At 53.9% G+C, this 57,671-nt stretch carries 53 protein-coding genes and 1 riboswitch (1 of these 54 running past the window's edge); of the genes, 23 read left to right on the plus strand and 30 right to left on the minus strand.

Annotated elements, in window-relative coordinates; all coding sequences use genetic code 11:
* Positions 1-99 precede the first annotated feature (99 nt).
* Positions 100-1,008 carry a uridine diphosphate-N-acetylglucosamine-binding protein YvcK gene (gene yvcK, locus M987_RS12305; RefSeq protein ID WP_014069425.1) on the minus strand — a complete coding sequence of 303 codons (909 nt, stop codon included), beginning with the start codon at positions 1,006-1,008 and terminating at the stop codon, positions 100-102.
* 226 nt (positions 1,009-1,234) lie between these two features.
* Positions 1,235-1,369, plus strand: a riboswitch (molybdenum cofactor riboswitch).
* Here yvcK and moaA point away from each other — a divergent pair.
* The 6 genes from moaA (at position 1,357) to M987_RS12335 (ending at position 4,836) form a co-directional block, all read left to right on the plus strand.
* Positions 1,357-2,346: a GTP 3',8-cyclase MoaA gene (moaA, locus tag M987_RS12310; protein WP_014069426.1), complete on the plus strand. Its 990-nt coding sequence runs from the start codon at positions 1,357-1,359 to the stop codon at positions 2,344-2,346. (Overlaps the previous riboswitch by 13 nt.)
* A 24-nt stretch (positions 2,347-2,370) precedes the next feature.
* Positions 2,371-2,883 (plus strand): molybdenum cofactor biosynthesis protein B, encoded by a 513-nt coding sequence (moaB, locus tag M987_RS12315; RefSeq protein WP_014069427.1) that lies wholly within the window; start codon positions 2,371-2,373, stop codon positions 2,881-2,883.
* 3 nt (positions 2,884-2,886) lie between these two features.
* Positions 2,887-3,372, plus strand: coding sequence for a cyclic pyranopterin monophosphate synthase MoaC (moaC, locus tag M987_RS12320; RefSeq protein WP_014069428.1), 486 nt, complete (start codon positions 2,887-2,889; stop codon positions 3,370-3,372).
* On the plus strand, positions 3,365-3,610 hold the full coding sequence (moaD, locus tag M987_RS12325; protein WP_014069429.1) for a molybdopterin synthase sulfur carrier subunit: 246 nt from the start codon (positions 3,365-3,367) through the stop codon (positions 3,608-3,610). The genes moaC and moaD overlap by 8 nt, the downstream gene beginning before the upstream one ends.
* Position 3,611: 1 nt before the next feature.
* The gene (moaE, locus tag M987_RS12330) at positions 3,612-4,064 is read left to right on the plus strand and encodes a molybdopterin synthase catalytic subunit MoaE (protein ID WP_014069430.1); all 453 of its coding nucleotides are present in this window, start codon (positions 3,612-3,614) and stop codon (positions 4,062-4,064) included.
* Between the two features lie 64 nt (positions 4,065-4,128).
* The gene (locus tag M987_RS12335) at positions 4,129-4,836 is read left to right on the plus strand and encodes a Bax inhibitor-1/YccA family protein (protein ID WP_014069431.1); all 708 of its coding nucleotides are present in this window, start codon (positions 4,129-4,131) and stop codon (positions 4,834-4,836) included.
* A 90-nt stretch (positions 4,837-4,926) separates the two neighbouring features.
* Here the strand turns inward: M987_RS12335 and M987_RS12340 are convergent, their stop codons facing one another.
* From M987_RS12340 to M987_RS12350, 3 genes are read right to left on the minus strand one after another with little or no spacing between them, the layout of a single operon-like run.
* On the minus strand, positions 4,927-5,889 hold the full coding sequence (locus M987_RS12340; RefSeq protein WP_014069432.1) for a lysylphosphatidylglycerol synthase transmembrane domain-containing protein: 963 nt from the start codon (positions 5,887-5,889) through the stop codon (positions 4,927-4,929).
* Complete coding sequence (gene clsB, locus M987_RS12345; protein ID WP_014069433.1) at positions 5,889-7,127, minus strand: cardiolipin synthase ClsB; 1,239 nt, start codon at positions 7,125-7,127, stop codon at positions 5,889-5,891. Before clsB ends, M987_RS12340 begins: the two co-directional genes overlap by 1 nt.
* Complete coding sequence (locus tag M987_RS12350; RefSeq protein ID WP_014069434.1) at positions 7,124-7,885, minus strand: endonuclease/exonuclease/phosphatase family protein; 762 nt, start codon at positions 7,883-7,885, stop codon at positions 7,124-7,126. Before M987_RS12350 ends, clsB begins: the two co-directional genes overlap by 4 nt.
* A 133-nt stretch (positions 7,886-8,018) precedes the next feature.
* Here M987_RS12350 and M987_RS12355 point away from each other — a divergent pair, with 133 nt between their 5' ends.
* Positions 8,019-8,429: a YbhQ family protein gene (locus M987_RS12355; RefSeq protein WP_014069435.1), complete on the plus strand. Its 411-nt coding sequence runs from the start codon at positions 8,019-8,021 to the stop codon at positions 8,427-8,429.
* Here M987_RS12355 and M987_RS12360 read toward each other — a convergent pair.
* Genes M987_RS12360 through cecR form a run of 5 tightly spaced genes read right to left on the minus strand, consistent with a single transcriptional unit; the run spans position 8,391 to position 14,031 of the window.
* Complete coding sequence (locus M987_RS12360) at positions 8,391-9,497, minus strand: ABC transporter permease (RefSeq protein ID WP_014069436.1); 1,107 nt, start codon at positions 9,495-9,497, stop codon at positions 8,391-8,393. The two genes, M987_RS12355 and M987_RS12360, sit on opposite strands and share 39 nt — an antisense overlap.
* Before the next feature lie 9 nt (positions 9,498-9,506).
* A complete protein-coding gene (locus M987_RS12365; protein WP_014069437.1) occupies positions 9,507-10,640 on the minus strand; it encodes an ABC transporter permease in 1,134 nt (377 codons plus the stop codon).
* The gene (locus M987_RS12370) at positions 10,630-12,369 is read right to left on the minus strand and encodes an ATP-binding cassette domain-containing protein (RefSeq protein WP_014069438.1); all 1,740 of its coding nucleotides are present in this window, start codon (positions 12,367-12,369) and stop codon (positions 10,630-10,632) included. The genes M987_RS12365 and M987_RS12370 overlap by 11 nt, the downstream gene beginning before the upstream one ends.
* Positions 12,362-13,357, minus strand: coding sequence for a secretion protein HlyD (gene hlyD, locus M987_RS12375; protein WP_014069439.1), 996 nt, complete (start codon positions 13,355-13,357; stop codon positions 12,362-12,364). Before hlyD ends, M987_RS12370 begins: the two co-directional genes overlap by 8 nt.
* Positions 13,354-14,031, minus strand: coding sequence for a transcriptional regulator CecR (cecR, locus tag M987_RS12380; RefSeq protein ID WP_014069440.1), 678 nt, complete (start codon positions 14,029-14,031; stop codon positions 13,354-13,356). The genes hlyD and cecR overlap by 4 nt, the downstream gene beginning before the upstream one ends.
* Before the next feature lie 239 nt (positions 14,032-14,270).
* Here cecR and rhlE point away from each other — a divergent pair, with 239 nt between their 5' ends.
* Positions 14,271-15,650, plus strand: a complete 1,380-nt coding sequence (gene rhlE / locus M987_RS12385) for an ATP-dependent RNA helicase RhlE (RefSeq protein WP_014069442.1) — start codon at positions 14,271-14,273, stop codon at positions 15,648-15,650.
* 97 nt (positions 15,651-15,747) lie between these two features.
* Positions 15,748-17,925, plus strand: a complete 2,178-nt coding sequence (gene dinG, locus M987_RS12390) for an ATP-dependent DNA helicase DinG (protein ID WP_014069443.1) — start codon at positions 15,748-15,750, stop codon at positions 17,923-17,925.
* Here dinG and M987_RS12395 read toward each other — a convergent pair.
* The 5 genes from M987_RS12395 to M987_RS12415 form a co-directional block, all read right to left on the minus strand.
* Positions 17,912-18,415, minus strand: a complete 504-nt coding sequence (locus M987_RS12395; protein WP_014069444.1) for a fimbrial protein — start codon at positions 18,413-18,415, stop codon at positions 17,912-17,914. The genes dinG and M987_RS12395 overlap by 14 nt on opposite strands.
* A gap of 5 nt (positions 18,416-18,420) precedes the next feature.
* On the minus strand, positions 18,421-19,410 hold the full coding sequence (locus M987_RS12400; RefSeq protein ID WP_014069445.1) for a fimbrial protein: 990 nt from the start codon (positions 19,408-19,410) through the stop codon (positions 18,421-18,423).
* A 20-nt stretch (positions 19,411-19,430) separates the two neighbouring features.
* On the minus strand, positions 19,431-21,974 hold the full coding sequence (locus M987_RS12405) for a fimbria/pilus outer membrane usher protein (RefSeq protein WP_074392833.1): 2,544 nt from the start codon (positions 21,972-21,974) through the stop codon (positions 19,431-19,433).
* 29 nt (positions 21,975-22,003) lie between these two features.
* Entirely contained in the window at positions 22,004-22,678 is a 675-nt protein-coding gene (locus M987_RS12410; RefSeq protein WP_014069446.1) for a fimbrial biogenesis chaperone, read from the minus strand.
* A 68-nt stretch (positions 22,679-22,746) separates the two neighbouring features.
* On the minus strand, positions 22,747-23,283 hold the full coding sequence (locus tag M987_RS12415; protein WP_014069447.1) for a fimbrial protein: 537 nt from the start codon (positions 23,281-23,283) through the stop codon (positions 22,747-22,749).
* Between the two features lie 255 nt (positions 23,284-23,538).
* Here M987_RS12415 and ybiB point away from each other — a divergent pair, with 255 nt between their 5' ends.
* A complete protein-coding gene (gene ybiB, locus M987_RS12420; RefSeq protein WP_014069448.1) occupies positions 23,539-24,501 on the plus strand; it encodes a DNA-binding protein YbiB in 963 nt (320 codons plus the stop codon).
* 116 nt (positions 24,502-24,617) lie between these two features.
* Here ybiB and ybiJ read toward each other — a convergent pair whose 3' ends face one another.
* From ybiJ to mcbA, 3 genes are all read right to left on the minus strand, one after another.
* Complete coding sequence (ybiJ, locus tag M987_RS12425; protein ID WP_014069449.1) at positions 24,618-24,878, minus strand: DUF1471 family protein YbiJ; 261 nt, start codon at positions 24,876-24,878, stop codon at positions 24,618-24,620.
* 285 nt (positions 24,879-25,163) lie between these two features.
* A complete protein-coding gene (locus M987_RS12430) occupies positions 25,164-25,430 on the minus strand; it encodes a DksA/TraR family C4-type zinc finger protein (protein WP_014069450.1) in 267 nt (88 codons plus the stop codon).
* Between the two features lie 125 nt (positions 25,431-25,555).
* Complete coding sequence (gene mcbA / locus M987_RS12435; RefSeq protein ID WP_014069451.1) at positions 25,556-25,819, minus strand: DUF1471 family periplasmic protein McbA; 264 nt, start codon at positions 25,817-25,819, stop codon at positions 25,556-25,558.
* A gap of 241 nt (positions 25,820-26,060) precedes the next feature.
* Between mcbA and rlmF the strand changes: the two genes are divergently transcribed.
* Positions 26,061-26,972 (plus strand): 23S rRNA (adenine(1618)-N(6))-methyltransferase RlmF, encoded by a 912-nt coding sequence (rlmF, locus tag M987_RS12440; protein ID WP_014069452.1) that lies wholly within the window; start codon positions 26,061-26,063, stop codon positions 26,970-26,972.
* Positions 26,973-27,020: 48 nt separating this feature from the next.
* Here rlmF and ybiO read toward each other — a convergent pair whose 3' ends face one another.
* The 6 genes from ybiO to rhtA all read right to left on the minus strand — a co-directional run bounded on the left by ybiO (position 27,021) and on the right by rhtA (position 33,665).
* Entirely contained in the window at positions 27,021-29,234 is a 2,214-nt protein-coding gene (gene ybiO, locus M987_RS12445) for a mechanosensitive channel protein (RefSeq protein ID WP_014069453.1), read from the minus strand.
* A 136-nt stretch (positions 29,235-29,370) separates the two neighbouring features.
* Positions 29,371-30,093: a glutamine ABC transporter ATP-binding protein GlnQ gene (gene glnQ, locus M987_RS12450; RefSeq protein ID WP_014069454.1), complete on the minus strand. Its 723-nt coding sequence runs from the start codon at positions 30,091-30,093 to the stop codon at positions 29,371-29,373.
* Positions 30,090-30,749, minus strand: a complete 660-nt coding sequence (glnP, locus tag M987_RS12455; RefSeq protein WP_003858462.1) for a glutamine ABC transporter permease GlnP — start codon at positions 30,747-30,749, stop codon at positions 30,090-30,092. Before glnP ends, glnQ begins: the two co-directional genes overlap by 4 nt.
* A gap of 118 nt (positions 30,750-30,867) precedes the next feature.
* The gene (gene glnH / locus M987_RS12460) at positions 30,868-31,611 is read right to left on the minus strand and encodes a glutamine ABC transporter substrate-binding protein GlnH (protein WP_014069455.1); all 744 of its coding nucleotides are present in this window, start codon (positions 31,609-31,611) and stop codon (positions 30,868-30,870) included.
* Positions 31,612-31,972: 361 nt separating this feature from the next.
* Entirely contained in the window at positions 31,973-32,476 is a 504-nt protein-coding gene (dps, locus tag M987_RS12465) for a DNA starvation/stationary phase protection protein Dps (protein WP_014069456.1), read from the minus strand.
* Positions 32,477-32,777: 301 nt separating this feature from the next.
* Entirely contained in the window at positions 32,778-33,665 is an 888-nt protein-coding gene (gene rhtA / locus M987_RS12470; protein ID WP_014069458.1) for a threonine/homoserine exporter RhtA, read from the minus strand.
* A gap of 355 nt (positions 33,666-34,020) precedes the next feature.
* Here rhtA and ompX point away from each other — a divergent pair, with 355 nt between their 5' ends.
* On the plus strand, positions 34,021-34,539 hold the full coding sequence (ompX, locus tag M987_RS12475; protein WP_014069459.1) for an outer membrane protein OmpX: 519 nt from the start codon (positions 34,021-34,023) through the stop codon (positions 34,537-34,539).
* 281 nt (positions 34,540-34,820) lie between these two features.
* Here the strand turns inward: ompX and M987_RS12480 are convergent, their stop codons facing one another.
* Positions 34,821-36,404, minus strand: a complete 1,584-nt coding sequence (locus M987_RS12480; protein WP_014069460.1) for a phosphoethanolamine transferase — start codon at positions 36,402-36,404, stop codon at positions 34,821-34,823.
* A 279-nt stretch (positions 36,405-36,683) separates the two neighbouring features.
* Positions 36,684-36,812, minus strand: a complete 129-nt coding sequence (gene mntS / locus M987_RS12485) for a manganase accumulation protein MntS (RefSeq protein ID WP_014069461.1) — start codon at positions 36,810-36,812, stop codon at positions 36,684-36,686.
* Positions 36,813-36,995: 183 nt separating this feature from the next.
* Here mntS and mntR point away from each other — a divergent pair, with 183 nt between their 5' ends.
* From mntR to M987_RS12530, 9 genes are all read left to right on the plus strand, one after another.
* Positions 36,996-37,469, plus strand: coding sequence for a manganese-binding transcriptional regulator MntR (gene mntR, locus M987_RS12490; RefSeq protein WP_014069462.1), 474 nt, complete (start codon positions 36,996-36,998; stop codon positions 37,467-37,469).
* Positions 37,466-38,575: an anion transporter gene (locus M987_RS12495; protein WP_014069463.1), complete on the plus strand. Its 1,110-nt coding sequence runs from the start codon at positions 37,466-37,468 to the stop codon at positions 38,573-38,575. Before mntR ends, M987_RS12495 begins: the two co-directional genes overlap by 4 nt.
* 101 nt (positions 38,576-38,676) lie before the next feature.
* Positions 38,677-39,771, plus strand: a complete 1,095-nt coding sequence (locus M987_RS12500; protein ID WP_014069464.1) for an HlyD family secretion protein — start codon at positions 38,677-38,679, stop codon at positions 39,769-39,771.
* Positions 39,768-41,339: a DHA2 family efflux MFS transporter permease subunit gene (locus M987_RS12505; protein ID WP_014069465.1), complete on the plus strand. Its 1,572-nt coding sequence runs from the start codon at positions 39,768-39,770 to the stop codon at positions 41,337-41,339. The genes M987_RS12500 and M987_RS12505 overlap by 4 nt, the downstream gene beginning before the upstream one ends.
* Complete coding sequence (locus M987_RS12510; RefSeq protein ID WP_014069466.1) at positions 41,339-42,862, plus strand: efflux transporter outer membrane subunit; 1,524 nt, start codon at positions 41,339-41,341, stop codon at positions 42,860-42,862. Before M987_RS12505 ends, M987_RS12510 begins: the two co-directional genes overlap by 1 nt.
* 104 nt (positions 42,863-42,966) lie before the next feature.
* Positions 42,967-44,007 carry an aldo/keto reductase gene (locus tag M987_RS12515; RefSeq protein ID WP_014069467.1) on the plus strand — a complete coding sequence of 347 codons (1,041 nt, stop codon included), beginning with the start codon at positions 42,967-42,969 and terminating at the stop codon, positions 44,005-44,007.
* Between the two features lie 150 nt (positions 44,008-44,157).
* A complete protein-coding gene (locus M987_RS12520) occupies positions 44,158-45,534 on the plus strand; it encodes a glycoside hydrolase family 1 protein (RefSeq protein WP_014069468.1) in 1,377 nt (458 codons plus the stop codon).
* Positions 45,535-45,584: 50 nt separating this feature from the next.
* Positions 45,585-46,907: a PTS sugar transporter subunit IIC gene (locus M987_RS12525; protein ID WP_014069469.1), complete on the plus strand. Its 1,323-nt coding sequence runs from the start codon at positions 45,585-45,587 to the stop codon at positions 46,905-46,907.
* A gap of 15 nt (positions 46,908-46,922) precedes the next feature.
* Positions 46,923-47,639 (plus strand): GntR family transcriptional regulator, encoded by a 717-nt coding sequence (locus M987_RS12530; RefSeq protein ID WP_014069470.1) that lies wholly within the window; start codon positions 46,923-46,925, stop codon positions 47,637-47,639.
* 15 nt (positions 47,640-47,654) lie between these two features.
* Here M987_RS12530 and M987_RS12535 read toward each other — a convergent pair whose 3' ends face one another.
* A complete protein-coding gene (locus tag M987_RS12535; protein WP_014069471.1) occupies positions 47,655-48,464 on the minus strand; it encodes a glycosyltransferase family protein in 810 nt (269 codons plus the stop codon).
* Between the two features lie 241 nt (positions 48,465-48,705).
* Positions 48,706-49,626, minus strand: a complete 921-nt coding sequence (gene ldtB / locus M987_RS12540) for a L,D-transpeptidase (RefSeq protein ID WP_014069472.1) — start codon at positions 49,624-49,626, stop codon at positions 48,706-48,708.
* Positions 49,627-49,847: 221 nt separating this feature from the next.
* On the opposite strand from ldtB, the gene M987_RS12545 reads away from it, so the two are divergent.
* Entirely contained in the window at positions 49,848-51,443 is a 1,596-nt protein-coding gene (locus M987_RS12545; RefSeq protein WP_014069473.1) for an ABC-F family ATPase, read from the plus strand.
* 90 nt (positions 51,444-51,533) lie between these two features.
* Here M987_RS12545 and M987_RS12550 read toward each other — a convergent pair whose 3' ends face one another.
* Positions 51,534-53,897 (minus strand): glycoside hydrolase family 31 protein, encoded by a 2,364-nt coding sequence (locus M987_RS12550; RefSeq protein ID WP_014069474.1) that lies wholly within the window; start codon positions 53,895-53,897, stop codon positions 51,534-51,536.
* A 17-nt stretch (positions 53,898-53,914) separates the two neighbouring features.
* Positions 53,915-55,216, minus strand: a complete 1,302-nt coding sequence (locus M987_RS12555) for an MFS transporter (RefSeq protein WP_014069475.1) — start codon at positions 55,214-55,216, stop codon at positions 53,915-53,917.
* A gap of 290 nt (positions 55,217-55,506) precedes the next feature.
* Here M987_RS12555 and M987_RS12560 point away from each other — a divergent pair, with 290 nt between their 5' ends.
* The gene (locus M987_RS12560) at positions 55,507-56,580 is read left to right on the plus strand and encodes a LacI family DNA-binding transcriptional regulator (RefSeq protein WP_014069476.1); all 1,074 of its coding nucleotides are present in this window, start codon (positions 55,507-55,509) and stop codon (positions 56,578-56,580) included.
* Here the strand turns inward: M987_RS12560 and M987_RS12565 are convergent.
* A protein-coding gene (locus M987_RS12565; protein ID WP_014069477.1) for a DUF1479 domain-containing protein crosses the window boundary here: on the minus strand, positions 56,577-57,671 show its 3' portion. It continues 168 nt past the right edge of the window; the window shows 1,095 of its 1,263 coding nt (coding positions 169-1,263); its start codon lies off the right edge, out of view; it ends in the stop codon at positions 56,577-56,579. The genes M987_RS12560 and M987_RS12565 overlap by 4 nt on opposite strands.

Raw genomic sequence — 57,671 nt, forward strand, 5'->3', positions numbered from 1 at the left:
GGGAGAGGGAGCTGTCCGTGCTCGTATTTTTTGTGGGGATCCCTCAACCCTGTGGGAGAGGGCCGGGGTGAGGGCACCAGACCGCACGGAAACAAAACCTTAACCCAGCGCCTGAATCGCCTTTTCCAGCGCTTCGCGCAGCAGATGGCGATCGTGGCGATACTGAATATCACTGGCTTCCAGCGGCTCCTGCACCACCACGCGGGCACTAATTCCTGACACATCCGCTTTCGGCCCGACCACCACCGCATCGATGATTTTTTTCCCGACGTACTGCTCCATGATGCCGAGCTTATCCGCAAGCGTCAGGCTTGCCGCCGCCGGGCTCAGTTCACGCCCTAAATTACCGATATAGACAACCGGTGCAGGGGTTCTGCGCAGCGCCTGGGCCAGCTCTTTGACCAGCAGAATGGGCATCAGGCTGGTATAAAAACTGCCCGGCCCAATCAGGATCAAATCCGCTTCGCCGATAGCATCAACGGCTTCGCGCGTCGCGGGCACGGCCGGATATGTCATAAGCTCTTTTGGCGGCAGGGTCAGCTGGTCAATATTCACTTCGCCGTAAACTTCATGGCCTTCCACATCAATTGCCATCAAGTCGACCGGATGTTCAGACATCGGAATCAGGAACGCATCTACTTTAAGCAGATTACGTATTAAATTGATGGCCTCAAGAGGGCGCACGCTCAGGTGATCCAGCGCCTTTAACATCAGGTTTCCGAGGTTATGGCCAGAAAGTTCGCCATTACCGGCAAAACGGTACTCAAACATCGCAGATGCTACGCTCGGTTCGGTAATTAACTGATTTAAACAGTTACGCATATCGCCCCATGCAATACCGCCTTCCGAACGACGAATGCGCCCTGTAGAACCGCCATTATCGGTGGTGGTGACTATCCCTGTGAGCCTGGACCCAAGAGAGGAAAGTGAAGACATCACTCGCCCCAGACCGTGGCCTCCGCCAAGAGCGACTACCCGGTCAAGATCCGCAAAAGTGCGATTGCGCATACCTATTCCTTATCACGTTCGAACAGCGTAACAGTAACCTAACTACCCCTAAAAGACGATGCTTCACCCGGTGCAAAATGACGTATATCAATGCGAAAGTCCTGTTTTTGCGTATTCTGTTACGAAAATGCACGATCAGGTCGCTATATATATAATTATATAGCGAAAAGCGATAATGGCGAAGAGATGATTTCCGCGCTACTATCGCCTTAACCACGTTTTCGAATTTGAAAACATACACTCTAGCCTTTGTGCCTGTGTCGAAAGATATGGCGCTCTGGCCGTGGCGGATTTGCCACCAGGGTACAGAAAGAAATGACTGTGCCTCCCGTATCTGGAAAGGTGTACATGGCTTCACAACTTACTGATGCTTTCGCGCGTAAGTTCTTCTACTTACGTCTGTCGATTACCGATGTGTGCAATTTCCGTTGCACCTACTGCCTGCCTGACGGTTACAAACCTGGCAGCACCACCAATAACGGCTTTCTCTCCGTGGATGAAGTGCGCCGCGTCACGCGTGCGTTCACTGAACTCGGCACCGAAAAAGTGCGCCTGACCGGGGGAGAACCTTCTCTGCGTCGCGACTTTCCCGACATTATCGCTGCGGTGCGCGAAAACGACCGTATCCGTCAAATTGCGGTAACCACCAATGGGTATCGCATGGCGCGGGATGTGGCGAACTGGCGTGACGCTGGCCTGACGGCGATTAACGTCAGCGTCGATAGCCTTGATGCCCGCCAGTTCCACGCCATTACCGGCCAGGATAAATTCCGGCAGGTGATGGACGGCATTGATGCGGCGTTTGCTGCCGGTTTCGAGAAGGTGAAAGTCAATACGGTACTGATGCGCGATGTTAACCATCATCAACTGGACACCTTCCTGGCGTGGATCAAATCACGCCGCATTCAATTGCGTTTTATTGAGCTGATGGAAACCGGCGAGGGCAGCGAGCTGTTCCGTCGTCATCACATCTCCGGCATGGTGCTGCGCGACGAGCTGCTGAAACGCGGATGGATCCACCAGATCCGCCAGCGCAGCGACGGCCCGGCGCAGGTCTTTTGTCACCCTGATTACGAAGGGGAAATCGGGCTTATCATGCCGTACGAGAAAGACTTCTGCGCCAGCTGCAATCGCCTGCGCGTCTCGTCCGTGGGCAAGTTGCACTTATGCCTGTTTGGGGACGGCGGCGTAGACCTTCGTGACTTGCTGGCAGACGATGCTCAACAGGACGCGCTTGAAGCGCGCATTTCCGAAGCGCTGACGCATAAAAAACAGACCCACTTCCTGCATCAGGGCAATACCGGAATTACTCAGAACCTGTCATACATTGGCGGGTAATCAGTCTTAAGAAGGAACCAGAAGATGAGTCAGGTAAGCGCAGAATTTATCCCGACACGTATCGCTATTCTTACCGTTTCTGAACGCCGTGGTGAAGAGGATGATACCTCTGGCCGCTGGCTGCGCGATGCGGCACACGAAGCCGGGCACCATATTGTGGATAAAGCGATTGTTAAAGAGAACCGCTATGCTATCCGCGCCCAGGTTTCCCAGTGGATCGCTGGCGATGACGTGCAGGTGGTGCTGATTACTGGCGGGACCGGTTTTACCGCAGGAGATCAGGCTCCCGAAGCGTTGATTCCCCTGTTCGATCGCGAAGTGGAAGGTTTTGGCGAAGTGTTTCGGATGCTCTCATTTGAAGAGATTGGCACCTCAACCTTGCAGTCCCGCGCGGTGGCGGGGGTGGCGAACAAAACGCTGATCTTTGCCATGCCAGGCTCCACCAAAGCGTGTCGTACTGCGTGGGAGAACATCATCGCGCCGCAGCTCGATGCCCGTACCCGCCCGTGTAATTTCCATCCCCATTTAAAGAAATAAGTTATGTCGCAATTGACCCACATTAACGCCGCTGGCGAAGCGCATATGGTGGATGTGTCTGCCAAAGCCGACACGGTGCGTGAAGCACGTGCTGAAGCTTTCGTGACCATGTTGCCTGAAACCCTGGCGATGATTATCGATGGCAGCCACCACAAGGGCGATGTGTTTGCAACCGCGCGCATTGCCGGTATCCAGGCCGCGAAACGGACCTGGGATTTGATCCCACTGTGCCACCCGTTGATGCTCAGCAAGGTTGAGGTAAACCTGCTGGCCCAGCCGGAACATAACCGCGTACGAATCGAATCGCTGTGTCGTTTAACCGGGAAAACCGGCGTCGAGATGGAAGCGCTGACGGCGGCCTCTGTCGCCGCGTTGACTATCTACGATATGTGCAAAGCCGTGCAAAAAGATATGGTGATTGGCCCGGTTCGTCTGCTGGCAAAAAGCGGTGGAAAATCTGGCGATTTTAAGGTGGACAGCCATGATTAAAGTGCTCTTTTTTGCTCAGGTCCGCGAGCTGGTCAACACCGATAGCCTGACCCTGGATACTTCATTCGATAACGTTGCCGCACTGCGTGCGCATCTGGCAGAACAAAGCGACCGCTGGGCGCTGGCGCTGGATGAAGGTAAATTGCTGGCAGCTGTTAATCAGACTCTGGTGGATTTTAACCATCCGCTGAAGGCCGGTGACGAAGTGGCGTTCTTCCCGCCGGTAACAGGAGGCTGAAATGGCTGAAACCCGAATTCTGGTAGGTCACGACCGCTTCAGTGTCGGTACAGAATACAGCTGGCTGGCGGAGCGCGACGAAGATGGCGCGGTGGTCACCTTCACCGGTAAAGTGCGTAACCACAATCTTGGCGACAGCGTAAAAGCGCTCACGCTGGAACACTATCCAGGCATGACCGAAAAATCGCTGGCGGAGATCGTGGACGAGGCGCGCGGGCGCTGGCCGCTCGGGCGCGTCACGGTTATCCACCGCATCGGCGAAATGTGGCCGGGTGAAGAGATCGTGTTCGTAGGCGTCACCAGTGCGCATCGCAGCAGTGCGTTTGCGGCGGGCGAATTTATTATGGACTACCTCAAAACCAAAGCGCCATTCTGGAAGCGTGAAGCAACGCCAGAAGGTGAGCGGTGGGTGGAATCGCGTGACAGCGATAAACAAGCTGCTGGTCGTTGGTAGTCGGTTGACGTAGATGTGTTAGTCTTAAAACGTGTGTCTACTTAATCTTAATCAGGAGTGAATCATGGACCGATTTCCGCGTTCCGATTCGATAGTGCAGCAGACCCGAACCGGGCTGCAAACGTATATGGCCCAGGTGTACGGCTGGATGACAGTCGGCCTGCTGCTGACCGCGTTTATCGCGTGGTACGCCGCAAATACACCTGATCTGATGATGTTTATCTTTTCCAGCAAAATCACCTTCTTTGGCTTGATCATTGCCCAACTGGCGCTGGTGTTCGTCCTTTCTGGCATGGTGCAAAAGCTCAGTGCTGGCATGGCGACCACGCTGTTTATGCTGTACTCGGCGCTGACCGGGTTAACGCTTTCGAGTATTTTCATCGTTTACACCTATTCCTCCATCGCCAGTACGTTTGTCGTGACCGGCGGGATGTTCGGTGCGATGAGCCTGTACGGTTACACCACAAAGCGCGATTTGAGCGGTTTTGGCAGTATGCTGTTTATGGCGCTGATTGGGATCGTGCTGGCATCGCTGGTGAACCTGTGGCTCAAGAGCGAAGCGCTGATGTGGGCAGTGACCTACATTGGGGTGATTGTCTTTGTCGGGCTGACGGCCTATGACACGCAGAAACTGAAAAACATCGGCGAGCAGATTGACGTGCGCGATAGCTCAACGTTGCGTAAATACTCCATCCTTGGCGCGCTGACGCTGTATCTGGACTTTATCAACCTGTTCTTGATGCTGCTGCGTATTCTGGGCAACCGTCGCTAGGGTTGGTGCGGCCTGATGCCCTCACCCTGACCCTCTCCCACGGGAGAGGGAACAAACACAAAAAACGGCAACAAGGTTGCCGTTTTGCTTTTATTTCGCCATCGCCTTCTCATTCTTCGCTCTAAGCTTTTTCGCCCGGCTCTCCAGCAGCAAATAACAGATCGTTGCCAGCGCCAGCGGCAGGAAGTAATAGAGCATACGGTACGCGAGCAGGGCGGCGATAATGGTTCCCTGAGAGACATGCTCCCCGGCAAGCAGGGCGATAAACACCGCTTCCAGCACGCCAATTCCTGCCGGGATATGGACAATTACACCCGCGATACTGCTCACCAGCAGCACACCCAGCACGAAGAAATAGTTCACATCCTCGCCCATCAGTAGCCAGATGATCACCCCCATCACCATCCAGTTGGCGCCTGATACCACTAACTGTATGGCGGCAAATCGCCAGGAGGGCAGCACCAGCTTTTGGCCTTTTATGGTCATGTGGCGGCGGCGTGAAAACGCACAGGCCCACATATAAAGCGCGATAATCAGCAACAGCACACTGCCTAAAATGCGCAGCGTAGTTTCATCGATGTACCAGTGTGTGGGCAGTTGCACCACGCCTGCGGTGAAAATAACGCCGCCCAGCAGGATATAGCCCAGCCAGTTTGTGGTAATACTCAGGGAAAAAATACGCGTGATGGTACTGCCAGGCAGCCCAAGCCGGGAGTAGAGGCGGTAACGCATCCCGATGCCGCCCACCCAGGTGCTGAGCGTCAGGTTGAAGGCATAGCAAATAAACGACACCAGCATCACCTGCCGTTTCGCCAGTTTATGGCCGCAGTACTTTCGCCCCAGCAGGTCGTAACAGCCGTAAATCAGGTAACTGACAATCACCAGTCCAGACGCGCCCAGCAGTACCATGCGGTTGTAGTTGCGGATAACCTTCCACACCTCTTCCCAGTCGACTGTCCGGGCGTACACCACTAACAGCACCACGACGGCGATAAAGAAAAGCCAGGTGAGGATTTTCTTGGCCAGGCGCCAGCGAGGATGGGAGTGTGACATCAGGTTTTTCCTCCATCTTCCACTTCAACGCGATCCTGTGTTTCCATTTCAGGCTGCACCGGCGGGTTGACCAGCGCAAGTTTAGGTGTGTGTGCGGGCAACCAGCCGACCATGGCCGGGAAATGGCGCAGGAAGTGGAACACCACCACACTGATGCCGAGGTTCCACCAGGTACGTTTCGGCACCATAGACTCATCCACTTGCACGCAGTCGTTAACGATTAGCCCCTGAAGGTTATCGCGCAGGGTCTGGTTGAACTGGCGATCGTGGACGATCAGATTGGCTTCCAGATTGAGCGACAGGCTCAGCGGATCGAGATTACTGGAGCCGACGGTCGCCCAGTGATCGTCCATCAGTGCGACCTTTCCATGCAGTGGTCGGCGGCGGTATTCGTAAATCTGCACGCCGCCTTTCACCAGATAGTTATACAGCAGACGCGCGCCGACTTTGACAATCGGCATATCGGGCTCGCCCTGTACAATCAGTTTCACCCGCACGCCGCGACGCGCCGCATTGCGCATGGCGTGCAACAGGCGGTAGCCAGGGAAGAAGTAGGCGTTGGCAATAATCACCTCGCGCTTCGCGTTCGCCAGCATCTTCAGATAATGACGCTCAATATCGTTCCGGTGTTCGCCGTTATCCCGCCAGACAAACAGCGCCTGCGCTTCGCCGGGTTTGCGGTTTTCTTCCGGGCGATGGTGGCGCTTCCACCAGCGTCGCACAGCCTCTTTACCCGGCAGATTTTCCAGTTCGAACAGTAAGATGTCCTGAACCACCGGGCCTTCGATACGGATCGCGTAATCCTGTTTGGCCTCCGGGCCATAGTCAGACATATGTTCGGCGGAATAATTAATGCCGCCGACAAAGGCTACCGTTTCATCGACCACCACAATTTTGCGGTGCATACGGCGGAAAAGATTAGTGCGCATACCAAACAGACGCGAGCCGGGATCGTAGTAGCGGAATATCACGCCAGCCGACGTGAGTTCATTGACGAATTCGTCGCTCAGATCCGGAGAGCCGTAGCCGTCGAGCAGCACTTCGATTTTGATGCCGCGCAGGGCGGCGCGCAGCAGCACGCTGTGTAACTGTTTCCCCACTTCGTCCTCGAACCAGATAAAGGTTTCGAGGATCACTTTCTGCTGTGCACGGTCAATGGCCTTGAACACCGCAGGATAATAGTTATCGCCATTTTCCAGCAGCGTGATGCGGTTTCCTTCCTGCCATGAGCATCTCATAAGTGGATCTCCGCGCTCAGCGGGGCGTGGTCGGAAAGATGGCGCCAGTTGAGTAACGCCAGGGCGGTCGGGCTGCTGGCGTGGGCATTTTTCACGTAGATGCGGTCAAGTCGCAGCAGGGGAAAGCGCACCGGGAACGTTCGCGCGGGGCGGCCATTGGCGCGGGTAAAAATCTCTTCCAGCCCGGCATCCACCTTCAACGGGTGGTTGGCCCGCTGCCGCCAGTCGTTAAAATCACCCGCCACCACCACCGGCTCATCTTCCGGTAGGGCATTGCTCCATTCTGCCAGCATCTTTAGCTGCGCCTGACGATGCGCTTCACGCAGGCCGAGATGCACGCAGCCAACGTGAACGGGAAAGTCCAGTCTGGGTGGTGTAATGCGGCAGTAAAGCAGACCGCGTTTTTCGCTTTCGCCCACGGAAACGTCGCGGTTTTCGTAATATTCAATCGGGAAACGCGATAGCACCGCGTTGCCGTGGTGGCCTTCCGGGTAAACTGCGTTACGCCCGTAGGCATAATCACTCCACATCGTATCCGCCAGAAATTCGTAGTGTGGCGTGTCGGGCCAGTTTTCGACATGCATTGGGTGCACGTCATGGGCACCCATCACCTCCTGTAGGCAGACGATGTCCGCGCTGACGGTGCGTACAGCGTCGCGCAGCTCCGGTAACATGAAGCGGCGGTTAAATGCTGTGAATCCTTTGTGAATGTTAATTGTCAGCACTTTAAGCGATAAATGCTGCGTTTTATGCGTCATAAACACCTTCCAGGGTGACTATCCTGATGAAAATAAAGTGTAGTAGGCGTCACAAAAAGATGCGGTGTTACGGAATTTTCCGTAAAGTGCGGTAGTCTGAATTAGCAGAGAAATGTTCTTCAGGAGAGAAGCCATGAAGTGGCAACAACGTGTTCGTGTCGCAACTGGCCTCAGTTGCTGGCAGATAATGTTGCATTTACTGGTCGTGGCCGTACTGGTGATGGGCTGGATGAGCGGCGCGCTGGTGCGTGTCGGCTTAGGGTTATGTGTTCTTTACGGTGTCACCGTACTGTCGATGCTGTTTTTGCAGCGCCACCATGAAGCGCGCTGGCGCGAGGTGGGTGATGTGCTCGAAGAGCTCACCACCACCTGGTATTTTGGTGCCGCAATGATTGTGCTTTGGCTGTTGTCGCGTGTGCTGCAAAACAACCTGCTGCTGGCCCTGGCGGGTCTGGCAATTCTTGCAGGGCCTGCGGTTGTCTCGTTGCTGACTAAAGAGAAAAAGTTACGCAATGTTTCGTCTAAACATCGCGTACGCCACTGAGCCCGTCGTGGCCGCTATAACCAATAGCGGCCACAAACTTCCCCAGATAATCTCCAGACTCGCATCCTTGAGATAAATTTGCTTGGTGATATCCGTAAAGTGCCGGATAGGGTTAATCCATGTCAGATCCTGCAACCACACCGGCATGTTCTCGACAGGTGATACATACCCTGAAAGCAAAATCGCCGGCATCATAAAGACGAATACCCCGATAAACGCCTGCTGTTGCGTGGAGCACAGTGCGGAAATCAACAGACCAAATCCCACCAGCGACAGGCCGTAAATCACCATAGTGAAGTAAAACAGGGCCAGCGATCCGGCGAAGGGAATTTGATACGCCCAGATCCCCACGCCCAGCACAATAGTTGCCTGGAAGGTAGCAACAATCAGCGCCGGAACGGCTTTACCGACAAAAATCTGCCAGGTGGCCAGCGGGGACACCAGCAGCTGATCGAGTGTGCCTTGCTCGCGTTCACGGGCGACCGACAACGACGTCACGATCATCACGCCGATGGTGGTGATCATGGCGATAAGCGATGGCACCACAAACCATTTGTAATCCAGATTCGGGTTATACCAGTTACGCACCACCAGCTGGCTGTTGTTGGGCTTGGTTTTGCCCTCCATCAGCTCCTGCTGGTAGTCCTTCACCACCTGTTGCAGGTAATTTGCGGCAATTTGCGCGCTGTTCGAGTTACGTCCGTCCAGAATCAGCTGCATCGGCGCAGTCTGCCAGGTATCCAGGTTGCGGGAAAAATCGGCCGGGAAACGCACCAGCAGCAGCGCTTTTTGCGTGTCGATGGTGGGCTGGATCTCCTGGGGGCTTTTCAGCAGCAGAATGTGGGTAAAGGCTTTCGCCCGGGCAAAACGCTGGGTTAGCTCCACGGAGTGTTTGCCGCTGTCTTCGTTGTAGATGGCAATGGTGGCGTTCGTCACCTCAAGCGTTGCGGCAAACGGAAACAGAAAAACCTGGATAAGCACAGGCAGGATCAAAATGGCGCGAGTTTGCGGTTCGCGCAGCAGCGATTGCAGCTCTTTGCGGATCAATGTCCATAAACGGTGAAACATGCTCGCTCCTTAATCCAGTCGCCGTTTGGTTTTTACCCACGTCAGCCCGATAAACATCACCGCTGACGCCATCAAAAAAAGGATGTTAATAACCAGCACCACCGGAATGTTCCCGGCCAGGAACAGGCTTTGCAGCGTACTGACGAAGTAACGCGCCGGAATGATATAGGTCACCGCACGGATCACGGCCGGCATACTGTCTATCTGGAAGATAAAGCCCGACAGCATGATCGACGGTAAAAACGCGGCGTTCAGCGCGACCTGCGCGGCGTTAAACTGATTACGGGTGATGGTTGAAATCAGCAGCCCCATACCCAGGGTGCTCAGTAAAAACAGACTAGTGATAAAGAACAGCAGCACCAGCGAACCGCGATAAGGCACTCCCAGAATGAACACCGACACCAGCATACAGAGCAGCATGGCCAGCATTCCGAGGAAGTAGTAGGGGATAAGCTTACAGAGCAGCAGCTCTACCCGCGTGACCTCGGTGGAGAGCAGTGCCTCCATCGTGCCGCGCTCCCACTCGCGGGCGATCACCAGCGACGTGAGGATCGCCCCAATCACGGTCATGATGATGGTCACCGCACCTGGAATAATAAAATGCTGGCTGATGGCGGCAGGGTTAAACCAGTAGCGGGTCTGTACGTCGATCAGCGGTTCGAAGGTTTCCCCTCTGTCTTCCGCCCGCTGCATCTGCCAGAGCTGCCAGATGCCTTCGACATAGCCCTGCACAAAGTTAGCGGTGTTAGGCTCGCTACCATCAGTAATGACCTGAATCGGCGCGTCGGTATTCGCACGAGCCATGTTGGCGGCGAAATCCACCGGGATCACCACCAGGCCGCGAATTTTCCCGGCCTGCATTTTCTGGATCAACGCCTGGCGATCGTCGCTGATGGTAGCGTCAATGTAAGGCGAGCCGGTCATGGCGTGGGTGAAATCCAGCGCCTCTTCGCTGTGCTGTTCCAGCAAAATCCCCACCCGCAGCTTGCTGGAGTCGAGGTTTATCCCGTAGCCAAAGATAAACAGCAGCAGCAGTGGGATCACCACCGCAATCAGCCAGCTGCTGGGATCGCGTACGATCTGGCGGGTTTCTTTGATGCATAACGCCCGCACCCGGCGCCATGAAATCGCGTTATGACGCATTGGCGTGCTCCTTATCCCAGTCGTGAATGAGCGTGATAAACGCCTGCTCCATTGTCGGGTCCGGTTGCTTATCGTCGGCGGCCTGGCTTTTCAGGTCATCCGGCGTGCCGTGGGCGATCAATTTGCCGCGATACACCAGCCCGATGCGATCGCAATATTCCGCTTCATCCATAAAGTGCGTGGTTACCATGACGGTCACGCCTTTTTCCACCATGCTGTTGATATGCAGCCAGAACTCGCGGCGGGTGAGGGGGTCAACCCCAGAGGTTGGCTCATCGAGAAACAGGATGTCGGGCTCATGCATCAGCGAACAGGCCAGCGCCAGACGCTGCTTGAAGCCGAGCGGCAGGTCGTCTGTGGCGTGAGAGGCAATATTCGTCAGGCTAAACGCGTCGCTCATGCGGCTGATTTTTTCGTTTTGCGCCCGCCCGCGCAGACCGTAAACCCCGGAGAAAAAGCGTAAGTTCTGTTCAACGGTCAGGTTGCCGTATAACGAGAATTTTTGCGCCATATAGCCGAGATGTTGCCGCGCTTTCCCGGAACTCACTTTCAGATCCATATCCAGAACCAGCGCTTTACCAGAGGTCGGCACCAGCAGGCCGCACATCATTTTAAAGGTGGTGGATTTCCCCGCGCCGTTTGGCCCCAGCAAGCCAAAGATCTCGCCGCGTTTTACCGCGAAATTAACGTTATCGGTGGCGGCAAAATCACCAAACTTTTTGGTCAGGGATTTGGCTTCAATCACCGTTTCGCCTGGTGTGCCCTCAACGGTGTGCAGAATCGCCCCCAGTGGAGATTCTGATGTCCCCGCGCCGCCCAGCAGGTCGATAAACGCATCTTCAAAACGCGGGGCGGTCTCTTCAATCTCAACCTGCGGCATTCCCTGAGCCTGACGAATATCGTCCGGCGTGGATTCTTTTTTGAGAATGACCCGCACGGATCGTCCCTGAATCATCCCGTCACTGACCTGCGGCAGTTTTAACACTCGCTGGAGAAGCTTGCGGTTGGACTCCTGCGGGCTGTGCAGCAGGAAGCTGCGCCCGGCCATGCTTTGCGTGAGCGTTGTTGGCTCACCCTGATAAAGCAGCTCACCTTCGTTCATCAGCAATACATCGCGACACTGTTCCGCTTCGTCGAGATAAGAGGTGCTCCAGAGGATCAGCATCCCGTCGCCTGCCAGCTCGTGCACCATTTGCCACAACTCACGGCGCGAGATGGGATCCACACCCACGCCAGGTTCATCAAGAAGTAGCACTTTTGGCTCGCCAACCAGCGTGCAGGCCAGACCGAGTTTTTGCTTCATCCCACCGGATAACTTACCCGCGAGGCGCTCCGTAAACGGCCCGAGCGAGGTAAATTCCAGCAGGCGGGCGAAAGTTTTTTGCCGCGTCTCTCCGGTCACACTGCGCAAATCGGCGTACAGATTCAGGTTTTCCATCACCGTCAGATCTTCATACAGACCAAATTTCTGCGGCATATAGCCCAGCATGGCGTGCAGGGCGCTGTCGTCCTGGACGGGATCAAGCCCAAGTACGCTTACACGTCCGTCATCAGGTTTGAGCAACCCGGCGAGCATCCGCATCAGCGTGGTTTTGCCCGCGCCATCGGGGCCAACTAGCCCCGTAACATAGCCTTTTTGCAGCGTACAGTTCAGCGGCGCGACGGCGGGTTTATCCATGCCCGCGAAGCGTTTTACCAGGTTGTCGAGTTGGATAACCGCATCATTCATGTCGTTCCCCGTCGGTGAATTTCACGGTAACCGGCATCCCCTGACGCAGGGAATCGTCAGCGTCAGTCACGACGATGCGCAGACGATAGACCAGGTCAGTACGCAGGTCTGGCGTTTCAACGGTTTTCGGCGTGAACTCGGCAGTCGGCGACACAAAGCCCACCTTGCCGTGGTAAGGCTTGTCAGGGCGACCATCGGTATAAAGCAGAAGTTCACGCCCAGGCTGAACCTTGTTGAGGTTAGGTTCGTCAATATAGGCGCGCACCCATACCGGGCGCGTCAGCGACAGGGTCAGGACGGTGCTGCCTGCGCTTAACATGCTGCCCGGCTCCACGGCGCGGGTCATTAATGTACCGTCAGAGGGAGCAACCAGCGTGGTGTCATGCAGATCCAGTTGTGCCTGAGCCAGCTGCGCCTGCGCCTGTTCGAGGCTGGCTTTGGCCTGGGCGATATCCTGCGGGCGATTACCGGTGTGGTACTGGCTTAATTTATCCTGCGCGGATTTAAGCGTTGCCTGCGCCTGGTCGCGGGAAGAACGGGCATTTTCCAGGTCGTTGGCGGAAATGGTGCGGCTTTTCCACAGCCCCTGCTGACGGGCGTAGAAGTTCTGCGCATAGTCATAGGCTGCCTGCGCCTGTTTAACTGCCGCCGCGGCCTGGGCAATTTCTTCATCGCGATAGCCTGCCAGCATCAGGTCATACTGTGCCTGGGCGACGGAAACGCCCGCTTTTGCCTGCATCAGCGCGTTCTCGTAAGGCGCGGTGTCCAGCACGCCTAACGTCTGCCCGGTTTTAATGGTGTCACCTTCGTCAACAGAGAGGGAAGCCAGGCGGCCGCCAACACGGAAACTCATGTTCACCGTTCGAATATCGACGTTGCCGTACAGCGTCAGGCCGTTGTCTTGTCGGCTCTGATACCACAGCCAGCCACCGATCCCCGCAGCAAGCAGAATAACGACCACCAGAATGATGGCGACAGGTTTTTTCATGACTTCAGGCTCCTTAGCGTTAAGCCTTGCAGGATCAGATCAAGGTGACAGGTGATCACCTGGCTAATCTGCGCAGCTTTATCCTCATCAAATTGTGTCCAGCCGGTGCGTAACAAAATGGTTTCCCGACCCAGGCGAAAAGCCAGCACTTCGCCCAGCAGGGCATGGGTATGCAAAATGGTTTCGGTATCGCTGGCATCGCGCCCGGTATAGGCCGCAATGAGCCGGGTCAGGTGAGTGTGCATCGGGGAAATCACCTGATCGTGAACCAACTGGTAGGCAGCGGAAGGCGAGAGTTGCTCGCGTGAGATAAACTTACTCAGGTTCAACGTATCGTCGTGCGTCAGCAGGCGGATCATATTATGGCAGGCGTTGAGAATAAGCTGGCGGATGGCGGCACGGTCGGGCGACGACTGGCTGAACAGCGCCGTGGCTTCATCAACGTGTGGGCGAAAATTCGCGCCGATAAAATCAGCGATCCATTGCGCACAGGCGAGGTACAAATCCTCTTTTGAGCCAAAATAGTAGGTAATGGCCGCTATGTTTTGTCCGGCTTGCGCGGCGATATCGCGCGTGGTGGCATGAAGTCCATACTCGCCAAACTGTGCCAGCGCGGCGGCGATAAGCTGGCTTTTGGCCTGTTCGCCTTTGGTTGTTGTCGGGGTTGTATTCATAGCGGTATTTAAAATTAATCAATCGATTGATTAAGATTATGCCTGGTTCACTAATTTGTCCAGTTGCCCTCTTATGCGGGAAATATTTCGTCGATGAATCACAGAGGGATATTTTATGCGCCACGTCACAAAAGCTGCTACACTCGAGCGCTTCGCGACATTGTGGTTTTTGTCCTCTCATATTCGTTATATCTCCCTGAAAACTACACCTGTGATGGTCGGGGCGGTTCGGAGTTTTTATGTCTTTTGATTCCCTTGGCCTGAACCCGGAAATTCTGCGCGCGATTGCAGAGCAGGGCTACGTTGAGCCTACCCCAATTCAGACGCAGGCGATCCCTGCCGTACTGCAAGGCCGCGACCTGATGGCCAGCGCCCAGACCGGTACCGGCAAAACCGCAGGCTTTACCCTGCCGCTCCTTGAGCTGCTGGTAAAAAACCAGCCGCACGCAAAAGGTCGTCGCCCGGTACGCGCCCTGATCCTCACGCCAACCCGTGAGCTGGCCGCACAGATTGGTGAGAACGTGCGTGAGTACAGCCGCTATCTCAACATCCGCTCGCTGGTGGTCTTTGGCGGGGTCAGCATCAACCCGCAGATGATGAAACTGCGCGGCGGCGTAGACGTGCTGGTGGCAACGCCGGGCCGTCTGCTGGATCTGGAACACCAGAACGCGGTGAAGCTCGATAGCATCGAAATCCTCGTGCTGGATGAAGCTGACCGGATGCTGGACATGGGCTTCATTCATGATATTCGTCGCGTGCTGGCTAAGCTGCCGCCGCGTCGCCAGAACCTGCTATTCTCTGCGACCTTCTCCGACGAGATTAAAGCCCTTGCCGAGAAGCTGCTGCATAACCCACTGGAAGTGGAAGTGGCGCGCCGTAACACGGCGTCCGAGCAGGTGACCCAGCATGTGCATTTCGTTGATAAAAAACGTAAGCGGGAACTGCTCTCCCAGATGATTGGCCAGGGCAACTGGCAGCAGGTGCTGGTCTTCACCCGTACCAAACACGGTGCCAACCACCTGGCGGAACAGCTGAATAAAGACGGCATTCGCAGCGCCGCGATCCACGGTAATAAGAGCCAGGGTGCGCGTACCCGTGCGCTGGCAGATTTTAAATCTGGCGATATTCGTGTGCTGGTGGCAACTGACATTGCCGCGCGCGGTCTGGACATTGAAGAGCTGCCGCACGTGGTGAACTACGAGCTGCCAAACGTGCCGGAAGATTACGTTCACCGTATCGGCCGTACCGGTCGTGCGGCGGCAACCGGTGAAGCGCTGTCTCTGGTCTGCGTTGATGAGCACAAATTGTTGCGCGACATCGAACGTCTGCTGAAAAAAGAGATCCCACGCATCGAAACCCCGGGCTACGAAGTGGATCCGTCCATTAAAGCCGAGCCGATTCAGAACGGTCGCCAGGGCGGTGGTCGTGGTCAGGGTGGCGGCGGTCGTGGTCAGCAGCCGCGTCGCTCTGAAGGTGGAGCACCGAAATCAGGTAAACCTCCACGCCGTAACAACGATGCGAAACCGGCGGGTGAAAACCCGTGGCGCAGCGGCGAAGGGAAACCGGCAGGAGAAGGGCAACGTCGCCGTCGCCCGCGCAAACCGGCTAACCCGCAGTAATCTGGAAGCCCGGCCGTAAAGCCGGGCTTTTCTTTTTGCGACAACGAAAAGAAAGTGCCACAATAGTGGCTGTTTATACAGTATTTCAGGTTTTCCGATGGCTTTAACCGCTGCGCTAAAAGCGCAAATTGGCGCCTGGTATAAGGCGTTACAACAGCAGATCCCCGACTTTATCCCCCGAGCGCCGCAGCGGCAGATGATTGCTGACGTGGCAAAAACGCTCGCCGGGGACGACGGGCGACATCTGGCGATTGAAGCCCCCACGGGGGTCGGGAAAACCCTGTCGTATCTGATCCCCGGCATTGCCATCGCCCGTGAAGAACAAAAAACGCTGGTGGTCAGTACCGCCAACGTGGCGTTGCAGGATCAGATCTACAGCAAAGATTTACCGCTGCTGCGCAAAATTATCCCGGACCTGCGCTTTACGGCAGCATTTGGGCGTGGGCGTTATGTCTGCCCGCGTAACCTGGCGGCGCTCGCCAGCAGTGAACCCACGCAGCAGGATCTGCTCGCATTTCTGGATGACGAGCTGACGCCAAACAACAAAGCCGAGCAGGATCAGTGCGCGAAGCTAAAAGTTTCTCTGGATAGCTATAAGTGGGATGGCCTGCGCGATCACACCGATCAGGCCATTGGCGATGATCTGTGGCGCCGGCTCAGTACCGATAAAGCCAGCTGCCTGAACCGTAACTGCCACTACTACCGCGAATGTCCGTTTTTTGTCGCACGCCGTGAAATTCAGGAGGCAGAAGTGGTGGTGGCTAATCACGCGCTGGTGATGGCCGCACTTGAAAGCGAAGCGGTATTGCCAGAGCCGAAAAACCTGCTATTGGTGCTGGATGAAGGCCACCACCTGCCTGACGTGGCGCGCGATGCGCTGGAAATGAGCGCTGAAATTACCGCACCGTGGTTTCGCTTGCAGCTGGATCTGTTCTGCAAACTGGTGGCGACCTGCATGGAGCAGTTCCGCCCGAAAACCACGCCACCGCTGGCAGTGCCTGAGCGTCTGAGCGAGCACTGCGAAGAGGTTTATAGCCTTATAGCCTCACTCAATAACATCCTCAATCTCTGGCTTCCGGCAACGCAGGAGGCTGAACACCGCTTTGCGATGGGCGAACTCCCGGATGAAGTGATGGAGATTTGTCAGCAGCTGGCGAAGCACCTTGAAAAATTACGCGGGCTGGCGGAGATGTTTTTAAACGATCTCAGTGAGAAAACCGGCACGCATGATGTGGTGCGGTTACATCGTGTTCTGCTCCAGATGAACCGTGCGCTGGGGATGTTTGAAGCGCAAAGCAAGTTGTGGCGGCTGGCCTCGATGGTGCAGGCCTCAGGCGCACCGGTCACCAAATGGGCTACCCGTGAAGTGAAAGACGGCCAGGTACATTTGTTTTTCCACTGTGTGGGTATCCGCGTGGCCGATCAGCTGGAAAAGCTTATCTGGCGCAGTGTGCCGCATGTGGTGGTGACGTCTGCCACTCTGCGTTCCCTGAACAGTTTTTCGCGCTTGCAGGAGATGAGCGGCCTGAAAGAGAAAGCGGGCGATCGCTTCGTGGCACTGGACTCGCCGTTTAACCACTGCGAGCAGGGAAAACTGGTGATCCCACGCATGAAGTACGAACCGCTTATCGACAACGAAGAGCAGCATATTGCCGAAATGGCCGCCTATTTCCGTGAGCAGGTAGAAAGCAAAAAATACCCCGGGATGCTGGTGCTGTTTGCCAGTGGGCGAGCGATGCAGCGCTTTCTGGAACATGTTACCGATCTGCGTTTACTGCTGCTGGTTCAGGGCGATCAGCCGCGCTATCGGCTGGTGGAACTGCACCGTAAACGCATCGACAACGGTGAGCGCAGCGTGCTGGTTGGATTGCAGTCCTTTGCAGAAGGGCTGGATTTGAAGGGCGATTATTTGACGCAGGTGCATATCCATAAAATCGCCTTCCCGCCTATTGATAGCCCGGTGGTGATCACCGAAGGTGAATGGCTAAAAAGCCTTAATCGTTATCCATTTGAAGTGCAAAGCTTGCCTGCGGCGTCGTTTAATTTGATTCAGCAGGTGGGGCGTCTAATCCGTAGCCACGGTTGCTGGGGCGAGGTGGTGATTTATGATAAGCGCTTATTAACGAAGAATTACGGCCAACGCTTGCTGAACGCGCTGCCGATATTCCCCATCGACCAGCCTGATGTCCCCGAAGTAAAAAAACGCCCGGTTAAACAAACTACCGGGCGCAGGAAAAGCCTCCGTGCTAAGGGGCGCGGTCCTACTGGTAAGTGAATGTCACCTGCACGAGGCTGCTGAACGTACCCGCGCTCACCGGCATGGAGGTGGCGTAGTAGCGTGCAGCCAACGGGAAAGTGGCTGTGTGAGCGGATGGGTTAATCAGGGCACTAAAACTGGCTTGAGGCGCGATAAGTATCTTGTCCTGGCGATCGGCTAACTCCAGCGCAAGCCCTTTGGCGCTGCCGACATTGGCAAATTTTGTTGGATGTACGCTGTCTGCCTGGCCGTAGAAAAAGGCTGTTGCCAGGGTCAGGGTTTTTGGGCAATGCGAGACACTGAGTGAAAAGTCTTTCCATTCACCCGTATCCCCCACATCCTTGAAATTGCTGGACGCAGCCTGACCGAGATCGACAGTGAGGTTTTTGCTGGCGCTGTCGATAACGCACGTGTTCGCATAGATATTACCGACCATCTGAACCTGGATATCATCCGCATTGGCCTGTGCCATCACGCCCATTGCAACGAAAAGTATGATTTTTTTCATAATGATTACTTATAAGCCAGAGTGATAGTAGCAACGGTGTTGGCAGGCCCGGGGGTGACCTCGTCGCTTGTCTGCTGATAGCGAACCTGGAATGGGATATCCAGCGTTTGGTTTGCCACGGCCTCGCTTTTGGTCGTGAGGTATTGATCGAAGGTGGCGATATTGTCGTCGAATAGCATTCTCACGCCGACACCTGTCGCCATCCCGGTTTGCTGAGTTAATTTGATCACGCCCTCAAACCCCGATTCATACCCGTTAGCGCTGACGATCTTTACTTCGGGTTGTACAGTGGTATTGCAATTGACGGTGACGTTAAAACTCTGAGCGGGTGAAGAAAGTGTGCCCACACCAATAAAATCGCTGAGCGGGAAATCGCCTAGTTCAACGGTGAGGTTTTTAGGTGAAACGGAGCAAGTCACTGTCTGGACATTAACGTTTCCTGAGTAGGAAATGGTATTAGGGTTACCAATTCCCTCATGTTCATAAACACCAATACCAAACTTTGTTTGTGCCTGCGAGAGCGCTCCAGACTTGACGGTATCGCTCGTCTTAACCAACTCTAGCGTTACGTTAAAATCAAATGACTGACTCACATCCTGAGAAATATACCCCAGTGGCGTGCTGCTTGAGTTGCAGTAAACGCCGCCTGCACCGGTTATACGCTGGCCTTTATCGTTCATCAACGCAACGCCAACGCCCTCGACACCTGTTTCATATACGCCAGAAAGCCCTGGGATCTCCCCACCCGTACCGTAATAACAAGAGACAATGGGCAGTCCATAATTGTTTGTACCGTAGCAGTTACCTGCAATATGCACGGTTTGTTCAGTCCCTGGAATGGTCGCGCCTACTGGCAGCGTGGTAGAGATCGATATGGTGGCGACGTTGATCAGCTTTGGCAGATCGGGTGTGTCGCACGATGCTTTGGCATGAGGCATAAACAACGCCGCGGTACCCAGAACCAGTAAGAAAAAACAATGTTTAATTATCTGCATATTGAAGCCTTCACGGTAAATCAATGACACTGCGCGGCAGCGTTAATGATGCTGTTTTTATCTTTCTCATCCGTCAGTGCATATTCAGCGACGCAGTGTTCACTGGCGCTTTCACCCCATGACACCGAGAGTGTTCCGCGCTGAGGCATACCGGAGAGGTAAGTCTGGCCGCCGCTGCCAACAATGAACTCGCTGTCCTTGTCTTGTGTGGTCACCGTTGCGCCAAAGGGCAGCGGTTTACCGTTTTGCGTGAGGAGCATTAAGACTCTGCTGCCCACACGGGTGTTAAAGCTGGCGCGAACCACCGCGCCGCGGGTTGGGGTTACCACCCGTGCGGCGTGGGTAACGTCGGCGTCGTCTGGCAATGTTTCGGTATCCAGTGCAATGGTGTTGTGGCGGTAGGCCGTTACAAATGGCACTGCGGTATAGCCGCGGAAGTCTGTTTCAACGCCCGTCTGATTGGTGATATGCGTACCGTGTGTACCCGGCGCTTTCACCAGCGCAATGGTTTCACCGAGAGGCTGGCTCAGAGTGATGCCATTGGCATGGGCAATGACGCCACCTTGCATACCCACGTTCACCGTCTGCTGGTATTTATCCTGGCTCACACCGCCACTCAGTTCGCCATACGTCCCTTTGTAGTCAGCGTTCATGCTGGTGGAGCTGCCGCTGCCTGTGTCGCTAAGCCCTTCCTGGATGTTCCAGTTCAGGTTATCTTCGGCCAGCGCCGTGCCGTTAAGGCCAATGTTCTGCGTTGTGCCGTCTTTGCTATTGTTCAGGTTGTAAGTCGCCCAGGTGTTATGCATCCAGTGGTCGAGCGGAACAGATACGCTCAGGGAAAACTGGTTGTCGTTGGTGACGGAATCCCCGTTTTCATCGCTGTCATTAGTATTTTTGTTCATGCTGTAGCTCAGGCTGTAACTCACGCCGTGCCAGCTGTTGTTGTAGCTGACGCTCATTGAGGTCATGTCCTGGCTCTGGCTCCAGTAAGTCTCTTTGACCAGGCTCAACGTCATGGAGCCCCAGCCTTCTGGCAACGTTTGGTCGATTGTGGCTTCTTCTCGATTGCGGCGCTGCTGAGGTGCCGACCAGTCATCAGCACGGGTATAAGACTCCATGGTGTCTTCCAGCGTGTAGAACCCTTTGCTGTTGTAGCGATAGCCCGCTACGGAAAAGTTTGTTCCCGAGCCCGCAAAATCTTTGCTGTAGCGGACGCGCATAGACTGACCTTTGCTGGACTGCTGTTTTTTCAGCAATGCCTTTGCGCGGGTGACGTCGAGTGAGAACGCACCCAAATCACCCATGTTTTTACCAATACCCACTGCCTGAGACTGATAATGGCTGCTCTGCTGCACGCCACCGTAAGCGGTGAATCCGTAAGGTAAACCGTAAATTGCGCTGCCCTGGGCAAACGGTGTTTTCTCGACGTTGTCGTCATATGAGCGGTAGCGGCCTGCGGTGACGCTGTAGCGAAGGTTTTTTTCACGCTGCAATACCGGGACTGACGCGTAGGGCACCACAAAATGGCTTTCGCTCCCGTCGGTCTCTTTTACCGTAACCTGTAAATCGCCGCTGCTGCCGGTAGGGTAGAGGTCGTTAATTTCAAACGCGCCAGGTGCGACGGTGTTCTGGTATATGACGTAGCCGTTCTGGCGAACCATCACCAGCGCGTTACTGTGTGCAGTACCGCGAATAATCGGCGCATAGCCTTTTTCGCTATCCGGCAGCATGTCGCTGTCGGAGTTAATTTGCACCCCGGTATAGGGCACGCTGTCGAACACATCGGCAGGCGAAGAGCTCTGCCCGACGGTGAGATCGCTTTTCATCGACACGATATCGCGCTGGGCGTAGGTATAGACGGAGGAGAATTTTTGCTGCTTATCGTGGCCCGTGGTACTGCGGTTCCAGGTAGAGTAGTTGCGAATGCGCCAGGCTCCGATGTTAAAACCGGGGCGCAGGTTGATATACTGGTTACTGTTATCCTGCTCGCCTTGTATACGCGAATGGCTCTGGCTGGCGTTTGCGCTGTAGTTGAGCAGGCCTGCGGTGATCCCTTCGTCGAACTCTTTTGGGTCAATGTAGCCGCGTGGCACCTGGCCCAACGCCGTTTGTGGAATGCTCAGCATCAACTGTTGATTGCGCACATGGAACGATGCCGATGCTGAAGGGATCGCGTGTAAATCTGCACATTCTCCCTTTACCATTAACTCTGGGTATTTTTTTGTTTTTATGCCGAGGCTTTTTAAATCTTCGAGGCTAAAACACGGCTGAAGCGAACTGCTTCCCTGTTTTTCCTGCTGTAATTTGAACGTCACTTCACGGGTATCGATTTTATTATTATCAATGTAGATCGCGACCTGATATTTACCGGGGGCCTGTCCTGGCCCCTTGTCGTATAGGGATAAATCGGTTTTGCTCTGCAGAGGGTTATCAATATCCAGCAGCGCCGGGTTAAAATAATCATCAGCCCGCGCGTGTTGTGCAAAACACACCACTACCAGACCACATAGCAGAGTCAGCAGTGTGAAAAATTTGCAGGGAAACGGCTTTTTATGGCTGTACATGATTATTTTAATGTTTTTTTATCGTGAGATTAATGAACAGACTTTGTCCAGGTTTTACTGATGCTGCCGTAGTCGGTAATAATGGAGTACGTAACAATATTGCCACCGGTATGTGCGGGTAGAGCAATATGCGTCCCGGTTTCAGGGACAGCCCAGGTAGCCTTAGTGATTTTGTGGCCGTTAATCGCTACATTCTGGAAATTCATGTAGAAAGGTGTCGGGTTATTGACGACCAGGTCGTTTCCTTCACGGTGCCATTCCAGTTTATCCGCAACCTCTTCGGGTTTACCCTTAACGGAAGAAGGGCGGTAAATTAATTTGATGCGTGTATTAATGGCGAGCTGTAGCGTGTTCACCCCCTCGACGTGTTTCGATGAAGGAATCGCTTTAATATTCATCCAGTACAGTGATTCACGATCTTCGGGTAAATTCCCACCGGTGCGAACGACGCGCAGCACGTTATCCTCTTTCGCATTAAGGCGAAACAGAGGAGGGGTGATCAAAAATGGGGCAGCGGTATTATTTTTATTGCCAGAATCAACCCATGACTGTACCAGATAATCCGTTGAATCTGGGTTTGAAAGGCCAAGAGAGGATTCCTTTTTATCTCCCTGGTAGATCAGGCGGGTGCCATTAATAATGACACCCGCATGTGCTGTTGCTGCTACCAATAAAAGAGTGCTTAGCAAATAGCCGTGGCGCATGAATATTTCTCAACATAAATAAAAGATATTAGCTCTGTAAAAAAGCTAATATCTTCCGATTGATAATATCAGTTATAAATAACGGTGAAAGTTGATACGGAATTAGCAGGGCCTGCCGTAACGGCAGCCTGAGTCTGAATATAACGCGCTGCAAATTCCAGATCGTTGACCGTACTTCCTGCATTCAGCGGATACTGGCGGGAAGGGGTATATAAGCTGACGGGTTGTTCTGACGAATCAAGCAACTGAATAGCGACACCGGTTGCTGCATCAGCATCTGCTGTTAATGCCAGCGTGGTGCTGTTATTCGCGTCTGGTGTACCGCCGAAATTAATTGCGGCAGTGGTCACTGTCTCCGGGCAATCTTTTAACTGAATGTCAAACTTCGTTGGTGTACTGGTAGAGCCTGCACCAGTAAATACCGTTTTAGAGACTTTGCCTAACTGCACGTTTAATGGATCGCTTAATCCATTAACCACCTGACAAGCAGAATCAATAATTTCACCGGTGAAGTTAATCTGCCCTTCACCGTTTGTTGCCGCAAATGCGGATGCAGAACATCCCACCGTTGCAGCGATGCAAAAACCTAAAGCAACCTTGTTCATAATCAATCCTGGTGTGTTTCGGGTAAATACGTTATCTGGACGTTTTTACCGTTCCCCTCTTAACGTTTCGGCGACTATTTAATCAAAAAAGGTATGCTTAAGAATCTTCTATAGAAATCACAAATAATTGAAATAAACCTTGTGTTTCATTATCTGCCATAAAATCAGGATCTTGATTGCGTTGATAAAAAACTATCGGCCAGCGCATCTTCAGGGCTATATTGTTAACAAGATGATGTTGTCAGGAGAAATGTCGTGGATTATCGCAAAATTATCAAAGAGGTAGGGCGTGGAAAAAATCATGCCCGCGACCTGGATCAGGAAACAGCTCACGCGCTGTATACACATATGTTGAATGGCGATGTACCGGAGCTTGAAATGGGCGGCATCCTGATAGCGCTGCGTATTAAAGGTGAAGGTGAGGCCGAAATGCGTGGCTTTTATGAAGCGATGCAGGCGCAAACGCTCCGCTTGACGCCGCCCGTGGCAAAGCCTATGCCGATTGTCATCCCAAGTTATAACGGTGCGCGTAAACAGGCGAACCTGACACCGCTTCTGGCCATTCTGTTACACAAGCTGGGATTCCCGGTGGTGGTTCATGGTGTAAGCGAAGATCCAACCCGCGTTCTGACTGAAACCATTTTCGAGATGCTGGGCATTGAACCGACCCTGCACGCAGGCCAGGCACAGGCGAAACTGGACGGGCATCAGCCGGTGTATATCCCGGTTCGGGCGTTGTGTCCGCCACTGGAAAAGCAGTTGGATATGCGCTGGCGTATGGGCGTGCGTAACAGCGCGCACACGCTGGCGAAACTGGCGACGCCATTTGCGGAAGATGCCGCGCTGCGCCTTTCCAGCGTGTCGCATCCCGAATATGTCACGCGTGTCGCTAACTTCTTTGAGGATATCGGTGGACGGGCGCTGTTGATGCACGGGACCGAAGGCGAGGTTTACGCCAATCCGCAGCGTTGTCCGCAGCTTATGCTGATTGATTCAGCAGGTATGCGTGCCGTTCTGGAGCGTGGTGAAGAGAATTCAGATGTCGTGTTACCGTCAGCGAAAGATCCGCATACGACCGCACACTGGATTGAACAATGCCTTGCCGGGAATGTCCCCGTCCCGCACTCCATCAAGTTGCAACTGGCCTGTTGCCTGTTCGCAACGGGTGAAGCTGAAACGGTGGAAGCCGGGCTTGAGCGCGTTGAGCAGTCATTTTAGACAAAAAAAAGCCCGTCCAGTGGCGGACGGGCAAGCAAGGGTAACAACAACAGGGTCAATGAGGGTGGAGCAACTCGCCAGAGGGTATAGCGAGTGTGGAGCATAATTCCGTTCGGTTATTTGTAGATAACCGCAGTACCGCTAAGTTTGTTGTTGGTGTTTGCGGAAGTAATGGTATAACCGCTTGCACCCGCCGCTTCAGCTTTCGCAGCCAGTTTGGCTTCCAGACCGTCCAGAGTGGTTGCACCTTCAGCACTGACCACACCGATTTTATTCATATTCTGTGCCTCGGCAGAGGAGACGGCTTCTGCGGCGAACGCGCCAAAGGACAGAGCAGACAGGGCAACAGCAGCAACAGCATATTTGATGGTTTTCATAGTTAATCTCTCGCAGGTTATTCTGTTAAGGGGACGATGTTCCGTCGATGTGATAAGTATCACGTTTTTTTGCGGAGGATAAAATCGAAGAGAATTGACGGCGTTGCTCAAAAAAATTGAATGACAAATAAGTTATTGAATATTAATAAATTCAAAAGCGGGATTTACACTTCTTGTCGCTGCGCTTTACAGAGCCAGAATGAAGGGCACATTTTGCTACGCGTGGCGGAAAATTTCGTGAGCGTAAAGGAAACCGCTTGCGCGGTTATCTTACGTAAATGAAAGTCAACGTAACTGGCTGTCTTTCGATCCTCTGCGATTATATCCCGCATAAGATGAACTTTTCGAATCTTTATCCTGTTGACAGGTAATGCATAACCGTACGCCGGGAATGGCTTTACGCCGTGCCTCAGGAATCGGAGCGCCGCACTCTGCGCACTCTTCTAAACTTTCACCCTGCGGTATCTCACCGCGAGCGCGCGCGACAGCATCTTCAATTGTACTGTTGATCTGTTCGTTGACCGCGTCATCATTTGCCCAACCGGAAGCCATTGCCTACTCCTGTACAGGGGATGTACCTCATAAGATTACTATGGGGTTAAAAAACGTACAGTCAAGGTGGGGGGGAAAGAGAACCGCATCTGCCGGGCAGATGCAGCTCTTTATCGGGAGGGAGCTTATTTGTAGATAGTGGCTGTACCGTACATACGGTTTTCACCGCCAGCAGAATTAACCACAATGCCTTTAGCACCTTCTTCACGCGCTTTTTCGGCGAGTTTCGCTTGCAGGTCGTCAAGATTGGCTGCACCTGTTACGGAAACGGTGCCTGAAGGGCGCAACTGCCCGGTATCGCCATGTGATAGCGTTTCAACAGACCAGGCGGAGAAAGATGCTCCAGCCAGTGCGCCTGCGATGACGATGAGTGTCAGGTATTTCTTCATAATCACATCCTCTGAATGACAACGGGTGATCCTCAGTAAGTTTAGAAGCTTGCAGAGTGTGATTTAGAGCAAATATTTGATGATGATCTGCTTATTTTTTGAACGATATAAATTGACAAATCACTGACAGATCATAGACATACAGGCCACTGATTTTTTTCGTAATTTTGCCTCATGCACAGAGATATTTACCCTGGAGTCGGCAAAGGGTATCTTACGCCGCTGTTTAAAGGAGAATGCCATGACTTCCCAAAAGCCGGGGTTGCACCCGCGTAACCGTCACCGCAGCCGTTATGATATGCAGGCGCTGTGCCTGAGCTGCCCACCGCTGCAGGACTTTATTGTGCAAACGCCTGCGGGTGAACCGTCGGTTAACTTTGCCGATCCGCAGGCTGTCAAAATGCTCAATAAAGCGTTGCTTGCCCACTATTACGGCGTTGCGCACTGGGATATTCCCGAAGGCTTTCTCTGCCCACCCGTGCCTGGGCGTGCGGATTATATCCATCATCTTGCCGACTTGCTGGCTGAAGATAACGCAGGCGTTATCCCGAAACAGGCCACGATCCTGGATATCGGCACTGGCGCGAACCTGATTTATCCGCTGATTGGCGCGCATGAATATGGCTGGCGTTTTACCGGAACGGAAATTGACGCCAGTGCCTTCGCCAGTGCGCAGGCGATTATCAATGCCAATGCTGGACTCAGCCGTGCCATTCGACTGCGTCGGCAGAAAGATGCCGCAGATATTTTTAACGGCATTATTCATAAGAATGAGCAGTACGATGCCACCCTGTGCAACCCGCCATTCCATGACTCTGCGGCTTCTGCGCGTGCTGGCAGCGAGCGTAAACGCCGTAATCTGGGGCAGGCTGAAGATGGCGCACTGAATTTTGGTGGCCAGCAGCAGGAGCTGTGGTGTGAGGGTGGCGAAGTAGCCTTCATTCCCAAAATGATCGCCCAAAGCAAAGCATTTGGCCGTCAGGTGAAATGGTTTACAACCCTTGTTTCTCGCGGGGACAACCTGCCGCCGCTGTATCGTGCGTTAACGGAAGCGGGTGCGGTTAAAGTGGTGAAAAAAGAGATGGCGCAAGGCCAGAAGCAGAGCCGCTTTATCGCGTGGTCGTTTATGGACGATAACAAACGCAGCAAATAATCCTCTTGTGTAGGCCGGGTAAGGCGAGGCCGCCACCCGGCAACACGGCTACAGCGTCGGTTCCTGCGGCGGTGGCGCTGATGCCGGTGATGGCAACACCTGATAGGTCTGCACCGGCATTCGCACATCCGCCAGATCAAAGTGTTTTTTCACCATGCTGTCGAGCGCAAATCGCACGGTCCACTGTTTAAGCGGCTGGGTGGTGAACGACACACGCAGCGTGAACGCCGTATTGGTAAGCCCGACAATACCGGCAAAAGAGGGCTCGCCAATGATAAGCCCCCGAATGCCGTCCATCTCCAGTAACTCTTCCACCGCGGCCTGTAGCGCCTGCTTTGCTTTATCGGCATCTTCATGGCGGTCAACATCGTAATTCGCCACTACTGAGCCAATACCGCGTACGAAGTTTGCGAAGGTGGTAATCGATGACCACGGAATAATGTGGTACGCGCCGGTATCCTGACGCACGCCAACAGAACGAATGGACATCCGTTCGACCGTGCCGGTTAATGGCCCGATAGTCACCAGATCCCCGGTGTTCATACCGTTCTCAAACTGAATGAAGATACCGGTAATAATATCCTTCACCAGCGTTTGCGACCCGAAGGAGATAGCCAACCCCAGTGCGCCTGCACCGGCCAGCAGCGGGGCGATATTCACGCCTATTTCTGACAATACAATCATGATGGTAATGGTGCTGATAATAACCGCCAGCGCATTGCGAAAAAGGGTTAACAGCGTGCGGGCACGGGCACTCGGCAGCGGCCTGCCGTGAATATCCGAAACCAGACGGTTCTCTATCAGACTCGCCAGCAGCGTCCAGCCTACGGCTGAGAAGAACAGGATCAGCGCGATGCGAATCAGAATATCGACGGTCTTTTCCCCCGCACCGTTGTGCAGCCAGTTCCAGAAATCAAACAGCCCCCAGGCGTTCAGCAGCAGCATCACGGCAACGCAGACGGTAAGGATCCGCGCCACTTTAAGTGATACCGACGCCCAGCCATTCACCCGCTTTTGCAGCTCTGGGTAGTTGCGCTGAACCTGTGGCGATAGGGTGATAGTTTTTGAGATCCAGCGTGAAAGCAGGCCCGAAACGAAGGCAGCAATGCCGATAATGGCCAGGCTTTTGAACGTGGCTCCCATCATAAATTTCAGGCTGTTGCCCGGGTCAAACAGGGAGAAGAAGCACAGCACAATAAAGTAAGCGCTTGCCAGCCAGTGCCACACCAGTGCGAAGGCGCGTATGAACAGGCTGAAGAACGAAAGAGAACGATCGGCCAGTTGCAGCAGACTCTCGGTGATGTGTTTTTTGTTGTGAAAGATCAGGTACAACGCCCAGACGGTAATACAGAGCATGATCAACACGTTGGCCAGTGCGCCGAACTGGACATTCACCTGATTAGAAATGATTGGCACGGCAACCAGCAGCCCATAGCCAATCAACCCGCTGAGAATACTCAACCTTAGAGCCCAGTATTTAGCGCTCTTATCCTGAATGGCAAAAGGGCGAAGATCCGGCACGCCCGGGCAAAAAATGAGGCGTAGCAGCGCCTTAAAGAACTCAATCAGGGCAAACGCGTTCAGGAACAGCGCCTGCTGAAAGGCGATGGTTTTACTACCGGCATTCAGCGCGTCGCTCGATATCTGCCCGACAAACAGGGTGAGGGCCAGCAGCAGTAAATCAATGATAAATGCACCGGTAATCATTAGCGGTAACGGAAACCAGCTGCCCTTGTCGCGATTCTTTCTTCGTCCCCACTGACCCATTTTGCGGTACAGCGGCCAGGCGCACAGGCGTGCCAGCCAGTAAAAAGCAAACACAATGGCTGCCAGCATCAGGAAATGGCTCACCGCAGTGGTAAAAGTCTGCGGGTTGAAAGGCTTATGCGGAGAACCAATTAAGTTGCGCCAGAGCTGGGCAAAGCGTGAAGAGAGGGCTTCACTGTAGTGCCGGCTTACCTCGGTAACATTTTCCAGCACCGTTTTTTGTTCAGCTGTCTCTGGCGGCGCAATAGCGGGGACAGGCTCCTGAGACGGCGTGGCGGCGGCGTTACGTAACTGGCCGATGAGCGCCTGGCGTGAAGTATCGTTTTCAAGGATATCGGCCAGCGCGCTATAGGCCGCTTTTTTTTGTTCGGCATCAGGTTCTGGTGGGGGCGTATTCTGCGCGGTGGACGAGGTTCCGGTGGTAACGCCCGGGATCGCGACCGCAAGAGAAGGGGCGCAAAACAGGCTAAGTACAAGCAACAGTATCCACGGCACGGCGTCCTCCGGTGAAAATGTCGAATGAAATGATAAGTATAGAAGGCAGGAGGCAGTGGAGGATTTTTGGGAACAATCTGGCAAAAAAAAGCCGGGTGCAGCTTTCGCTGACCCGGCCTTGTGGCTGAAAGGTGTATCAGGAAACGTGTTGCAGGAATTCCTGCAAACGTTGGCTTGGCGGGTTCGCAATAAGCTCTTGCGGGTTGCCATCTTCAGCGATACGGCCTTTATCAATGAAAATCAGGCGAGAAGCCACTTTCTCGGCAAAGCCGATTTCGTGGGTAACGATAACCATCGTCATCCCTTCTTCTGCCAGATCCTGCATGACTTTCAGCACCTCGTGGCGCAGCTCAGGATCGAGTGCAGAGGTTGGCTCATCAAACAGCATCATTTTCGGTTTCACTGCCAGCGCGCGGGCAATCGCCACACGCTGCTGCTGGCCGCCGGACAACTCAGAAGGGTAGTGGTGCGCACGCTCCGCCAGACCAACTTTCGCCAGCAGATCTTTCGCCAGCGCTTCTGCTGCCGCTTTGTTGGCCCCGCGCACGCGCAGTGGGCCAAACATCACGTTTTCCAGCGCCGTCAGGTGTGGGAACAGGTAGAACTGCTGGAACACCATTCCTGCTTCCTGACGGATCAGACGGTCGTCCACTTTCGGGTCATTGACTTTCAGGCCGTCGACAATCAGGTCGCCACTGGTTATCTCTTCCAGCTTGTTGATGCAGCGCAGCAGGGTAGATTTACCGGATCCAGAGGGCCCGATAATGACCACCACTTCGCCCTGTTTAATATTTAAATCGATATTGTGCAGCACCTGGGTTGGACCAAAGTGCTTGGAAACGTTTTTAAATTCAATCACAGGATTTTCATCCTTCTTTCAAGACGACGCAGAACAAAGCTCAGAACCAGAGTGATAATCAGATAGACAACGGCTACCGCACTCCAGATTTCCAGCGCACGGAAGTTGCCAGCAATAATCTCCTGGCCCTGACGGGTCAGTTCAGCAACGCCGATAACGATAAACAGCGACGTGTCTTTAATACTGATGATCCACTGGTTACCCAGCGGTGGCAGCATACGGCGCAGCGCCAGCGGGAGGATAACGTGGCGGATCGTTTCGCGACGTGAAAGACCCAGAGCCAGGCCCGCTTCGCTGAAACCTTTATGAATCGACAGTACCGCACCACGGGTGATTTCCGCGATGTACGCACCGGAGTTGATCATAATGGTGACAACGGCCGCGCTGAACGGATCGATGCGCAGATCGGTGAATGCCATAGGCAGGGCGAAGTAGATGAACATGACCTGTACGACGATTGGCGTACCGCGGATCACTTCGATGAAAACCAGTGCGATGTGGTTAGCAATCCAGCCACCGTAGGTGCGGGCGAAACCGGCGACAAGACCGATAATCAACCCGCCAACCAGACCGAGGACCGAAATCCACAGGGTCATTTTGGCGCCTTCAAGCAAGAGAGGAATGGCAGGCCAGATGGCGCTCCAGTCAAACTGCATGATGTATTCCTGTATACCGTGGTGAAAACAAAAATTTAGCCAGAGGGATGACTAAAATTGTAGGCCCGGTAAGCGTAAGCGCTACCGGGCTTTACAGTACCTGATGGATCAGGTTGATTTATTTAGGTTCAGTACCGAACCATTTTTTGTAGATTTCGTTGTACGTGCCGTTCTCTTTCAGGGTTTTCAGCGCGCCGTTCACTTTAGTGCGCAGGTCATCGCTGCCTTTAGGGAACGCAATACCGTACTGCTGTGCTTCCAGAGATTCACCCACTGCTTTGAACTTGCCGTTGCCCGCAGTTTTGATGAAGTAGAGGATGTTTGGTGTGTCGTGCAGAACGGCATCAGCACGGCTGGTGCCCAGTTCCATGTACGCGTTGTCGATGTTCGGGAACTGACGCAGATCTTTGGTTTTGATGTTTGCTTTTGCGTAGTCAACAGAACCGGTACCGCCTTTTACAGCAACCACTTTACCGTCGAGATCTTTAACACTTTTAATGTCGTTATTGTCAGCTTTAACCATCACCAGCAGGCCGCTTTTGTAGTAGCCGTCAGAGAAGTCGATCGCTTTTTTACGTTCGTCAGTAATGGTGATACCTGCCAGCGCCAGGTCAACGTTTTTGGTTTGCAGTGCCGGGATGATGCCGCTGAAATCCATTGGCTTCAGGGTGTAATCCAGTTTGAGTTCTTTTGCGATAGCGGCCCACAGATCCACATCGAAACCAACGTATTTGTCACCCTGTTTGAATTCAAACGGAACGAACGCCGTGTCGGTCGCCACAACCAGTTTGTCGGCGGCCTGAGAAGACACCGCAAAAGCCAGGGTAAGTGCAGCCAGTGAAACTTTTAATACAGACTTCATAGCATTTCCTTTTATATCCACGGGGCGATCCCCTGCGAGAACAACAGGCACCATGAAAAAATCGTGCCAACTTTACAACTTGTTGTTTTGCAAAGAGGATGATGTCACAGGTTGCACAATAAACGTGGCAATCCTGTTTTATTGCACCAAGATGGAGCACCTTTTTGGTGCGCTTCGTTTTGGTCAACTGACGGGGTGATATTTAGCGCAGGTTCTGACGAAAAAACAATCTTCTATTAACGGTTGTGTGAGGTGATTATTACATTTCGTTCACTTTTGCAGGGGGTGAACAAAAAAATGCGCACCATAAAAGTGCAAAGCCCCCGCTGAAAGCGAGGGCTTGATAGAAAAATCGTATGGATTACTCGATGTTAGACTCGATGAACCACAGGAATTTATCCAGATCGCGGGATGCGGCGGTGAAGATGTCCGCGGTGTCTTCGTCTTTGGCTTCACCAATCGCTTTACGAACGTCGTTAGCGACAATCGCATACCTGTCCGCCAGCTCTTTCAGGTGATCCTGAACGGTGTGAATATCCAGCGGGTAACTTTTCAGTGGTGTTTTACTGTTGATGACCTGCGTTGTACCTAGCGCTACGCCCCCTAGCTGAACAGCACGTTCGGCCATGGTATCCAGGTGCTCGGTCAGGGCGGTACGGAATCCATCCAGCATTTCATGTACGGCAATAAAGTTTGCGCCGCGCATATTCCAGTGAGCCTGTTTCGTTATCAGCGACAGATCAATGAACTGGATCACCTGGCGATTCAGCAACTCAACAGTCGCTTTCTTATCGCTATCTGATACATCGTTGCGGGTATAAAGCAGATTAGATGATTTCGTTTTTACCAGTTTAGCGGTACTCATAATCTCATATCCTCTTGATGTTTGTGTCCCAGGTAATTAACGAAAAAGAGTATAGCACCTGTTCAGGATATTGCGGCTTCGGTCCTGCCTATCAGTTTAATAGCGTAGAGTGTCTTGAGGGTTAAATGTCTTTATTATCATTGCGATAATGTATTGGTTGCAGAAGTGTTACTATTTCCCATCGTGCGGAATAGTACGGTAATGATATTTCAGAATAATGCGAAAATTGTGAGTGAATTATACAGGAAGAGATACTGGCGTATATTCTGCATGGCTATTTCGCCATGCAGAATCAAGCTCATCAATTAATATCGATTTTTTCGACTTTGCTTTCGCGGCGCAGGGTCAGCGTGGATCCCATTGACGCGGCAATAATAGAGCAGAGTGCAAGTGTCTGGGTGAAGGTCAGCGTCTCACCGAGGAACACCATCCCGGAGATCGCCGCCAGCGCGGGCTCCATACTCATCAGCGTTCCAAAGATCCTTGTCGGCAGACGCGTAAGGGCAATCATCTCCAGAGAGTAGGGCAGTGCCGTAGAGAGGATGGCAACGGCAAGCCCTATCGGCATGACTGACCATTGCCAGATAGATTCCGTTGCCTGCGCCATGCCAACAGGGACAAAGACGATCGCGGCAATTAATGAGCCCAGGGCAACCGTTGCCGGGCCATGCTCTTCACCCGCGCGCTGGCCCGTAAGAATATAGACCGCCCAGCAGGCTCCCGCGCCCAGCGCCAGTGCAGCGCCCGTTAAATCAATCTGCGACACATCCTGGCCGAGCGGTAACAGGAACCATAAGCCCAGTACGGCTAACACCACCCAGATAAAGTCTACCGGACGGCGGGAGGAGAAAAGCGCCACGGCCAGTGGGCCGGTGAATTCGAGAGCAACGGCAATCCCAAGCGGTATGGTCTGAATCGAGAGGTAGAACATATAGTTCATGGCCCCCAGCGACAGCCCGTAAAACAGCAGGGGCAGGCGTTGTTCTTTTTTGAAGCGCAACCGCCAGGGTTTGAAAATAACCACCAGTATCGCCGTACCCAGTGCGATACGCAGCGCGGTTACGCCAGGCGCACCGACCAGCGGAAAAAGCGATTTTGCGAGCGACGCACCACTTTGAATGGAGAGCATGGCGATGAGTATGACTGCTACCGGCATCCAGACCGACGTTTTGCGGGATAACCCTGGCATCCTTTCTCCTGTCAATTTATGTCAAGTGAAGTAAAAGCCGCAGTGTATATGGAAATATGCTGCAACGGTTGAGACGCCGTTGAAAAAAAAACGTATGAAATCCGTAAAATGGTTAAGTGTTGATGGATTTATCGGCTGTCAGATTAAGAATAATCTGGATGAATACAGCGGCATTGACGCGCAGTATTAGATTTTTGATGTGGAAATTCTGCGTTATTTGAAAGAGATAGCTGATACTGGAAACGTTCTGTTACAGGAAAGGCTTCATTAGACACCATGAATCAGAAAGAGTTTCACAAGAATTTTTGATATATTTAAAACTTACGGATTTACTTGAAGCACATTTGAGGTGGTTATGAAAAAAATTGCATGTCTTTCAGCACTGGCAGCTGTTCTGGCTGTTTCCGCAGGTACCGCTGTAGCTGCTACTTCTACTGTTACTGGTGGTTACGCTCAGAGCGATATGCAGGGCGTGATGAACAAAGCTAACGGTTTCAACCTGAAATACCGCTACGAGCAGGACAACAACCCACTGGGTGTGATCGGTTCCTTCACTTACACTGAGAAAGACCGTTTCGACAACAGCGCTTACAACAAGAGCCAGTACTACGGTATCACCGCTGGTCCAGCTTACCGTCTGAACGACTGGGCAAGCATCTACGGCGTTGTGGGTGTTGGTTACGGTAAATTCCAGCAGACTGAAAACGAAGGTGCTAACCGCACTGCAAGCACCAGCGACTACGGTTTCTCCTATGGCGCGGGCTTACAGTTCAACCCAATCGAAAACGTTGCTCTGGACTTCTCCTATGAGCAGAGCCGTATTCGCAGCGTTGACGTTGGCACCTGGATCGCGGGCGTAGGTTACCGCTTCTAATCACTCCGGTGAGCCAGTAAAAAATCCGCCCAATGTGGCGGATTTTTTTATGGGGAAAATACAGGGATGCAGCTTCCCCAGTCATTTTCTTGCCGGGAGCCCGGGTCGCCAGGGTAGCGGCGGTGAGCTACCCTGGCACGTTCACCGGTATTGGGGTGACAGAGTAGCAAGGAACATAAAGTGAACGGAGTAACCACCTGAGCTGTATGTTCCCTCTCACCCCAACCCTTTCCCCAAAGAGGAGAGGGAGGCGTTCGTGCAGCCTGGGCTTGTTGGAATTGTCACTTACTCTTGATATCGAAGATATCCGTACCCAGGTGGTTATAGTCAACTTTCTGTAACTTGAAGTTGGTAATGTACACTGGGGGAGCCTTCTTACCCGAAACAAACGGGTAATCATTTTTTATCTCTTCTGCGGAAATCCCGGTCCACTGGGAGAAGAACTCAAGGAAATCATTCGCCGAACGGCGTGCCTTCACGATCCGATGCGTTTTATCATCGCTCGACAGCACCATAAACGGTACCTGGAAGTTCTGCTGGTACTTGTCATCATGCGCCAGATACTGCACCTCTTTTCCCCGTTCTTTGAACGCTAAGCCGTGGTCAGAGAAATAGACCATCGAGAAACTTTCCCCGGTATTACGCAACTGATCATAGAGCTTGCTCAGCAGCTCATCCGTTTGCGTCATGGTATAGAGGTAGCACGAGGTTTCCTTCGACTGAACGAATTCAGCGTATTTCCCTTGGGTACGGTCGCAAGCCTGCGGGTGCGAACCCATCAGATGCAAGACAATCAGCTGTGGCTGCGTGCGCTGGTTGGCAAAGACCTGAGCGGTCATTTTCAGCAACGCTTCATCTTTGGTGTTTTTATCGGCTTCAAAATCACCGCTTTTCAGGAACTGAACTTCGTCAGCACGCTTTGCAATGCTGGCAATTGCCGTATCGTACTCGCCAATTTGCCCCTGATTAGAGAACCACCAGGTCTGGAAACCGGCGCGGTTAGCCAGGGTGACAAAGTTATCCTGGTACTGCGGTTTACCGTCAACCACGCGGTTTAACGTCAGACCGAGCGATTTTTGCGTTGAGCCGCTGGCGGCGATGTAATCGGTAAATAAGGTGCCATTAACCGAGCTGGCAAACGGCGTGTTATCCCAGTGGCCGCCAAACGCTCCCATCGCATCACGACGGGCGCTTTCACCAATCACCACCACATAGGTGTGATACCTCGGTTTAACCGCCAGCACGTTCCAGGTGTCTTTCATATTTGAAAGCTCAGCCATGCGTGCCTGCTCATCAACAACTTCCTGGTTATTGACCACCACATCTTTCACGAAGCGGAAAACCGGGTAACCGGTATCTTTGAGCTTAAACACACCGCCCCAAGCAAGGTTTTGAATCGGGGCGACAAAGAAGGTCGCTACGCCAATGACCAGGCACAGGTGTTCAATTTTACCCCAGGTTTTTTTCTCTTCGGGTTTACGGCGCATGGCGATGACGCCCAGCGCAAAGATGAAGAGGCCGACCACGTAGCTGTACCACGGGAAAATCGTCAGTATTTCTGTCGACTCTTCCATATTGGTGGAATGCAGGGCCAGCAGGGTATTAAAGTTTGGCGAGCCATAGGCCTGGCCAAACGGAAAATAAAACGCAGCGACCAGAGAACAGATCCCGACTAACGTTTTTTGCGCGCGCGGAGCACTTCGCCACAACACGTGGAGAATGCAGGTAAAAGCCACGGCATAAAGCAGGCTAAATGGATAGCCAAGCGCAAAGTTTATCAGCAGCGATTGCAGAAAGTAGAATCCCGTCCACGGGCTTAAGGCCCGGCTGCGGGTAACAAGTGTATCTTTCAGGGTTAAATTCATAGGTCACTATCATGAAAACGCCATGTGCTCACCCTGGCGTCAAGGGTCAAAGCCTGCCTGACAGTGCGTGGAAAGGGAATGTGGGTCCGCTTCAGCGAGCCGCAAATAGTGCAGGGCTGCACGAAGATAGTGCTAGCGGTAAATAAGGTCAACAGTTGCTAAGCAGATGTTTTGCGAGGGGGATTGCAAATCCGCGAAAAAGTGCGGGAATTAGGCGGCCGAAAGCCATTTTACACGGGGATTGTGACGAAAAAATGAAGCGGCGTACCGCGACGCCGCTTAATGAGAAGGTTTATCGTCCTGCTGCGGTTTGTTGTTAAACATGTCGCACAGCATCGATAACAGCATTAACCGTACTTTAAAGGGAGAGTGAGTAAACACGTTCATACACCTCTTGAATTCGTTCATAAGACCTCCTGATTTAAGACCCCTTCGATCCGTGAAGGGTGACTGCATTACATACAGATATAGCACAGGCTATATTGTATAGCTACGGCTATTTCGTTAATTTTTTGTGCTTGTACAGCTATGGTTTACAATGGCGCTCTCGTTACACGGCGCTGGAAGCGTCACCCCCATTGAGGACACACAATGAACCGTCGCGCAGGTAAGCCAACAATAAAAAAAACGACGCAACTGGTTAATGTTGAAGAGCATGTTGAAGGGTTTCGTCAGGTGCGCGAAGCGCATCGTCGTGAGTTAATTGATGACTACGTTGAGCTGATCTCGGATTTGATTCGTGAGGTTGGAGAAGCGCGCCAGGTAGATATGGCCGCGCGTCTGGGTGTTTCACAACCAACTGTCGCCAAAATGTTAAAACGACTGGCCTCGGTGGGCTTAATTGAAATGATCCCCTGGCGTGGCGTATTCCTGACGCCTGAGGGCGAAAAGCTGGCCCATGCGAGCCGCGAGCGCCACCAGATAGTAGAGAACTTTTTACTGGTACTGGGCGTAAGCCAGGATATTGCGCGCCGGGATGCCGAAGGCATGGAACACCACGTCAGTGAAGAGACGCTGGCGAAATTCCACGAATTCACCATGAAATACGGGCCATCTGCGGAATGACGTTTCCAGGATTGCAGGCGCTGAAACGCGATCGTTTCTTTCATCTCTTATTGATTATCGGGGCAGGGTTAAGCTTTTTTGTTCCTTTTGCACCGCACACCTGGCCTGCGGCTATCGACTGGCGCACGATCATCACGCTCAGCGGTTTAATGATGCTCACCAAAGGTGTCGAGCTGAGCGGCTATTTTGACGTACTGGGGCGCAAAATGGTGCGCCGCTTTGCCACCGAGCGCAAGCTGGCGCTATTTATGGTCTTGTCAGCTGCCGTACTGTCGACCTTCCTGACCAACGATGTGGCGCTGTTTATTGTTGTGCCACTGACCCTTACGTTACGTAAGCTCTGCGAGATCCCGGTTACCAGGCTTATCATTTTTGAAGCACTGGCGGTTAATGCGGGCTCACTTTTAACGCCCATTGGTAACCCGCAAAATATTCTGCTGTGGGGGCGTTCCGGGCTGTCGTTTGCTGCATTCACCTGGCAGATGACGCCGCTGGCACTGGTGATGATGGTGTCGTTGCTGGTGGTTTGCTGGTTTGCGTTCCCGGATAAGAGATTGCAGTACCACAGCGGAACAACAGGCCCGGAGTGGAAACCGCGGCTGGTCTGGAGCTGCCTTGCGCTGTATATCGTCTTCCTGACGGCGCTGGAGATGAAACAAGAGCTGGTCGGCGTGGGGCTGGTTGCCTGCGGATTTTTCATTCTCGCCAGACGTGTTCTGGTTAGCGTGGACTGGACGCTGTTGCTGGTATTTATGGCCATGTTTATTGATGTCCATCTGCTTATCCAACTGCCGGTTTTACAGCATGTCCTGCACAGTGTCAGCGGTTTGTCGCAGGCAGGTTTGTGGCTCACAGCAATCGGTTTGTCGCAGTTTATCAGCAATGTTCCTTCAACCATTTTGCTCCTCAATTATGTGCCTCCGACTGTGCTACTGGCCTGGGCGGTAAACATTGGCGGGTTTGGTCTGCTGCCTGGCTCGCTTGCCAATCTGATTGCCCTGCGGATGGCTAACGACCGCCGTATCTGGTGGCGATTCCATGTATGGTCTCTGCCGATGCTGGCCTGGGCCGCGGCGATCGGATTCGGACTATTCCTTCTCATATAGTGCGCTATTTGTCAGTTTATCCTGGCAAATGTATAGCAACGTCCTAGCTTTAGTGAACGGCATAGTGTGATGCCGCTCACTGACAGGACCGTTGCTGAACTATGGCAGAAGATCAAAACCCGCCTGCTGACGAGCAGGACAACAACAATAACGCGCGCAAGCGCCCGGGCAAAAAACCGTTAATTATCCTTGGCATCGTCGTCATCGTGATGGTGATTGTGGCGGCAGTCTGGTGGTTTTTGACCCGTAATGAAGAGACCACTGACGACGCTTTTACCGATGGTGACGTGGTGACCATTGCCCCGAAAACGGCGGGTTACGTGACCGAGCTTCGCGTGCGTGATAACCAGCGCGTGAAGAAAGGGGATGTGCTGGTGGTGATCGATCCTCGTGATACCACGGCCCAGCGCGATCAGGCTCAGGCCCAGCTTGGGCTGGCACTGGCTCAGCTCCATCAGGCGCAGGCGCAGCTGGCGCTCTCCAAAGTGCAATATCCCGCTCAGCGCGACGAGGCCAAAGCCCAGGTGCTGAAAGCGCAGGCCGATATGGCAAACGCGCAGGCAGAGTACCGCCGTCAGCGCGGCGTTGACCCGCGCGCAACGACCCAGCAAAGCATTGATTCCGCTAACGCCCAGTTGCGCAGCGCTCAGGCAGGGCTGGCGAGCGCGCAGGCGCAGCTGGAAGTGGCAGAACAGGTTCAACTGCAGATCCGCCAGCAGGAAACCAACGTTGAAGCCCGCGAGCGCCAGGTTGACCAGGCCAAAGCGCAGCTCGAAACCGCGAATCTCAACCTCTCTTATACCGAAGTCCGTGCCCCGTTCGAGGGTTTTGTCACCAAACGCAACGTCCAGCCCGGCACGCTGGTGCAGGCGGGCACAGCACTGTTCTCGCTGGTTTCCCCGAACGTGTGGGTAGTGGCGAACTTTAAAGAGTCGCAGCTAGAGCGCATGAAGCCTGGCAATAAAGTAAAAGTCTCCGTTGATGCCTGGCCGGATATGGCGCTCGAAGGCCACGTTGATAGTATCCAGCAGGGCAGCGGCTCGCGCTTCTCCGCCTTCCCGTCGGAGAACGCCACCGGTAACTTCGTCAAAATCGTTCAGCGCGTGCCGGTAAAAATCGTCATTGATAAAGGGCTGGATCCGAACAGGCCGCTGCCGCTGGGGCTATCGGTTGAGCCGAAGGTGACGGTGGAATGACGGATCATAGCCACGATAACTGGAAGCCCGCCAGCAACCCGTGGGCGGTGGCGATTGTGGTCACGCTGGCGGTGTTTATGGAAATCCTCGACACCACCATCGTTAACGTGGCGCTGCCGCACGTCGCAGGGTCGCTCTCGGCCAGCTATGACGAATCCACCTGGGTGTTGACCAGTTACCTGGTGGCGAACGGCATTGTTCTGCCTATCTCAGCCTTCCTTAGCCGATTGTTTGGCCGCAAGCAGTTCTTCCTGATCTGCATTGTGATGTTCACCATATGCTCGTTTCTGTGCGGTATTGCCACCGAGCTGTGGCAAATCATCCTGTTCCGCGTGATGCAGGGCTTCTTTGGCGGCGGGCTGCAGCCTACCCAGCAGTCGGTTTTGCTCGACTACTTCAAGCCCGAAGACAGGGGCAAAGCCTTTGGCCTTTCGTCCATTGCCATCATCGTTGCCCCCGTGCTTGGGCCGACGCTTGGCGGCTGGATCACCGATAACTACTCCTGGCGCTGGGTCTTCTTCATCAACATTCCGGTGGGGATTGTGACGGTGCTGGCAATCTATCAGCTGCTGGAAGACCCGCCGTGGGAGAGCAAATCGAAAGAAAAACTGTCGATTGACTGGACGGGGATTGGTCTTATCGCCCTCGGCCTGGGCTGTCTGCAGGTGATGCTCGATCGCGGTGAAGATGACGACTGGTTCTACTCGAACTTTATTCGCACCTTCGCTGTGCTGACGCTGGTTGGCATTATCGGCGCCATCTACTGGCTGCTGTATGCCAAAAAGCCGGTGGTCGATCTGCACTGTATGAAAGATCGCAACTTCACCGTCTCCTGCCTGCTAATGGCGGGTATGGCGATGATCCTCTACGGCAGCTCGGTGGTGATCCCGCAGCTGGCGCAGCAGGATTTGGGCTATACCGCCACCTGGTCCGGGCTGGTGCTTTCGCCCGGCGCAGTGCTGATTGTATTGACCATCCCGCTGGTTTTGAAATTGATGCCGGTGGTGCAGACGCGCTGGATTATTGCCTTCGGATTTACCTGCCTGGCAGTGTCATTCTTCTGGTCGCGTACGCTGACGCCGGATATCGATTTCGAAACCCTGGTGCTGTTCCGCAGCGCGCAGTCGATTGGGCTGGGATTCTTGTTTGTGCCGCTGACTACCATTGCCTTTATCTCGATACCGAGGCGGCTCAATGCCGACGCGGCGGCGCTGTTTACCATGTTCCGCAACGTGGCCGGTTCGATTGGGATTTCGCTCTCGACGGCGGCGATAACCGAACGCGCGCAGGCGCACAGCGCCCATCTGGCGTATCACGCTTCGCCGTTTAACGAACAGTTCCAGCTGGCGATCCGCGAAAGCGCTCAGGCGATCCAGAACTTCACCACCCAGGTGGGTGACCCGACCGGTATCGCCACTGGACGCATGTACCAGACCATGATCGAGCAGTCGCGCTTCCTGGCCTATATCGATGTTTTCACCCTCCTGAGCGCGGTGGCCTTGTTACTGATCCCGTTTTGTTTGTTGCTCTCGCCGGTTAAGAGCGAGGGGAGTGCAGGAGCACACTGATGATACACAGACGTTTACACCCCCTGATGATAATGATGCTGCTGGTAGGCTGCGCCGTCGGGCCTGATTATCAGCAGCCTGCGCCGCCTGCCCCTTCGCACTGGAACGACAAGGGCGACAGAGAGGTAAAATCAAAAACAGAATCGACGGCAACCAACCCGCGCTGGTGGAAAACCTTCGGCTCGCCACAGCTCGACAGCCTGGTTGAACGCGCCATCGCCGGGAATTTGTCCCTGCAGCAAACGGTGCTGCGCATCGCCGGCGCGCGCGAACAGATTAACCAGGCGGGTGGGGCGTTTTATCCGTCGGTCAACGGTAACCTGCAGGCGACGCGCCAGCAGCTTGGATTGGAAGGAGAGCTGAAATCCCACGGCGTGTACGACCAGCTGGATAACGTCGATCCTGAACTCAGAGGCGCGCTGGGGCCGCTGACGCAGCCGATCAATCTCTACCAGGGCAGCTTCGACGCCCAGTGGGAAATCGACCTGTGGGGCAAGGTGCGCCGTCAGGTGGAGGCCGCCGAAGCGCAGCAGAAAGCGGCGATAGAGCAGCGTAACGACGCGCTGGTGTCGCTGGAGGCCGAAGTGGCCCGGGCGTGGCTCCAGCTGCGCGGGGCGCAGAGCATTATCGCCACGCTGAACACTCAGATTGAGAGCGCCCAGCAGACGCTGGATCTGACCGAAAGCCGCCAGCGCGGCGGGCTGTCTCCGCAGATGGATGTGGAAAACGCCCGTGCGCAGCTGGGCAATCTTGAAGCGCAGCTCCCGCAGTACCAGGCGCAGGAGCGTCAGGCGATGAATGGCCTGGCCATCCTGCTTGGCAAACCGCCGGGCGCGCTGGATGCGGAACTACAATCAGCACAGCCGATGCCCGCGCTGCCGGATATCGTGCAAACGGGCATTCCGTCCACGCTAGCGCGACGTCGCCCCGATGTGCGCGAAGCCGAGGCGAACCTACATGCCGCCACGGCGCAGATTGGTGTTTCGGTGGCGGAACTGTTCCCGAGCTTCACCCTCTCCGGGCAGTTTGGCCTGCGCAACAGCGAAAGCAACTGGCTGACCGACTGGAGCAGCCACTTTTACAGCTTCGGCCCGCAGGTTTCTATTCCCATCTTCCAGGGGGGGCGGCTGGTGTCCAGCGTCAAGGTGGCGCGCGCGCAGCAGGGCGCGGCGGTGCTGGACTATCGCCAGACGGTGCTGACGGCGCTCGGAGATGTGGAAAATGCGCTGGTGAGCTATCGCACCGACCAGCAGCGTGAAGCGGGGCTGGCGAAAACCATCGACGCGCTGCAAAACGCCTTTGACCTGGCGAGCGACAGCTACCGGCAGGGTATCGCCAGCTTTATCGACGTGCTGGACGCCCAGCGCCAGCTGGCGCAGGCGCAGCAGCAGCGCGCGCAGGCACAGGTGCAAAGCGCGCTGGATTTGGTTGCGCTCTATAAAGCGCTCGGCGGCGGCTGGGAGCCGTATCAGCAGGTGCAGCTGCCGGATTACAAGGTCTTTGGCGACGCCTCACGCGGATAACGATTCAGAGGATTGGGCAAGAAACGGACAGGAACGCCACATTCGCGATGGCTGAGGGGCGGGTATAACTAACAGACACCCAATCGACATGCGAGGAAAGCATTATGCGTTATCAAAAACTGGGCAATACCGGTCTGTTTGTTTCTGAACTGTGCCTCGGCACCATGACATTCGGTGGTGAAGGCGGCATGTGGGGCAAGATTGGCCAGCTGCGACAGAATGAGTCAGAGCAGCTGGTAGGGCGCGCACTGGATGCCGGGATCAACTTTATCGATACCGCGAACGTCTACTCAGAAGGGCGTTCGGAAGAGATAACTGGCCAGGCCCTGAAAAACCTGAAAGTCCCGCGTGAAAACGTAGTGGTCGCCACCAAAGTGTTTGGCGAAACAGGCACGGCGGGGGTGAACTCCCGGGGTAACTCTCGTTACCATATCATCGGCAGTGTGAAAGAGAGCCTGCGCCGTCTTCAGCTTGATCATATCGATCTCTATCAATTACACGGCTTCGATCCGGCCACGCCGGTTGAAGAAACGCTTTACGCGCTCGATAACCTGGTGCAGCAAGGCCACGTGCGTTACATCGGTGTTTCCAACTGGGCAGCTTGGCAAATCATGAAGGCGCTTGGGATTTCCGAGCGGCTCGGGCTGGCGCGTTTTGCGTCGTTGCAGGCCTATTACACCATTGCCGGACGCGATCTGGAGCGTGAGCTGGTACCGATGATGCAAAGTGAAGGTGTCGGGCTGATGGTCTGGAGCCCGCTGGCGGGCGGTTTGCTGAGCGGGAAATATGGCCGTGACGGGCAAGGCGAGGCTGGCAGTCGCCGTCTGGAATTTGATTTCCCGCCGGTTAACAAAGAACGCGCGTTTGACTGTGTGGACGTGATGCGCACCATTGCCGGGAGTAAAGGCGTATCGGTTGCACAAATTGCGCTGGCGTGGCTGCTACATCAGAAGGCGGTCAGCAGCGTCATCATAGGCGCCAAACGCGTGGACCAGCTTGATGACAATATCGCGGCGACCCACATCCGTTTAAGCGACGATGAGCTAAAACAGCTGGATGCCGTCAGCGAGCTGCCGCGTGAATATCCGGGCTGGATGCTCGAGCGCCAGGGTGAGTATCGTCGTAATCAATTAGCACAGCAATAACCCCGCTTTCCCCGGCAGCGATTCACCTGCCGGGGTCACTATTTTTCCCGCACTGCTCACAAAAAACGATCCTTCTCTTTGATTGATTTTTCATCTTCACCTATATGACTAGTCATGAAATTTAAATGACTAGTTATATAGGGAGAGTCCATGAAGAAATTACTGCCAGACAACTTTTTATGGGGAAACTCGGTTTCCAGTATGCAGACCGAAGGCGCATGGAATGAGGGCGGAAAAGGGATGTCGGTGTACGACATTCGGGAAGCCAGTGAACACGCCTCTGACTGGAAAGTGGCAACCGATTCTTACCATCGTTACCATGAAGACTTTGATTTGATGCAGGATTTGGGCATGAACTGCTATCGGTTCCAGATCGCCTGGAGCCGCGTGTGCCCGCAGGGTGACGGCGAATTTAACGAAGAAGGTATCGCCTTTTACGACCGCTTTATCAACGACCTGATTGCCCGCGGCATCGAGCCGATGATTTGCCTCTACCACTTTGATATGCCGCTGGCGCTGGCGCAGGAGTACAACGGTTTTAACGATCGCCGCGTGATGGACGCGTTCATCCGTTATGGCAAAAAGATGATCGACTGCTATGGCGATCGCGTGAAGTACTGGCTGACATTTAACGAGCAGAACATTTTCCATATGCCGGAAGCCTTCAGAATTTCCGGTTACATGAAAGGTGAGAAAACCCTGCGCGAGCTGTATGAGCTCCAGCATCATACGATGGTGGCGCATATGGCGCTCACAGAATATCTGCACCAGACCAAACCGGGCAAGCTGATGGGCGGGATGCTGGCGCACCAGCTTATCTATCCGGCCACCTGCAAACCGCGCGATATCTTCTACGCCCAGCAGTATGACGAGTTCCTTAATCAAAACCTGTTGCGCGTTTTCGCAGGCCAGGGCTATAGCCCGGCGGTGATGGCTGTTGTCGAACAACAAGGTTTTGAGGATATCTATCATCCTGAAGATCTGGCGCTGCTGGCGCGTACCAAAAACGACTACATGGCGTTCAGCTATTATGCCAGTAAAACCCTCGACAGCGATGCCATCCCGGAAGGGACGCCGGTTAACTATTACCTGCTGCATGGCGACAAAAACAACCCGTATCTGAAAGCGACCGAGTGGAACTGGCAGATTGATCCGTTGGGTTTCCGCACCATTATCACCCGCTACTACAACGACTGGCGTCTGCCGGTGTTCCCGATTGAAAACGGAATTGGGGTAATTGAATCCTGGGATGGCGTTAACCCGATTAACGATACCTACCGCATTGATTACCACCGCGCGCACATCGAGGCCATGAAAGAGGCCATGTTTGAAGACGGAGCGCAGGTTATTGGTTATCTCGGCTGGGGACTTATCGACATTCTGAGCTCGCAGGGCGACATGCGTAAGCGTTATGGCGTGGTGTATGTGAACCGCGAGAACCATGATTTGCGGGATATGAAGCGCGTGCCGAAAAAGAGCTATGCGTGGTTGAAACAGGTTATCCATACCAACGGGCGCGAGATGTAAGTTGTACGCTGCCGGGCTGTTTTTGTGACTGATGAATGGGAATATCCGCTATGTCTGAAACAAAAATTACACCTGCGATGCAGTCCTTCGTCGACAGATTTGTTGAGTTTTCGGCGCGCCTGGCCAATCAGGTGCACCTGCGTTCCTTGCGCGATGCCTTCGCCACGGTAATGCCCATTTTTATCCTCGCCGGTTTAGCGGTGCTGGTGAACAATGTGGTATTTCCGTGGTTATTTCACGGCGACACGCTGACGCAGTTTAAAGTGTGGGGAGAGGCGATTATCAACGGTACGCTGAATATCGCCGCGCTTTTGCTTGCACCGATGATTGCCTGGTCGCTGGCACGCAACAAAGATTTCGACAACCCAGTCTCGGCAGTGGTTATCGCGGTCAGCAGTTTTATCATTATGATGCCAATGCATCTGCAACTTACCCCGGTCGGCAGCCAGACCACGGTTAACGTCACGCAGGTGCTGACGTTTGCCAACATCGGCTCCACCGGGATATTTGCCGGCGTACTGATTGGTTTACTCTCGACGGAAGTGTTTATCGCCATTTCCCGACTGAAGGCACTGCACATTTCGCTTGGGGAAAATGTGCCGCCAGCGGTGAGTAAATCCTTTACCGCGCTGATCCCAACGATCCTCACGCTCTCGTTATTTGCCGTACTGGCCGCAGTGCTGGCAACCGTGATGCATACGGATCTTATCCATCTGATTACCACTTTTATTCAGCAGCCTTTGCGTCTGATTAACACCAGCCTGCCGGGCACGATCTTTATCTATAGCTTCGGCAATTTCTTGTTCACGCTGGGTATACATCAGTCGGTGGTTAACAGCGTGGTGCTCGAGCCGTTTCTGCTGATTAATACCAATGAGAACATGCTGGCTTTCGCCAACGGCCAGCCGATCCCACATATCATCAACAATATCTTTGTTCCGACGTTTGGCATGGTGGGCGGCACCGGCAGTACCATCTCACTGCTGATCGCTATTTTTGTCTTCTCACGGCAAAAGTCTGCCAAACAGGTTGCACGCCTGTCTCTGGCGCCGGGTTTATTCAATATCAACGAACCCGTGATTTTTGGTCTGCCGATTGTCTTTAACCTGCCGCTGATGATCCCGTTTGTCCTGTTGCCTGCCATTGGCATTTACTTTGCCTGGCTCTGTACGACGCTCGGGTTAATGTCGCGTTGTGTGGTGATGATCCCCTGGACAACACCGCCCATTCTGAGCGCCTGGCTGGCGACGGCAGGGGACTGGCGGGCCGTGGTTGTGCAGTTGGCAATCATTATATTTGGTGTATTCTTCTACCTGCCTTTCCTCAAGATTGCCGAGAGAGTGGCGTTGAGAAACAGCGGGACAGAAAACTAACGGAAGGAAAGGACGATGGCGGCGAAGTACATCACCATAGCGCGTGAAATCAAAAAACGTATTATCAGCCAACAGTATGCCGCCAATGAACCGCTGCCGGACCAGTTTGCGCTGGCAGCGGAGTTCAGTACCAGTCGTATGACTATTCAGCAGGCCATGCGGCAGCTGATTGTTGAAGGGCTGGTGTACACCCGACAGGGGCAGGGGACGTTCATTCGCAAGAATTTCCTGCAACTCTCGCAGTGGGATCTTTCAGGAAGCGACTACTTTGGCGCGACAAAAACCTGGGAGCATCTGGGCACAGTCAGCAGCCGGGTTGTCCATTTCGAATTGCGTTTTCCCAATGAGAAAGAACAAGCCTCGCTGATGATTAACGGCGATGCGCCCGTGTACGACTTTGTTCGCCTGAGGCTGCTCAATGGCGAGCCCATGTCGCTGGATTCTACCGTGATGCCGCTCAATCTGGTGCCCGGCCTGAATAAAACGCATCTGGAAAGCTCGGTGTTTCGCTACGTGCAGGAGACGCTGGGCCTGAAAATCATGGGGTCATACCGTGTGGTGCGGGCGCTAAAACCCAATGCGCTGGATATGCAGCATCTGGTTTGTGAACAAACCGATCCGGTTCTGGAGGTTGAGCAGGTTATCTATCTGGAAGATGGCACACCGCTGGAGTATGCCCACTGTCACTATCGTTACGATCACGGCGGGATCGTGATCGTCAACAATGGCTAACGCGCAATTCAGCTTTCAGGCACACGTCTCAAAGTAGCTGTCGGTGTCTTTAATGTAGAGATCGTTCTGGCACAAATAGTGAATCTGACCAGGTTTAAACGTAAATCGAATTTTTTGAAAAAGTGAACGTTTAATTTTACTGGTATTTGCGCGGGACAAACCGTAGTCATGAATAATTTCATGAACAAAACGGATGCTCTGGGCCGAAACATAAACAGGCGTTTTGGTTAACTGGATAAGTTTACTGATCCAGATATCATCCGCACGAGGACAAACTTTAAGGAAGTCCTCATTGTAGTGAAAATACTCCGGGATCATACTTTTCTTGAGCACAACACCACCCAGACCGGTGATGATATAGTCCTGCTCAATCACTTTCGGCACCGTAATTAACGGGAAATTACGATAGGTATCGAGGATATCTTTCTTCTTCTTTACCGTTTTACGCACGCGGGCCGCGACAACACATTTTTGATTATGACGATAAAAGTCATCAAGAAGAGTTTGCGCCCAAATTTCGTTATAAATGGCATCGTCATCGGCATAGATCAGAATATCGTCATCCGTGGCAACTTGCAGTGCCGGGAATAGTTTACGATAAGGTCCTGTATTCTTTACCCATTTGAAGACGAGGTTAGTGCCTGTTTGACGGATTTTATCCGCCCACTCAGGCTCTTCAGTGATGCCATCGTCACTGAGATATGCGGTGCTGGAAACCCACACAACAATTTGATCGACCCTGGTACTCTGGTTCGCAAGTGACCACACTGTTTGCGAACAGAGATAAAGGCGCGATTTTGTTGTTGTTAAGTTAATACTGATCATCGTGACTAAGCAGGCTCCAGAAAGAATTCACAACCCTACAAAATGCAGAAAAAACTGATTTTATAAGTTGGCGCATGATAGCACTTAGATGAAAAGAAGTAACCCCGAAGCTTTAGCAGAAGATGGCGGAATGGGGTAAATAGCAATTAATGTCTTTTAGCCGCGACAGAAATGTGGGATAGCGCAAATAAAAAACCCCGACAGTGCGGGGTTTTTCGGATTATCTAAATAGCGGGAGCATTTAGTTTAAACGCACTGGCATCCCGGAACGGTTCTGAACCGCCTGGTCAACAACCGTGGATTCTACGTCAGCCTGAGACGTTACAGCTTGCACTGCGCTGTTCAGCGTAATTGGCACGATTTCGTTGTTGTTGATCTGGTCTTCACTGGTAGACAGCGGGTTGTGAACTTCGATGTAACGGCTGCCGTCCGGCTCGGAAGTGGCTTTTACCGGCTCGTTAATGAACTGCACGCGAGTCCCGACCGGTACGTTTTCGAACAGGAACTTAATGTCGTCGTTACGCAGACGCACACAACCGTGGCTCACACGCAGGCCGATACCGAAGTTGGCATTGGTCCCGTGAATGGCATACAGACGGCCGATGTACAGGGCATACAGACCCATTGGGTTATCCGGGCCTGCCGGTACAACGGCTGGCAACGGCTCGCCTGCAGCAATGTATTCCGCGTGCATTTTCGCCGTTGGGGTCCAGGTTGGGCCTGCTTTCTTACGCTCAACTTTGGTGGTCCAGTTCATTGGGGTGTCTTTACCCAACTGGCCGATACCGATAGGCAGCACGATCACGGTGTTGGTGCCTTTCGGGTAATAGTACAGACGCATTTCGGCGCTGTTGATCACGATACCTTCATGCACGGTATCTGGCAGGATCAGCTGCTGCGGAATGTTCAGCACGGTACCGGCTTTTGGCAGGTACGGGTCAACACCCGGGTTGGCTTCCAGCATGTTTGACAGGCCGAGCTGGTATTGTGCAGCAAAATATTCCAGTGGCTGAGAGTTACCCTCTTCAACGGTGACAACCTGGTTTTGACCCACCAGACGGCTACCGTCTGTCGGCAGAGGATAAGTCACCGCAGAAGCGGTTTTGCAAAAACCTACTACGGCTAACGCCGCCGCAAAAAGCGTTTTTAATTTCATGTTCATGTTGTGCGAGGTATCTGAGCCACTCTGGCGATTAGTTGATAAGTCTGAATCTGTGATGGGAGCGCATTATATGTGCATTCCCTCTCGCAGGGAATTCAGATGTGTACGAAATCACACTTTTTTCGATTTTGTTAAAGTTTAGTGGAAAGCTGCAACACGGGATCTCAATTCGGAATTGTGGCATAATGCCGTGTTTATCACACTTTTCGCAGGAATCTCCCGTGTTAGTTACCAGCAACGTCACTATGCAGTTTGGCAGTAAGCCGCTGTTCGAAAACATTTCCGTCAAATTTGGCGGCGGCAACCGTTACGGCCTGATTGGTGCCAACGGTAGCGGAAAATCCACCTTTATGAAGATCCTCGGCAGCGATTTAGAGCCGACGCTTGGCAACGTATCGCTCGATCCGAACGAGCGTATCGGTAAGCTGCGTCAGGATCAGTTCGCCTTCGAAGAGTTCACCGTGCTTGACACCGTGATCATGGGGCACGCGGAGCTGTGGGAAGTGAAACAGGAGCGCGACCGTATTTATGCGCTGGCTGAGATGAGCGAAGAAGACGGCTACAAAGTGGCTGACCTCGAAGTGCTGTACGGTGAGATGGACGGTTACTCTGCTGAATCCCGCGCGGGTGAACTGCTGCTGGGCGTTGGTATTCCTGTTGAACAGCATTACGGCCCGATGAGCGAAGTTGCGCCAGGCTGGAAGCTGCGTGTGCTTCTGGCGCAGGCCCTGTTCTCTAATCCGGATATCCTGCTGCTCGACGAACCAACGAACAACCTGGACATCGACACCATCCGCTGGCTGGAGCAGACGCTGAACGATCGCGACAGCACCATGATCATCATCTCGCACGACCGTCACTTCCTGAACATGGTCTGTACGCATATGGCGGATCTGGACTACGGCGAGCTGCGCGTTTACCCGGGCAACTACGACGAATACATGACCGCGGCAACCCAGGCACGTGAACGTCTGCTGGCCGATAACGCCAAGAAAAAAGCCCAGATTGCGGACCTGCAGTCCTTTGTCAGCCGCTTCAGCGCCAACGCCTCTAAATCGCGTCAGGCAACCTCTCGCGCTCGTCAGATTGATAAGATCAAGCTCGACGAAGTGAAAGCCTCCAGCCGTCAGAACCCGTTCATTCGCTTCGAGCAGGACAAGAAGCTGTTCCGTAACGCACTGGAAGTAGAAGCACTCTCTAAAGGCTTCGAAAATGGTCCGCTGTTTAAAAACTTCAACCTGCTGCTGGAAGTGGGCGAGAAGATCGCTATTCTGGGTGCCAACGGCGTGGGTAAATCCACCATGCTGAAAACCCTGGTCGGTGAATTGCAGCCGGATAACGGCACGGTGAAGTGGTCTGAAAACGCGCAGATTGGCTACTACGCGCAGGATCACGAATACGAGTTTGAAAACGACCTGACGGTATTTGACTGGATGAGCCAGTGGAAACAGGAAGGCGATGACGAGCAGGCGGTGCGCAGTATTCTGGGTCGTCTGCTGTTCAGCCAGGACGACATCAAGAAGCCTGCTAAAGTGCTCTCCGGTGGTGAGAAGGGCCGTATGCTGTTCGGCAAGCTGATGATGGAAAAACCGAATATCCTGGTGATGGATGAACCTACTAACCACCTGGATATGGAATCTATCGAATCGCTGAACATGGCGCTGGAGATGTATCAGGGTACGCTGATCTTCGTTTCCCACGACCGTGAGTTCGTGAGCTCGTTGGCTACCCGCGTGATTGAGATTACGCCAGAGCGCGTGGTGGACTTCACCGGTAACTACGAAGATTATCTGCGTAGCAAAGGTATCGATAATTAAAAAAAGCCGGGTGGCGGCTTTGCCTTACCCGGCCTACGTTCTATTCCCTCTCCCCGTGGGAGAGGGTTAGGGTGAGGGCATCAGACCGCACTACACCACCCACTCGCTCCCTTCAACCCCGTTCACCAGCAGCGTACGTTTTTCCCCCACCGGTAATGACACCTTCAGCGCTTTCCATGCCGGACGATAATCCCCACTCGCATTGACCTTCAGGTTAATGGTTGCGCCATCGCAAATCATTTCCCACTCAACCCACAGCGCATTACCTTTCTGGTAGCCCCAGGACTCGCCGTCATCTTCAAACAGCAGGCCGCTTGTTGTGCCCACGCCTTTCACCGGGAACAGTTTCAGCTCGCGGGTATCGTCCTTTTCGGCGCTCACATGGGTAATACGTTCGCTAAGTGGCAGACCTGCGCCGGCGCGTACCAGCAGCGGCAGTTTTTCCAGCGGCGCATCGCGGGTGATCCACTGGCCGCCAGAGAACCACTCGTGGGTGTAAAAATCATACCAGCCGGTTTCGTTATCCGGCAGCCAGACGCGACGTTCACGCTGCCCGGCTTCGACCACGCTTGCCACCAGCACGTCGCGGCCCAGCAGGAAGTCATCGCACTCTTCAAAGGTCTGAACATCATGTTCATGATCGAGGAAGGTCGGGCGCAACATCGGTTCATCGTCCGCATGTGCCTGCCAGAGCAGGGTATAAAGGTAAGGCAGCAGGCGATAACGCAGTTCAATGGCGCTACGAATTGCTGGCGTCACACCCGGATACATCCACGGCTCGTTCACCGTGTGATCGTCATTCCATGAGTGAATGGTAAAACGGGGATGCATCACACCGTTTTGTACCCAGCGGACAAACAGCTCGGCGTCGGGTTTATCGCCGGAGAAACCGCCGACATCGTGGCCCACATTAAACAACCCGGACAAGCTCATCCCCAGCCCCATACGGGTGTTAAAGCGCAGCGTGTCCCAGTTGGTGCGGTTATCACCACTCCAGGTCTGGACATAGCGCTGCATCCCGGCACAGCCGGAGCGGGAGATCAGATACGGGCGTTTTTCCGGGGCAAAGCGCTGCTGCGCTTCCAGCGAGGCACGCATCATCAGCAGTGGCATCACCGGGCGAATATGCTTGATGGCGATTTCCTGCCCAAAACCGTGACAACGCGCTTCGCCATCCCACACTTCAAACTCGTTATTGTCGTTCCAGGTGGAGTCAATCCCCATTTCCAGTAACTGTGTGGTGACGCCTTCCTGCCACCACTGAATGGTCTGTGGATTTGTGAAGTCCAGATTAGATCCTTCATCATCCCAGAAACTAGAACGTTCTGGCGCATCCGTTTCTGAATCGCGGATGAACAATCCTTTTTCTGCCACTTCGTTATAGCGCGGGTGATCCTGCAACAGGCACGGTTTAATGTTCGCGGCGAGCTTCAGCCCTGCATCGTGGAACGCCTGGCTCATCACCTTCGGCTGCGGCACCTTGTCGTAGTTCCAGTTAAAGACATAACGCTTGCCGTTGATGGAGGTATAACCCGACGACAGCTGGAACGAATCGCACGGGATGGCGTGTTCTTCGCACAGGCGGATAAAGTTCATCAGCTGGTTTTGCGCGTCCGGTGCATCGGTGTAATGCATGGTCGAACCGCTGTAACCCAGGCTCCATTTCGGCCCAAACAGCGTTTTCCCGGTCAGACGTACGAAGGCTTTGGTGACATCCAGGACCTTTTTGCCGGTAAAGATGTAGTAATCGATATCGCCTGCTTCCGCCTGCCAGCGGCGATAGGCGGTGTGGTAGTTGTCGATTTCGTTACCCAGATCCAGCCAGCAGCTGCTCAGGTTGTCATAAAACAGACCGTAGCTCACGTCATCACGACGGGCGATGGTGAACGGAATATGTTTGTAGAGCGGGTCGGTACTGACCGCGTTATAGCCCATGGCGTCAAGGTTACGCATCTCATAGCGCTTGCCGTTACGCTGCAAATCACCCGCTTTTTCACCCAGACCGTAGAAACGTTCGTCTTTACGACGGCTCAGATAATGCGCCACGCCGTCGCCGTGGGCGTTCAGCAGATAGGCGCTGGTCGGGCGGTCATTCACCAGCGGCTGCCACTCGCCCGCGTCATTCCGGTAATGCCACTCGAGCCACAGCGGCTGATGCACCGTCACCCGCAACTGTTCAGTGGCGACCGTCAGGGTATCGCCCAGTTGCGTCAGCGTCCAGGTAGGGCAGGAGAACCCGCTCAGATCGTCGCGGCGACGGCCTTCCCACGGTACATCTTTCTCTGGCGCGATGCTCCAGGTGCGGTCAAGCGCCAGCTCGTTTTTGCGTTTAATCAGCACGCGGAACAGGTTCTTTTCCAGCACATAAAGGCACAGGCGGTGCTGATTATCGACCACCAGTTCCAGATGGTTCGCCGACTGCTTATCTACGGTCCAGCTTTTCAGGGTTTTCATATGCAATACATCCACTATCAGGCGCGTTTAGCGCGACGTTCAGCAATAAATGCCACCAGGAAAACAGCGCCAATCAGGTCAAAGAAGCCCATGGCAATGAACAGCGGGTTAAAGCCGATTTTGTCGGCGGTAACACCAATCAAAAGAGAGAACAAGAAACTGGCGATCCACGCTGCCGAGCCGCGCATCCCGTTGACAGTGGCCATCTGGCCCTTATCAAACGACTCCACCACCAGGGCGCTTAACATGCAGGAGATAATCTGATGCCCAAAACCGCCGATGGAGATCAGCACAATGGTGATATACGGGTCGCGGGTGATAGCGACGATGCCTAATGAGATCATCAGGAACGCGCCGGTGACGGAGCTGGCCACCACTGAGTTCACGCGAGAGCAGCCGAACAGCCGGGTATACAGACGCGTGAGATAACCACTGGCCACGCTGCCGAGATCTGCGGCAAGGAACGGCAGCCAGGCGAACATCGCAATCTGCTTCAGATCCATACCGTGCTCTTTGGCAAGGTACAGCGGCACCCAGAAACTCAGCACCGCCCAGGCGGGTTCAGCCATAAATGCCGGAATAGCGATACCGTAAAAGCGTTTGTTTTTAGAGACGGTTTTAAGCGCGGTCAGGAACGGCAGTTTCACCGCAGGTGGTTCGTTATCCTGCTTGATAAATGCCAGCTCATCTTTGCTCAGATTCGGGTGTTGTTCCGGATTGTGGTAGAACGCCCACCAGAGGATCACCCACAGCAGCGCCAGCACGCCGGTGAACATAAATGCACCCTGCCAGCCGAAAGAGGCGTGAGCAAAGTAGATAATCGGCGGTGCCAGCATCGCACCAATCGAAAAGCCGACACCTGCCCAACCGGCGGCCACAGGGCGTTCAGATTTCGGGAACCATTCGCCGATGGTTTTGGCGTTAGCCGGGGTGGCAGCCGCTTCCGAGGCGCCCATAAAGAAGCGCAGGATCGCAAGATGCAGCCAGCTTCCGGCTCCCGCATGGAAAATACACATCAGCGCCCAGAGACCCGCGCAGACCATAAAGCCAATCTTCAGGCCGATGACATCAATCAGCCAGCCACACAGCGGCTGGAAAATGGTGTAGGCAATCTGGAACGCGCCGACTATCCAGGAGTATTGCTCGGTGGTGATGCCCAGGCTCTCTTTCAGCTCGGGTGCAAGAATTCCCAGTGAGTTACGGGTGATGTAGTTGACGGTGACGCCAAGTAAAAACAGGACCAGTACATACCAGCGCAGGTTTTTAATGACCCGGCGGGTTTTACTTGCCGTTGCAGTGTTATTGATATCCTGACTCATTTCTCTCTCCACAAGAGGGACGGTAGGGGGCAGACGTTTCGGATGTCACACACATTTTTATATGGCTTTGATAGTTATCCGTTTTGCTGATAAAAGTTGCTATACAACTAGTATGGAAGCTGTGTGACAAATTCACATTAAGGGAGAAAATGGGCAGGCAATAGCGGATTTTGTGCAAGCTTTCTCATAACTGGCCGCAATCATTTGGCATCATTGCGACTAACGCACTGTTTACCTGACATTCACGTTATGAAAATTTTTTCATTTCGCAAATGGAGCAAGATCACAAAATGGATAAAAGGCTAAAAATCGCTGAAATTGCCGCCCGCACGCAGCTTTCCATTAGCACGGTTTCGCGGGTGCTGGCAGGCAAGGCGAACACCAGTGAAAAAGCGCGCAGCAAAGTGCTGGAATGCGCGCGGGAGCTGGGCGTGATGGACGGTATGGCCGCGGGCAGGCTGCTGCTGAATAGCCTGATGGTCTTTGCGCCGCAGCGGGCATTTGATGAGCGGTCCGACATCTTTTACTACCGGGTGATCCAGAGTGTGAGTAAAGGGCTGGCGTCTCATGAGGTCCGGCTGCGTTATTGCGCGCTGGAAGAGAACGACAGCGATGCCCAGCTCTTTCTGGCGCGAATGAATGAAGCCGATACGCAGGCCGCGATTTTACTGGGGATAGACGACCCGCATATCCACGATCTCGCGGTGGATGTTGGCAAACCCTGTATGCTGATCAACTGCCGCGATCGCCTGATGCGCCTGCCCGCCGTAGCCCCTGACCACCGGGCCATTGGTGAACGCGCGGCTGAGTATCTGTTTGAAATGGGGCACCGTGAGGTGATGACCGTACTGTGCCTGCGCCGTTACACCATGGAGCTGCGTCTGGCGGGCATTCGTGAAGCGTGGCAATACCATAATCTGAAATTTACGGACAAGCGCGACCTGCTGGTGGTGCCAAGCTTTAGCGCGAAAGAGACCGAACAGCTGGTCAGTGAATGGCTTCGTCAGCGAGAGGGGAAAGACCTACCCACGGCGTTTTTAGTTGGCGGTGATTTTATGGCTGCGGGAACCATAAGCGCCTTGAAAAAGCATGGGCTGCGCGTGCCGCAGGATGTGTCGGTGATGAGTATTGATGGTTTTAACCTGGCGGCCATCCAGGATGTGCCGCTAACAGCGATACACGTACCGCGCGATGAACTCGGGACAGAAGCAGTGCATATGCTTCAGCAACGGCTGATGCGCCCGACGGCGCCGGTAGGCACGTTATTGCTGAACGGGACGCTGACGATTCGGGAATCAGTACGGCGGATACGTCAGGGGAAACGACGCACCGCCGTTGAGCGGGAAGGGTTATATGACAGTTAGACCATGCCCAGCGCGCGCTTACCGTGGATATTCAGGTCATTCACGGTAAAGCGATCCTGCCAGGTTGTTTCATAATCTTCACGCGGGAAATCGCCCGGAGATGCGCCGGTTTCCAGTGCCACTTTCACCTTTTTCGCATAGGCGAGGTTTTTCTCGCACATCGGCGCGGCAGGGATATACATCACGTTACCCCAGCCTTGTTGTTCCTCAACCGGGGCGACAGAGTGGATCACATCGCAGTGCCACCAGACGGAATCCCCCGCTTCCAGCGCCGGAATGCTGGTTAACGCTTCGATGAGCAGCGGATGCCATTTTTCAGAAATCGGCAGTACGCGACCTGGCGCCACGCCACAAAGCTCATCTTCCGGTACATCGTCCAGCAGTGGGCGCAGCAGAATGTAAGCCATCGCTTCCGGGATAGGCACTACGTGCAGCAGGCCCTGACCCGGGATCATATCCGAAAGCGCCGTCCACCCCTGGAAGGTGCGGAATACAGAACACTTCGTGGTGTTATCCACGGTGTACTCTTCCACTTCGGTACGGTGCGCGGCATTCCACGGATCGTATTTCTCCACATTGCCGTCAAACACGCGAGCAAACACCTGCTGATAAGCTGGCAGCAGCCAGCGCTCCAGCGCGCCGGAATCAGTATGCGCCCCCAGGCCTTTGGAGGTGGTTCCCGGCGGACGACGGCGAATACGGTCAGGATAAATGACGCTCACATCCGGGTTGAACCACTGTTTGCCGTTGCTCTCGAATGTCCATAAACGGTTCAGGAATGATTGTACCTGCGCCATCTCTTCGCTCTGGCGGGCCTGCATCTGCGCCTGCGACCAGTAGATCGGGTAAATCTCCGGGCGGGAAGCCGTTAAGGTGCCAAAGAAGTTATCGCCCGGGCCTTTATACACATCATCGAACTGATTGAGATCGAGGTAGTCGAGCATCGAGTTATCCCATGCCAGCGCCTGCTCGCGAGGGAAGTGACCTTTGATCACCGCACAGCCACGGCGTTTTACTGCGTCCCGCTGTGCATCCGTGATTTGACCGTTTTTGACATCCGCAAACGGGATCACCGGCCAGACGGACTCGCC

Source organism: Enterobacter soli ATCC BAA-2102 (assembly GCF_001654845.1).
GTDB classification, from domain to species: domain Bacteria; phylum Pseudomonadota; class Gammaproteobacteria; order Enterobacterales; family Enterobacteriaceae; genus Enterobacter; species Enterobacter soli.

Bases quoted from the DNA above. Each gene is read 5' to 3' on its own strand.
- glnP (WP_003858462.1), bottom strand. From the start codon at position 30,749: ATGCAGTTTGACTGGAGCGCCATCTGGCCTGCCATTCCTCTCTTGCTT.
- M987_RS12340 (WP_014069432.1), bottom strand. From the start codon at position 5,889: ATGTCACACTCCCATCCTCGCTGGCGCCTGGCCAAGAAAATCCTCACC.
- M987_RS12495 (WP_014069463.1), top strand. From the start codon at position 37,466: ATGACGTTTCCAGGATTGCAGGCGCTGAAACGCGATCGTTTCTTTCAT.
- moaD (WP_014069429.1), top strand. From the start codon at position 3,365: ATGATTAAAGTGCTCTTTTTTGCTCAGGTCCGCGAGCTGGTCAACACC.
- dps (WP_014069456.1), bottom strand. From the start codon at position 32,476: ATGAGTACCGCTAAACTGGTAAAAACGAAATCATCTAATCTGCTTTAT.
- moaC (WP_014069428.1), top strand. From the start codon at position 2,887: ATGTCGCAATTGACCCACATTAACGCCGCTGGCGAAGCGCATATGGTG.
- yvcK (WP_014069425.1), bottom strand. From the start codon at position 1,008: ATGCGCAATCGCACTTTTGCGGATCTTGACCGGGTAGTCGCTCTTGGC.
- ldtB (WP_014069472.1), bottom strand. From the start codon at position 49,626: ATGAACATGAAATTAAAAACGCTTTTTGCGGCGGCGTTAGCCGTAGTA.
- M987_RS12510 (WP_014069466.1), top strand. From the start codon at position 41,339: ATGATACACAGACGTTTACACCCCCTGATGATAATGATGCTGCTGGTA.
- M987_RS12555 (WP_014069475.1), bottom strand. From the start codon at position 55,216: ATGAGTCAGGATATCAATAACACTGCAACGGCAAGTAAAACCCGCCGG.
- mcbA (WP_014069451.1), bottom strand. From the start codon at position 25,819: ATGAAGAAATACCTGACACTCATCGTCATCGCAGGCGCACTGGCTGGA.
- M987_RS12550 (WP_014069474.1), bottom strand. From the start codon at position 53,897: ATGAAAACCCTGAAAAGCTGGACCGTAGATAAGCAGTCGGCGAACCAT.
- M987_RS12520 (WP_014069468.1), top strand. From the start codon at position 44,158: ATGAAGAAATTACTGCCAGACAACTTTTTATGGGGAAACTCGGTTTCC.
- rlmF (WP_014069452.1), top strand. From the start codon at position 26,061: ATGACTTCCCAAAAGCCGGGGTTGCACCCGCGTAACCGTCACCGCAGC.
- mntS (WP_014069461.1), bottom strand. From the start codon at position 36,812: ATGAACGAATTCAAGAGGTGTATGAACGTGTTTACTCACTCTCCCTTT.
- rhtA (WP_014069458.1), bottom strand. From the start codon at position 33,665: ATGCCAGGGTTATCCCGCAAAACGTCGGTCTGGATGCCGGTAGCAGTC.
- dinG (WP_014069443.1), top strand. From the start codon at position 15,748: ATGGCTTTAACCGCTGCGCTAAAAGCGCAAATTGGCGCCTGGTATAAG.
- M987_RS12395 (WP_014069444.1), bottom strand. From the start codon at position 18,415: ATGAAAAAAATCATACTTTTCGTTGCAATGGGCGTGATGGCACAGGCC.
- M987_RS12365 (WP_014069437.1), bottom strand. From the start codon at position 10,640: ATGCGTCATAACGCGATTTCATGGCGCCGGGTGCGGGCGTTATGCATC.
- M987_RS12335 (WP_014069431.1), top strand. From the start codon at position 4,129: ATGGACCGATTTCCGCGTTCCGATTCGATAGTGCAGCAGACCCGAACC.
- M987_RS12560 (WP_014069476.1), top strand. From the start codon at position 55,507: ATGGATAAAAGGCTAAAAATCGCTGAAATTGCCGCCCGCACGCAGCTT.
- M987_RS12400 (WP_014069445.1), bottom strand. From the start codon at position 19,410: ATGCAGATAATTAAACATTGTTTTTTCTTACTGGTTCTGGGTACCGCG.
- M987_RS12405 (WP_074392833.1), bottom strand. From the start codon at position 21,974: ATGTACAGCCATAAAAAGCCGTTTCCCTGCAAATTTTTCACACTGCTG.
- M987_RS12430 (WP_014069450.1), bottom strand. From the start codon at position 25,430: ATGGCTTCCGGTTGGGCAAATGATGACGCGGTCAACGAACAGATCAAC.
- moaE (WP_014069430.1), top strand. From the start codon at position 3,612: ATGGCTGAAACCCGAATTCTGGTAGGTCACGACCGCTTCAGTGTCGGT.
- M987_RS12415 (WP_014069447.1), bottom strand. From the start codon at position 23,283: ATGAACAAGGTTGCTTTAGGTTTTTGCATCGCTGCAACGGTGGGATGT.
- moaA (WP_014069426.1), top strand. From the start codon at position 1,357: ATGGCTTCACAACTTACTGATGCTTTCGCGCGTAAGTTCTTCTACTTA.
- rhlE (WP_014069442.1), top strand. From the start codon at position 14,271: ATGTCTTTTGATTCCCTTGGCCTGAACCCGGAAATTCTGCGCGCGATT.
- M987_RS12355 (WP_014069435.1), top strand. From the start codon at position 8,019: ATGAAGTGGCAACAACGTGTTCGTGTCGCAACTGGCCTCAGTTGCTGG.
- M987_RS12525 (WP_014069469.1), top strand. From the start codon at position 45,585: ATGTCTGAAACAAAAATTACACCTGCGATGCAGTCCTTCGTCGACAGA.
- cecR (WP_014069440.1), bottom strand. From the start codon at position 14,031: ATGAATACAACCCCGACAACAACCAAAGGCGAACAGGCCAAAAGCCAG.
- ompX (WP_014069459.1), top strand. From the start codon at position 34,021: ATGAAAAAAATTGCATGTCTTTCAGCACTGGCAGCTGTTCTGGCTGTT.
- M987_RS12360 (WP_014069436.1), bottom strand. From the start codon at position 9,497: ATGTTTCACCGTTTATGGACATTGATCCGCAAAGAGCTGCAATCGCTG.
- M987_RS12500 (WP_014069464.1), top strand. From the start codon at position 38,677: ATGGCAGAAGATCAAAACCCGCCTGCTGACGAGCAGGACAACAACAAT.
- M987_RS12530 (WP_014069470.1), top strand. From the start codon at position 46,923: ATGGCGGCGAAGTACATCACCATAGCGCGTGAAATCAAAAAACGTATT.
- M987_RS12370 (WP_014069438.1), bottom strand. From the start codon at position 12,369: ATGAATGATGCGGTTATCCAACTCGACAACCTGGTAAAACGCTTCGCG.
- M987_RS12350 (WP_014069434.1), bottom strand. From the start codon at position 7,885: ATGACGCATAAAACGCAGCATTTATCGCTTAAAGTGCTGACAATTAAC.
- glnH (WP_014069455.1), bottom strand. From the start codon at position 31,611: ATGAAGTCTGTATTAAAAGTTTCACTGGCTGCACTTACCCTGGCTTTT.
- M987_RS12505 (WP_014069465.1), top strand. From the start codon at position 39,768: ATGACGGATCATAGCCACGATAACTGGAAGCCCGCCAGCAACCCGTGG.
- clsB (WP_014069433.1), bottom strand. From the start codon at position 7,127: ATGAGATGCTCATGGCAGGAAGGAAACCGCATCACGCTGCTGGAAAAT.
- M987_RS12410 (WP_014069446.1), bottom strand. From the start codon at position 22,678: ATGCGCCACGGCTATTTGCTAAGCACTCTTTTATTGGTAGCAGCAACA.
- M987_RS12515 (WP_014069467.1), top strand. From the start codon at position 42,967: ATGCGTTATCAAAAACTGGGCAATACCGGTCTGTTTGTTTCTGAACTG.
- hlyD (WP_014069439.1), bottom strand. From the start codon at position 13,357: ATGAAAAAACCTGTCGCCATCATTCTGGTGGTCGTTATTCTGCTTGCT.
- ybiJ (WP_014069449.1), bottom strand. From the start codon at position 24,878: ATGAAAACCATCAAATATGCTGTTGCTGCTGTTGCCCTGTCTGCTCTG.
- M987_RS12535 (WP_014069471.1), bottom strand. From the start codon at position 48,464: ATGATCAGTATTAACTTAACAACAACAAAATCGCGCCTTTATCTCTGT.
- M987_RS12480 (WP_014069460.1), bottom strand. From the start codon at position 36,404: ATGAATTTAACCCTGAAAGATACACTTGTTACCCGCAGCCGGGCCTTA.
- moaB (WP_014069427.1), top strand. From the start codon at position 2,371: ATGAGTCAGGTAAGCGCAGAATTTATCCCGACACGTATCGCTATTCTT.
- mntR (WP_014069462.1), top strand. From the start codon at position 36,996: ATGAACCGTCGCGCAGGTAAGCCAACAATAAAAAAAACGACGCAACTG.